The organism is Pseudoalteromonas sp. UG3-2 (genome assembly GCF_037120705.1).
In the GTDB taxonomy this organism is placed as follows: domain Bacteria; phylum Pseudomonadota; class Gammaproteobacteria; order Enterobacterales; family Alteromonadaceae; genus Pseudoalteromonas.
In genome coordinates, this window is sequence record NZ_JAWLJU010000002.1 from 3065149 (window position 1) to 3122819 (window position 57671).

The 57671-nt window shown below is 46.3% G+C and carries 50 protein-coding genes and 10 tRNA genes (1 of these 60 running past the window's edge); 23 read left to right on the forward strand and 37 right to left on the reverse strand.

Translation table 11 applies throughout. The features are described 5' to 3' along the window. A protein-coding gene (locus R3P39_RS16890) for a YjaG family protein (RefSeq protein WP_336568926.1) crosses the window boundary here: on the forward strand, positions 1-228 show its end. 366 nt of this gene lie to the left of the window's left edge; 228 of the gene's 594 nt are visible here — the last part of the coding sequence; its start codon lies beyond the left edge, outside the window; its stop codon occupies positions 226-228. A gap of 46 nt (positions 229-274) precedes the next feature. Next, the gene (tsaD, locus tag R3P39_RS16895) at positions 275-1288 is read left to right on the forward strand and encodes a tRNA (adenosine(37)-N6)-threonylcarbamoyltransferase complex transferase subunit TsaD (RefSeq protein WP_336568927.1); all 1014 of its coding nucleotides are present in this window, start codon (positions 275-277) and stop codon (positions 1286-1288) included. Here tsaD and plsY read toward each other — a convergent pair. Next, positions 1285-1875, reverse strand: coding sequence for a glycerol-3-phosphate 1-O-acyltransferase PlsY (gene plsY / locus R3P39_RS16900; RefSeq protein ID WP_336568928.1), 591 nt, complete (start codon positions 1873-1875; stop codon positions 1285-1287). The genes tsaD and plsY overlap by 4 nt on opposite strands. A 122-nt stretch (positions 1876-1997) precedes the next feature. On the opposite strand from plsY, the gene folB reads away from it, so the two are divergent. From folB to R3P39_RS16915, 3 genes are read left to right on the forward strand one after another with little or no spacing between them, the layout of a single operon-like run. Continuing rightward, entirely contained in the window at positions 1998-2348 is a 351-nt protein-coding gene (gene folB / locus R3P39_RS16905) for a dihydroneopterin aldolase (protein WP_336568929.1), read from the forward strand. 8 nt (positions 2349-2356) lie between these two features. Beyond that, a complete protein-coding gene (gene folK, locus R3P39_RS16910; protein ID WP_336568930.1) occupies positions 2357-2842 on the forward strand; it encodes a 2-amino-4-hydroxy-6-hydroxymethyldihydropteridine diphosphokinase in 486 nt (161 codons plus the stop codon). Continuing rightward, complete coding sequence (locus tag R3P39_RS16915; protein WP_336568932.1) at positions 2842-3651, forward strand: undecaprenyl-diphosphate phosphatase; 810 nt, start codon at positions 2842-2844, stop codon at positions 3649-3651. The genes folK and R3P39_RS16915 overlap by 1 nt, the downstream gene beginning before the upstream one ends. Before the next feature lie 49 nt (positions 3652-3700). On the opposite strand, the gene R3P39_RS16920 is transcribed toward R3P39_RS16915, so the two are convergent. Further along, positions 3701-4657 carry a methylenetetrahydrofolate reductase gene (locus tag R3P39_RS16920; protein ID WP_336568933.1) on the reverse strand — a complete coding sequence of 319 codons (957 nt, stop codon included), beginning with the start codon at positions 4655-4657 and terminating at the stop codon, positions 3701-3703. Positions 4658-4920: 263 nt separating this feature from the next. Between R3P39_RS16920 and R3P39_RS16925 the strand changes: the two genes are divergently transcribed. Both R3P39_RS16925 and cysE read left to right on the forward strand, forming a co-directional pair. Next, positions 4921-7797, forward strand: coding sequence for a M16 family metallopeptidase (locus R3P39_RS16925; RefSeq protein WP_336568934.1), 2877 nt, complete (start codon positions 4921-4923; stop codon positions 7795-7797). A 197-nt stretch (positions 7798-7994) separates the two neighbouring features. Next, positions 7995-8822 carry a serine O-acetyltransferase gene (gene cysE / locus R3P39_RS16930; protein WP_336568935.1) on the forward strand — a complete coding sequence of 276 codons (828 nt, stop codon included), beginning with the start codon at positions 7995-7997 and terminating at the stop codon, positions 8820-8822. 39 nt (positions 8823-8861) lie between these two features. Here the strand turns inward: cysE and xseA are convergent, their stop codons facing one another. After that, the gene (xseA, locus tag R3P39_RS16935) at positions 8862-10199 is read right to left on the reverse strand and encodes an exodeoxyribonuclease VII large subunit (protein WP_336568936.1); all 1338 of its coding nucleotides are present in this window, start codon (positions 10197-10199) and stop codon (positions 8862-8864) included. A gap of 131 nt (positions 10200-10330) precedes the next feature. Between xseA and guaB the strand changes: the two genes are divergently transcribed. The 5 genes from guaB to rimI all read left to right on the forward strand — a co-directional run bounded on the left by guaB (position 10331) and on the right by rimI (position 14509). Next, entirely contained in the window at positions 10331-11800 is a 1470-nt protein-coding gene (gene guaB / locus R3P39_RS16940) for an IMP dehydrogenase (RefSeq protein WP_336568937.1), read from the forward strand. A 106-nt stretch (positions 11801-11906) separates the two neighbouring features. After that, a complete protein-coding gene (gene guaA / locus R3P39_RS16945; protein WP_336568938.1) occupies positions 11907-13481 on the forward strand; it encodes a glutamine-hydrolyzing GMP synthase in 1575 nt (524 codons plus the stop codon). A 146-nt stretch (positions 13482-13627) separates the two neighbouring features. Next, a tRNA-Trp gene (locus R3P39_RS16950) sits at positions 13628-13704 on the forward strand. Between the two features lie 63 nt (positions 13705-13767). Then, complete coding sequence (locus R3P39_RS16955; protein ID WP_336568939.1) at positions 13768-14061, forward strand: hypothetical protein; 294 nt, start codon at positions 13768-13770, stop codon at positions 14059-14061. Further along, on the forward strand, positions 14051-14509 hold the full coding sequence (gene rimI, locus R3P39_RS16960) for a ribosomal protein S18-alanine N-acetyltransferase (RefSeq protein ID WP_336568941.1): 459 nt from the start codon (positions 14051-14053) through the stop codon (positions 14507-14509). The genes R3P39_RS16955 and rimI overlap by 11 nt, the downstream gene beginning before the upstream one ends. Position 14510: 1 nt before the next feature. Here rimI and R3P39_RS16965 read toward each other — a convergent pair whose 3' ends face one another. Together R3P39_RS16965 and R3P39_RS16970 are read right to left on the reverse strand one after the other, a co-directional pair. Then, positions 14511-17180: an ATP-binding protein gene (locus R3P39_RS16965; protein WP_336568942.1), complete on the reverse strand. Its 2670-nt coding sequence runs from the start codon at positions 17178-17180 to the stop codon at positions 14511-14513. A 129-nt stretch (positions 17181-17309) separates the two neighbouring features. Further along, positions 17310-18416 (reverse strand): tRNA nucleotidyltransferase, encoded by a 1107-nt coding sequence (locus tag R3P39_RS16970; protein WP_336568943.1) that lies wholly within the window; start codon positions 18414-18416, stop codon positions 17310-17312. A gap of 90 nt (positions 18417-18506) precedes the next feature. On the opposite strand from R3P39_RS16970, the gene R3P39_RS16975 reads away from it, so the two are divergent. Both R3P39_RS16975 and R3P39_RS16980 read left to right on the forward strand, forming a co-directional pair. Then, complete coding sequence (locus R3P39_RS16975; protein WP_336568944.1) at positions 18507-19427, forward strand: ExeA family protein; 921 nt, start codon at positions 18507-18509, stop codon at positions 19425-19427. Further along, positions 19428-20387 carry a general secretion pathway protein GspB gene (locus R3P39_RS16980; protein ID WP_336568945.1) on the forward strand — a complete coding sequence of 320 codons (960 nt, stop codon included), beginning with the start codon at positions 19428-19430 and terminating at the stop codon, positions 20385-20387. Here the strand turns inward: R3P39_RS16980 and R3P39_RS16985 are convergent. Continuing rightward, on the reverse strand, positions 20384-21595 hold the full coding sequence (locus tag R3P39_RS16985) for an HD-GYP domain-containing protein (RefSeq protein ID WP_336568947.1): 1212 nt from the start codon (positions 21593-21595) through the stop codon (positions 20384-20386). The genes R3P39_RS16980 and R3P39_RS16985 overlap by 4 nt on opposite strands. Before the next feature lie 128 nt (positions 21596-21723). Here R3P39_RS16985 and R3P39_RS16990 point away from each other — a divergent pair, with 128 nt between their 5' ends. Continuing rightward, positions 21724-23037, forward strand: a complete 1314-nt coding sequence (locus R3P39_RS16990; RefSeq protein WP_336568948.1) for a M20 metallopeptidase family protein — start codon at positions 21724-21726, stop codon at positions 23035-23037. 60 nt (positions 23038-23097) lie between these two features. Here R3P39_RS16990 and R3P39_RS16995 read toward each other — a convergent pair whose 3' ends face one another. Continuing rightward, entirely contained in the window at positions 23098-24438 is a 1341-nt protein-coding gene (locus R3P39_RS16995) for a peptidoglycan DD-metalloendopeptidase family protein (RefSeq protein WP_336568950.1), read from the reverse strand. Positions 24439-24589: 151 nt separating this feature from the next. Here R3P39_RS16995 and tyrS point away from each other — a divergent pair, with 151 nt between their 5' ends. Continuing rightward, a complete protein-coding gene (gene tyrS, locus R3P39_RS17000) occupies positions 24590-25789 on the forward strand; it encodes a tyrosine--tRNA ligase (protein WP_336568952.1) in 1200 nt (399 codons plus the stop codon). Between the two features lie 48 nt (positions 25790-25837). Here tyrS and R3P39_RS17005 read toward each other — a convergent pair whose 3' ends face one another. The 4 genes from R3P39_RS17005 to R3P39_RS17020 form a co-directional block, all read right to left on the reverse strand. Next, entirely contained in the window at positions 25838-26794 is a 957-nt protein-coding gene (locus tag R3P39_RS17005) for a cobalamin biosynthesis protein (protein ID WP_336568953.1), read from the reverse strand. Beyond that, entirely contained in the window at positions 26794-27501 is a 708-nt protein-coding gene (mtnN, locus tag R3P39_RS17010; protein WP_336568955.1) for a 5'-methylthioadenosine/S-adenosylhomocysteine nucleosidase, read from the reverse strand. The genes R3P39_RS17005 and mtnN overlap by 1 nt, the downstream gene beginning before the upstream one ends. A 95-nt stretch (positions 27502-27596) precedes the next feature. Then, positions 27597-28187 carry a DUF2726 domain-containing protein gene (locus R3P39_RS17015; RefSeq protein WP_336568957.1) on the reverse strand — a complete coding sequence of 197 codons (591 nt, stop codon included), beginning with the start codon at positions 28185-28187 and terminating at the stop codon, positions 27597-27599. A gap of 117 nt (positions 28188-28304) precedes the next feature. After that, positions 28305-29885 carry an L-lactate permease gene (locus R3P39_RS17020; RefSeq protein WP_336568958.1) on the reverse strand — a complete coding sequence of 527 codons (1581 nt, stop codon included), beginning with the start codon at positions 29883-29885 and terminating at the stop codon, positions 28305-28307. 149 nt (positions 29886-30034) lie between these two features. Between R3P39_RS17020 and R3P39_RS17025 the strand changes: the two genes are divergently transcribed. Together R3P39_RS17025 and R3P39_RS17030 are read left to right on the forward strand one after the other, a co-directional pair. Next, positions 30035-30466, forward strand: coding sequence for a TraR/DksA C4-type zinc finger protein (locus R3P39_RS17025; RefSeq protein WP_336568959.1), 432 nt, complete (start codon positions 30035-30037; stop codon positions 30464-30466). A gap of 69 nt (positions 30467-30535) precedes the next feature. After that, positions 30536-31246 carry a DUF1826 domain-containing protein gene (locus R3P39_RS17030; RefSeq protein WP_336568960.1) on the forward strand — a complete coding sequence of 237 codons (711 nt, stop codon included), beginning with the start codon at positions 30536-30538 and terminating at the stop codon, positions 31244-31246. Between the two features lie 211 nt (positions 31247-31457). Here R3P39_RS17030 and nth read toward each other — a convergent pair whose 3' ends face one another. The 12 genes from nth to R3P39_RS17090 all read right to left on the reverse strand — a co-directional run bounded on the left by nth (position 31458) and on the right by R3P39_RS17090 (position 41284). After that, positions 31458-32090 carry an endonuclease III gene (gene nth, locus R3P39_RS17035; RefSeq protein ID WP_336568962.1) on the reverse strand — a complete coding sequence of 211 codons (633 nt, stop codon included), beginning with the start codon at positions 32088-32090 and terminating at the stop codon, positions 31458-31460. A gap of 70 nt (positions 32091-32160) precedes the next feature. Beyond that, positions 32161-32859, reverse strand: a complete 699-nt coding sequence (locus tag R3P39_RS17040) for an electron transport complex subunit E (protein WP_336568963.1) — start codon at positions 32857-32859, stop codon at positions 32161-32163. Then, the gene (gene rsxG / locus R3P39_RS17045; protein ID WP_336568964.1) at positions 32856-33491 is read right to left on the reverse strand and encodes an electron transport complex subunit RsxG; all 636 of its coding nucleotides are present in this window, start codon (positions 33489-33491) and stop codon (positions 32856-32858) included. Before rsxG ends, R3P39_RS17040 begins: the two co-directional genes overlap by 4 nt. Further along, positions 33488-34549 carry an electron transport complex subunit RsxD gene (rsxD, locus tag R3P39_RS17050; protein ID WP_336568966.1) on the reverse strand — a complete coding sequence of 354 codons (1062 nt, stop codon included), beginning with the start codon at positions 34547-34549 and terminating at the stop codon, positions 33488-33490. Before rsxD ends, rsxG begins: the two co-directional genes overlap by 4 nt. Next, the gene (gene rsxC, locus R3P39_RS17055; RefSeq protein WP_336568968.1) at positions 34546-37086 is read right to left on the reverse strand and encodes an electron transport complex subunit RsxC; all 2541 of its coding nucleotides are present in this window, start codon (positions 37084-37086) and stop codon (positions 34546-34548) included. Before rsxC ends, rsxD begins: the two co-directional genes overlap by 4 nt. Positions 37087-37095: 9 nt before the next feature. After that, the gene (gene rsxB / locus R3P39_RS17060; RefSeq protein WP_336568969.1) at positions 37096-37650 is read right to left on the reverse strand and encodes an electron transport complex subunit RsxB; all 555 of its coding nucleotides are present in this window, start codon (positions 37648-37650) and stop codon (positions 37096-37098) included. A 13-nt stretch (positions 37651-37663) separates the two neighbouring features. After that, positions 37664-38245 (reverse strand): electron transport complex subunit RsxA, encoded by a 582-nt coding sequence (gene rsxA, locus R3P39_RS17065; RefSeq protein WP_336568970.1) that lies wholly within the window; start codon positions 38243-38245, stop codon positions 37664-37666. A gap of 538 nt (positions 38246-38783) precedes the next feature. Continuing rightward, complete coding sequence (locus tag R3P39_RS17070) at positions 38784-40727, reverse strand: EAL domain-containing protein (protein ID WP_336568972.1); 1944 nt, start codon at positions 40725-40727, stop codon at positions 38784-38786. A gap of 172 nt (positions 40728-40899) precedes the next feature. Further along, positions 40900-40976, reverse strand: a tRNA-Asn gene (locus R3P39_RS17075). Between the two features lie 25 nt (positions 40977-41001). Continuing rightward, positions 41002-41078, reverse strand: a tRNA-Asn gene (locus tag R3P39_RS17080). Between the two features lie 32 nt (positions 41079-41110). Continuing rightward, positions 41111-41187, reverse strand: a tRNA-Asn gene (locus R3P39_RS17085). 20 nt (positions 41188-41207) lie between these two features. Further along, a tRNA-Asn gene (locus R3P39_RS17090) sits at positions 41208-41284 on the reverse strand. 1191 nt (positions 41285-42475) lie between these two features. Between R3P39_RS17090 and R3P39_RS17095 the strand changes: the two genes are divergently transcribed. Both R3P39_RS17095 and uvrB read left to right on the forward strand, forming a co-directional pair. After that, entirely contained in the window at positions 42476-43852 is a 1377-nt protein-coding gene (locus R3P39_RS17095; RefSeq protein WP_336568974.1) for an MATE family efflux transporter, read from the forward strand. Continuing rightward, complete coding sequence (gene uvrB, locus R3P39_RS17100) at positions 43852-45855, forward strand: excinuclease ABC subunit UvrB (RefSeq protein WP_336568976.1); 2004 nt, start codon at positions 43852-43854, stop codon at positions 45853-45855. Before R3P39_RS17095 ends, uvrB begins: the two co-directional genes overlap by 1 nt. A gap of 8 nt (positions 45856-45863) precedes the next feature. Here the strand turns inward: uvrB and R3P39_RS17105 are convergent, their stop codons facing one another. After that, positions 45864-46457 carry an outer membrane beta-barrel protein gene (locus R3P39_RS17105; RefSeq protein ID WP_336568977.1) on the reverse strand — a complete coding sequence of 198 codons (594 nt, stop codon included), beginning with the start codon at positions 46455-46457 and terminating at the stop codon, positions 45864-45866. 129 nt (positions 46458-46586) lie between these two features. Then, entirely contained in the window at positions 46587-46955 is a 369-nt protein-coding gene (locus tag R3P39_RS17110; protein ID WP_336568980.1) for a hypothetical protein, read from the reverse strand. A 249-nt stretch (positions 46956-47204) separates the two neighbouring features. Here R3P39_RS17110 and R3P39_RS17115 point away from each other — a divergent pair, with 249 nt between their 5' ends. Both R3P39_RS17115 and R3P39_RS17120 read left to right on the forward strand, forming a co-directional pair. Continuing rightward, positions 47205-47669, forward strand: coding sequence for a winged helix-turn-helix domain-containing protein (locus R3P39_RS17115; RefSeq protein WP_336568981.1), 465 nt, complete (start codon positions 47205-47207; stop codon positions 47667-47669). A gap of 4 nt (positions 47670-47673) precedes the next feature. After that, on the forward strand, positions 47674-48396 hold the full coding sequence (locus tag R3P39_RS17120; RefSeq protein WP_336568984.1) for an SIR2 family NAD-dependent protein deacylase: 723 nt from the start codon (positions 47674-47676) through the stop codon (positions 48394-48396). Here R3P39_RS17120 and R3P39_RS17125 read toward each other — a convergent pair. The 6 genes from R3P39_RS17125 to miaB all read right to left on the reverse strand — a co-directional run bounded on the left by R3P39_RS17125 (position 48393) and on the right by miaB (position 54612). Continuing rightward, a complete protein-coding gene (locus tag R3P39_RS17125) occupies positions 48393-49055 on the reverse strand; it encodes a hypothetical protein (protein ID WP_336568985.1) in 663 nt (220 codons plus the stop codon). The genes R3P39_RS17120 and R3P39_RS17125 overlap by 4 nt on opposite strands. 117 nt (positions 49056-49172) lie before the next feature. Beyond that, entirely contained in the window at positions 49173-50753 is a 1581-nt protein-coding gene (gene lnt / locus R3P39_RS17130; RefSeq protein ID WP_336568986.1) for an apolipoprotein N-acyltransferase, read from the reverse strand. Further along, the gene (corC, locus tag R3P39_RS17135) at positions 50731-51609 is read right to left on the reverse strand and encodes a CNNM family magnesium/cobalt transport protein CorC (protein WP_336568987.1); all 879 of its coding nucleotides are present in this window, start codon (positions 51607-51609) and stop codon (positions 50731-50733) included. The genes lnt and corC overlap by 23 nt, the downstream gene beginning before the upstream one ends. A gap of 21 nt (positions 51610-51630) precedes the next feature. Further along, positions 51631-52089 (reverse strand): rRNA maturation RNase YbeY, encoded by a 459-nt coding sequence (ybeY, locus tag R3P39_RS17140; RefSeq protein WP_336568988.1) that lies wholly within the window; start codon positions 52087-52089, stop codon positions 51631-51633. Further along, on the reverse strand, positions 52090-53127 hold the full coding sequence (locus R3P39_RS17145) for a PhoH family protein (RefSeq protein WP_336568989.1): 1038 nt from the start codon (positions 53125-53127) through the stop codon (positions 52090-52092). A 51-nt stretch (positions 53128-53178) separates the two neighbouring features. Beyond that, positions 53179-54612, reverse strand: coding sequence for a tRNA (N6-isopentenyl adenosine(37)-C2)-methylthiotransferase MiaB (miaB, locus tag R3P39_RS17150; protein ID WP_336568990.1), 1434 nt, complete (start codon positions 54610-54612; stop codon positions 53179-53181). A 230-nt stretch (positions 54613-54842) separates the two neighbouring features. Here miaB and R3P39_RS17155 point away from each other — a divergent pair, with 230 nt between their 5' ends. Further along, positions 54843-56009, forward strand: a complete 1167-nt coding sequence (locus R3P39_RS17155; RefSeq protein WP_336568991.1) for an FAD-dependent oxidoreductase — start codon at positions 54843-54845, stop codon at positions 56007-56009. 70 nt (positions 56010-56079) lie between these two features. Here the strand turns inward: R3P39_RS17155 and R3P39_RS17160 are convergent, their stop codons facing one another. The 6 genes from R3P39_RS17160 to R3P39_RS17185 all read right to left on the reverse strand — a co-directional run bounded on the left by R3P39_RS17160 (position 56080) and on the right by R3P39_RS17185 (position 57653). Then, the gene (locus R3P39_RS17160) at positions 56080-56634 is read right to left on the reverse strand and encodes a hypothetical protein (RefSeq protein ID WP_336568992.1); all 555 of its coding nucleotides are present in this window, start codon (positions 56632-56634) and stop codon (positions 56080-56082) included. A gap of 94 nt (positions 56635-56728) precedes the next feature. After that, positions 56729-56813: transfer RNA gene (locus R3P39_RS17165), tRNA-Leu, on the reverse strand. Between the two features lie 199 nt (positions 56814-57012). Next, a tRNA-Gln gene (locus R3P39_RS17170) sits at positions 57013-57087 on the reverse strand. 168 nt (positions 57088-57255) lie between these two features. Beyond that, a tRNA-Leu gene (locus R3P39_RS17175) sits at positions 57256-57340 on the reverse strand. A 160-nt stretch (positions 57341-57500) separates the two neighbouring features. After that, a tRNA-Met gene (locus tag R3P39_RS17180) sits at positions 57501-57577 on the reverse strand. A gap of 1 nt (position 57578) precedes the next feature. After that, a tRNA-Gln gene (locus R3P39_RS17185) sits at positions 57579-57653 on the reverse strand. Between the last annotated feature and the right edge of the window lie 18 nt (positions 57654-57671).

The window sequence follows — 57671 nt, forward strand, 5'->3', positions numbered from 1 at the left end:
CAGGCTTCAGTGGCTAAATACATTGAGTTTAGTTTGCTGGCAGAAGACATTACTCCTAGCAACCAGCTGGTTCGAGAGCACCCGCAAATGCAATATGAAATAGACATATTAGCAGAGCTTATTACTCATGTGGAGTCAATGGGACGCATCACCAGCGAGTCAGCTAAATCGCTAAAAGCATTGGCACTGGCTGATGGCCAAACCAATATTGGTTTGGAAGTTGCGTAAGTGAACGCGTATAATGCCGCGCTGCAGTTGAGTTGGAGTAAATGATTTGCGTATTTTAGGTATTGAATCTTCGTGTGATGAGACCGGCATTGCTATATATGATGATGAGCAAGGTCTGCTGGCGCATCAATTGTATTCACAGGTTAAGGTCCACGCTGACTATGGCGGGGTCGTGCCAGAGCTTGCTTCGCGTGACCACGTACGCAAAACCATTCCACTGATTGAAGCCGCTTTTGCACAAGCAGGTTGCAGTGCCGCTGACTTAGATGGCATTGCCTATACTGCGGGCCCAGGTTTAGTTGGAGCGCTACTTGTTGGCACTTCAATAGGGCGCTCACTAGCATTTGGTTGGGGGCTGCCGGCGGTGGCGGTTCACCATATGGAAGGCCACCTTTTGGCTCCCATGCTGGAGGAGGATAAACCAGAGTTTCCGTTTATTGCGTTGCTGGTATCCGGTGGCCACACCATGATGGTGAAAGTGGCGGGTATCGGAGAATACCAAGTATTGGGTGAATCTGTTGATGATGCTGCAGGTGAAGCGTTTGATAAAACCGCCAAGCTGTTAGGTTTAGATTACCCAGGTGGCCCTATGCTGGCTAAAATGGCACAACAGGGGGTTGCTGGGCGCTTTACTTTCCCAAGGCCTATGACGGATCGTCCCGGGTTGGACTTTAGCTTTAGTGGTTTGAAAACGGCAGCAGCAAATACCATTCGCAAAGAGGGGAATGATGAGCAAACCAAAGCGGACATCGCCCATGCCTTTCAAACGGCGGTGGTAGATACTCTAGCCATCAAATGCAAAAGAGCATTGAAAGAAACGGGCATTAAGCGTTTGGTTATTGCTGGTGGCGTAAGTGCTAACACTGAGCTGCGACAAAAACTCGAGCGCATGATGCAAGGTATGCAAGGCCGGGTTTATTATCCGCGCACTGAATTTTGCACCGATAATGGAGCAATGATTGCTTACGCTGGAATGCAGCGTCTTAAAGCAGGTCAACACGCGACATTGGATATGAAAACAAAGCCGCGTTGGCCACTCGATAGCCTAGAAAAAGTTTAATCCTGAGATTTCTTACCCACCCTCGGCTCCTTGCCAGTGAGGAGCCGTTTGATGTTGCCGCGGTGGCGAATAATAATCACCAAGGTTAAAAAGCTCACTGGGATGGTGTAAAGAGGCTTTATCCACCAAGTGTACAGTGGTGCAGCCGCAACGGTGATAATGGCTGCCAGCGATGAATAGCGCGTTACCAACAGCACCACTAGCCAGGTGGCAATCAACAGTCCAGCTAACGAAGCGCCAATTGGAAGCAAAGCGCCAAATGCCGTAGCAACGGCCTTACCACCATTAAAGTGAAAGAACACCGGATAGATGTGCCCAAGGCATGCACTGACCGCGATAGCGCCTAACCATACCGGCTCGATATGTAAAAAATAGGCTCCCCAAACGGGTATGGTGCCCTTAAGAATATCAAACACCAATACCATGGCAGCAGGTGGCTTGCCACCTAAACGCAAGACATTGGTGGCGCCGGGATTATTAGAGCCATTAAAGCGCGGGTCGGGTAATTTGAATAACCGACATACCAAGATCGCCGAGGAAATCGACCCTAGTAAATAAGCACATACGCACATTAAACTGATTAACACTGTCTTCCTTATTTTTTATTGCGTTGTTTTGGGCTATGATCGGCGGTCTTTGGTCCTGCATGAATTACGTTGCGATTGCACAATGCAGGTGAATTACAGCGATAAACATGTTTGGAGTTTACATGGATAAAGTCTATATCTCACAGCTACACGTCGAAGCCATAATAGGAGTGTACGACTTTGAAAAAGAAAGTAAACAAAGCCTTTACTTTGATGTTGAGATGTTGACCGATATCGCTGCTGCTGCGCGTCACGATGATATTAATTTGGCGGTCGATTATGCCAAGGTCAGTGAGCGTATTATTGCTCATACACGAGCAAAACCAGTGGAACTACTAGAAACCTTGGTAGAGCAGTTAGCGACTATTATTTTACAAGAATTTACGGTAGAGCAGGTACTTATAAGAGTAAGCAAACCCGCTGCAGTGCCTCAGGCACAGACGGTTGGTGTTGAAATTGTGCGAAAAAAATAGAGAAAAATATGGCACAAATATTTATTAGCCTTGGATCTAACATAGAAAAAGAAAAAAACTTACGCAGTGGCTTAGCGGCACTGATTAAGCACTTTCCTCAATATCAACATTCAAGTGTTTATGAGAGCGAGGCGGTGGGGTTTGCCGGTAATAACTTTTACAACTCAGTGTTTGCAGCCACCACCAGCATGCCATTACAGCAAGTCTGTTGGCTATTGAAAGCCATTGAGTATGACCATGGCCGCCGCTGTAATGAGAAGAAGTTTAGTCCGCGTACGTTAGATTTAGACCTGCTTTTTTACGATCAGGTGGTTTGTGACTCCCCAGCGCAACTGCCGCGTGATGAAATTACCAAAAATGCCTTTGTACTTCAGCCATTGGCAGAGCTTGCCGGAGACTTCCTTCATCCTACTGAAGACAAGTCGGTAGCGCAGCTGTGGCAGGAGTATCACAACCCAACCCAAAAACTATGGAAAGTGGAGTTTGCCAAGTAATGAGTGTTATTGAGATTGTTGTCCTTGCTGTTATTCAAGGTCTCACTGAGTTTTTACCTATTTCGAGTTCTGCCCACTTACTACTGCCTTCGCAAGTATTAGGTTGGCAGGATCAAGGGCTGGCTTTTGATGTTGCGGTTCACGTTGGTACTCTGTTGGCGGTGGTATTGTATTTTCGTAAAGACATTGTCAGTTTGCTGGCCGGTTGGTTTCAATCCCTTGGAGCTTCGGGAAAAAGCAGCAAAGAGAGCCGCTTAACTTGGTGCATTGTGGTGGCTACCATCCCCTTTGTGTTGTTAGCGCCGTTGTTAAAAGACATTGTGGAACTCTATCTACGCAGTGCGTGGGTAATCGCAACTTCCACCATCGTTTTTGGCTTGTTGCTTTGGTATGCCGATGTTAAGGCCAAACAGATTAACGATGAATTTGCCTTAACTTGGAAAAGTGCTCTGATACTTGGTTTGGCGCAAATTACGGCGGTTATTCCAGGTACCTCACGCTCGGGGATTACGATTACTGCCGGACTACTACTTGGACTCGATAAAAAAAGCGCGGCGCGGTTTTCTTTTTTAATGTCGATCCCAGTGATTTCCATGATGGGTCTGTATTATACCTTAGAGCTGGCAGTAGGAGACGAAGTGGTGGATTGGAGTGCATTGCTTAGCGGCGTGGTCTTGTCGTTTATTTCCGCCTACGCCTGTATATTCTTTTTCTTAAAAATCATCGAGCGCATGGGCATGATGCCATTTGTGATTTACCGCCTTATTTTAGGTGCTGGCTTAATCGCTTACTTAAGTTGGGCAAGCTAAATAAAAATGCCAGCATTCAATGCTGGCATTTTCTATAGTGGTAAGGCTATTAGGCAATTTGCTTTTCCGCCAAGCTCAACTCCATCGTTGCCTTTAGTAATCGATAAAGGTTTATCGAGGCGTCTATCTCTTCTTTGCGGTTGGTTAAACTTTCAATATTGAGCCCCAATGAAATGTCCAAGTGGGCGCAGCTTTTTAAAATCTGATCGAGGTTTTCTTTGCAGACACGAATTGACTCGCTTAATGAGTTGTCGGCATCGAGGATCCGCCATTTGGTGCCTTCTGGTACTGAAATGCCGAGCCATTCCATAAATTGCAGCGTTTTTTCACCGCCACATGGGGTAAAAGTTAAAATGATGCGCTTAGGTGTTTGACCTTGCTGTTTGCAACTTCGTGCGTAACTGGTGATTAAGTCAATGGTCGCCTGGGCATTGTACACCGCTTGCGAGACAAAGAACTCGCAGCCCTGAGTGGTCTTCTGAATTAGGCGCTGATGTTCATTGCCTTTGCTAGCATGACGCTCAGCGATGGTAACGCCACCTAAAAAGTAGTCTTCTTGGTGTTGTTTTAATACTTCATAGGCATCAGCCAAAGGCAACTTGATATCACCAGTCGATGACGGGCTACCAACCAGTACTAGATTACTCAAACCAAACTGTTGCTTAGTGTCACTTAACCAGCTAGAAAAGGCTTGTTCATCGCGCTGAGCCACGCTTTTGTAGGTGATCACATCAAGTCGAGAAAGCTCGCGAATGAGCTGGCTGTACTCACAGGGATCAACCGTATGCTTAAACGGGAAAGGTCGTGGCACTTGAGTGCGACTGCTCTCATCTTGAATGTCGTAGATGATCACACCGTCATATTCTATTTCATGTAAACGGCCAAGCAGTTTGTTGGCGATCGCTTTTAGCTGCTCAGGCTCAGTGCCGATTTTCGGTGGCGTAGTACCAATTAAATATACCCCTTGGTTCGGGTCGATGATTTTCTCTTGTAGCGTTAAAGCCATAATCCTCATTCCACTAAAGCGGTTTTAGTCTATGAGAAATAATATAGCAGCCATTTAGACGTCTAGATAGATTTTTTTGATGAAACAATTTCAAGGAGTATGAATTTGCTTCATGTTAATCTCAGGTGGTATATATTTGTTTACAGTTTTATGCTGCAGCTTGTCCCGAATAAACGTGTTATGACAATGAATTCAGGCATAATTACCAAGTTACATTGAGCGAACCATGCTCATTTTAGAATAACGATGATTAGGAAAGTCTCATGAAATTTAAATTACTGGCAACCAGTTTTGCTGTGAGTTTGGCACTTGCTGGTTGTAAGGCAACCGAAGCGACCAATAATAATACCGCCACTGCCAATACTGCAGTGCAGCAGAGTAATAAGGTATTTGCCCATGACTATGTACTTGAGGAATTAGATAACGGCCTGCGGGTTATGGTAGTGAAAACCGACTACCCAGACGTAGTATCACTGCAAATTCCAGTATCCGTGGGATCACGTAATGAGGTAGAAGCGGGCAAAACAGGCTTTGCGCACTTTTTTGAGCACATGATGTTTAAGGGCTCGGAAAAGTTTCCACAAGATGTCTATGCCGATATTTTAAAAAATTCAGGTGTTGATAACCGCGCTTATACCACCAACGATTATACCAATTACCACTTAAACTTTTCTAAGCAGCACTTAGACAAGGTATTAGAAATTGAAGCGGATATTTTCCAAAATCTATCTTATACCGAAGAGCAGTTCCGTACCGAGGCCTTGACGGTAAAAGGCGAGTATTTAAAAAATAATGCCAGCCCAATCCGTAAGTTACTAGCGGCAGTGCGTAAAGAAGCCTTTGATGAGCACACCTATAAGCATACCACTATGGGCTTTTTCGAAGACATTGAAGCCATGCCAGATCAAATGGAGTATGGCCAAACTTTCTTTGAGCGTTTTTATAAACCGGAGTACGTTTCGTTAGTGATTGTCGGTGACGTTGACCTGAAAGAAACCATGGAAATGGTGAAAAAACATTGGGGTGGTTGGCAAAAAGGCGATTACCAAGCTGAGGTACCTGTAGAGCCAAAGCAGCAGCAAGCACGTTATGTTCATGAGCAGTATGAAGGTTTGCCAGGTCATTGGCTGTTGGTGTCATACAAAGGGGCTGCGTGGCAACCAGAGAAAAAAGACCGCGCGGCATTGGATCTGATCTCGCAATTGTACTTTTCTGAAAATTCCGACTTATACCAACAGCTGGTAGTGGAAAAGCAACTAGCCAGCCAGATGTTTACTTATAACCCTGAAACCAAAGATCCAGGTCTACTGCATGTATTTGTTAAGGTTGACGATGAAAAAGACTTGGCAACGGTGCGAGATGCCATCAATCAAACTTATGCTAAAGCCCGTACAGAGTTGGTAGATGAGAATAAGCTCGAAGCGTTAAAATCTAACCAAAAATATAGCTTTGTTAATGGCCTAGATTCCTCTCAAGCGATTGCATCCACCTTGGCGCGTTATGTGCATTTCGAGCGCGATCCTGAGGTGATCAATACCCTTTATGCCACGGCGGACAGGGTCAGCCCTGAAGACATTCGCGATGTCGCCAACAAGTACTTTGTTGATAGTGGCAGAACCACAGTGACTATGTCTGCGCTGGAGTCGGTTCCAGGCTTTGCAAAAGAAGTTAATTTAGATGCGATGGTAGCCAAAATGGCACAGCCAGCTGAGCGTCACTTTACGGTACTAGATAACAGCAATGATTCACCATTAGTGGACGTTAACTTGTTATTTTACACCGGTGCAGCAGCTGATCCGCAAAGCAAAAAGGGCTTGGCGGCACTGACTGCAGCGATGGTTGCCAATGGCGGCAGTGAATCCATGTCGTACAAAGCCATCCAAAAAGCGCTTTACCCAATTGCCGGAAGCTTTGGCTACCAAATCGATAAAGAAATGATTTCTTTACGTGGCCGCATTCACAAAGACAACGCCGAGCAGTGGTACGATATTGTCAGTCAGCAACTTCTCAACCCAGGCTTTCGAGAGGATGACTTCAAGCGTTTGAAAAAAGAGCTGATTGATGACATTAAAGCCGGACTTAAAGCGTCTAATGATGAGGAACTAGGTAAAGAAGTTTTATACCATGAGCTGTATCAAGGCCACCCTTATGAAAGCTACAACTTTGGTGACTTGTCAGACTTAGAGGCTATTACTCTGGATGACGTCAAGGCATTTTATGCTGAGCAGTTCACCCAAGCAAAGTTGAATGTCGGCATTACTGGCGCCATGGATAAAGCGCTAAAAGAGACCATGCTAAACGATTTAGCCAGTTTACCAAAAGGTCAGCAAGCGCGATTAGATATTCCTGATGCCCCAGAGCTTGAGGGCCGCCATGCTACCATCATCGAGAAAAACGCCAAGTCGACAGCGGTTTCATTTGGTTTCCCTATCGATACCATTCGTAGCAGTAAAGACTGGGCTGCGCTTTGGTTAGTGCGTTCTTATTTTGGTGAGCACCGTAACTCTAACAGCCACTTATTCCAGCGTATTCGTCAGGTCCGTGGTATGAACTATGGTGATTATGCCTACATTGAGTATTTCCCTCGTGGTATGTTCCAAACCAAGCCCGATGCCAACTTAGGCCGCAGTGAGCAAATTTTCCAAGTATGGTTGCGGCCACTGCGTTCCAATAATGATGCCCATTTTGCTACCCGCACGGCGTTATTTGAGTTAGACAAGCTCATTAACGAGGGAATGACGCAAGCGGATTTTGAGGCAACTCGTAATTTCTTGATTAACTACGTCCCGCAATTAGTGGCCAGTCAAGACCGCCAGCTGGGTTACGCCCTAGATAGCGAGTTCTATGACATCGACGAGTTTACCAGCTATGTAACCCAACAATTGCAAGGGCTGAGCTTGGATGACATTAATCGAGTGATTGCAGAAAACTTACAAACCGATGATATTCACTATGTGTTTGTCACTGGTGATGGCAAAGACATGGCAGAGCGACTGGCTGAAGAGCAGGCGTCGCCACTGGAATATAACACCAAAAAACCGGATGCCTTATTGGCCGAAGACGCCAAAATTGCAACCTACCCACTTAATATTCCAGCGGAAAATATCAGCACCATAGACGTTGAGGCGGTGTTTAAATAACGCCACCAAGGAACCCTCAGGGCGACTCAATGTCGCCCTTTTTTATGCTTGCCTGCTTGGCCCTAGGAAACACTGTATGTCTGCAGTCGTTATTAGATATAACCAAGTGTTAGCAAAGGCCTTTTTAATTCTACATGACACACAGTAGCGCGAAGCGTTACACTATAAGGATTAACGGTATCCTTGGAAGAAGTGCAATGAGACATGAGATCTGGAATAAACTGCGTGAAGAGGCCAATGAATTAGTGTCACGCGAGCCACTGCTGGCAAGTCACGTCTACTCTAGTATCTTAAATCACGAATGCTTAGGCTCGGCGCTAAGCTTTATTGTCGCTAATAAGCTGGCTGATGCTGTGGTGTCAGCATTTACTATCCGAGAATTATTCGACCAAGCTTTTGTCCATTGCGATACCATGCTGACTCACGTTGCCAACGATATTAAAGCGGTTAAAGACAGAGACCCAGCTGCCGATAGTTACCTCAATGTTATTTTAAACTTGAAGGGCTTTCATGCTATCCAAGCACACCGACTGGCCTACTGCTTATGGCGGCAAGACCGCAAAGAGCTGGCCCGGTTTATTCAGAGCAGAACCTCTGAAGTCTTTGGCGTTGATATCCATCCTGCTTGTAAAGTCGGCCATGGTATTATGTTTGACCATGCCACTGGCATTGTGATCGGTGAAACCGCAGTAATTGAAGACAACGTCTCTATCTTGCAGTCTGTAACACTCGGCGGTACAGGCAATGAACAAGGCGATCGTCACCCGAAAATCCGCGCCGGTGTTTTGATTGGTGCAGGTGCGAAAGTGCTTGGCAATATTGAAGTGGGCGAGGGGGCAAGAATTGGCGCAGGCTCTGTGGTACTGAGCGCGGTTGCGCCGCACACAACAGTGGTTGGTATTCCAGCCAAAGTGGTTGGCAAGCCTTCGTGCCCATGTCCGGCTGAGAGCATGAACCAAAACTTCCTCGAAGATAACAGCGAAGAACAGTTAGAGAACCAATCTATTACCTCAGCGATGCTGTAAGCGTTACGTAAGCAACGGGCTTAAGGCCCGTTGCGTAAATCACTTTAAACCGTCTACTCGAGATACAATCTCGCCATCACCAAGCTGGGTCACCAGCGGTTGGGTGCTATCCACCTCATTAATCGATTTAATTACCTTATCGCCTTGCTTGGCAATACTGTAACCGCGCGATAACACCGCCAGCGGACTCACGCCATCGAGCCTTGCACTGTTCACCGCTAATCGCTGTTGCTGCTGAGCGAGGGTGTGCTTCATGCTGTGGTGTAATTTGCTCGACAATTGCACTAAGTGTTGTTGCAAGGCTGCGATTCTATGCTCTGGGTGGAGACGGTTAAAGCGATGCTGTAGCACCTGCAGTTGCGATTGTTTTTGTTGTTGCTGAATAAAGTAACCACGGGTCAAGCGCTGTTGTAATTCATCAAGACGTTGGCTTTGTTGCATCAACTGATTTTTAGGGTGTTGTAATTGCAACCGCGCAGCGAAGTTAGCGAGCTGCTGATCGGCTTGCTTTACTCGGCGCTGAAATGCTTGGCGCAACTGCATGACCAGGTTAGTGGTTTGTTGTTTTAATGCCTCAGAGTCTGGGCTTACTAATTCCGCCGCCGCCGATGGCGTGGGGGCGCGAACGTCGGCAACATAATCAGAAATAGTGGTGTCAATCTCATGGCCTACGGCACTGATCACGGGGAGCTGGCTGGCGAAAATAGCGCGCGCTACCGATTCTTCGTTAAAGCACCACAGGTCTTCCAGCGAACCGCCGCCACGGCCAACGATCAACACGTCCACTTCGTTGCGTTGGTTGGCCAGTTGAATTTGCTTGCAAATATGCTGTTGCGCTTCTTTGCCTTGCACCAGTGCAGGGTAGATAACCACCTCTAATTGTGGAGCACGGCGTTTCAGTACCGTTAAAATATCCTTGATGGCAGCACCGGTGGCTGAGGTCACAACACCAATGCGATGGATGTGTTGCGGCAATGGTTTTTTATAGTGACTAGCAAATAACCCTTCGCCCGCTAGTTGCATCTTTAGGGCATCAAATTGTTGCTTTAGTAACCCCTCACCTGCGGGAGCCAGCTGCTCAACAATCAGTTGATAATCGCCACGAGGTTCATACACGGAAACCCGGGCTTGCACCATCACTTGCTCACCATTGCTCGGGCGGTGTTTGCAATAGCGATTATTGCCGCGCCACATGGCGGCTTTTATTTGTGCTTTGTCGTCTTTAAGAGAGAAATACCAGTGCCCTGAGGCGGGAGCGACAAAGTTGGAGACCTCGCCGGTGAGCTGTACGGAGGCAAAACCTTGCTCTAATAAAGTCCGAATTTCTCTATTAAGCTTTGAAACTGAATAGGTTTTGTTATTGCTCGGGTATGCCATCTCAACCTCCATAAAAAATTCATGCTTACTTTATCATATTTTTTGCTAAATTTTATTTACTCCCATAAGGAACGCTGATAAAATTCGCACGCAATTCCTTATACTCAGTCCATTTGAGAGAAGCCGCGAACATGCTAAGAATTGCACAAGAAGCCCTTACTTTTGACGACGTACTTTTAGTACCCGCTCATTCAACTGTTCTTCCTCACACAGCAAACCTGAAAACGCGTTTGACCAGTGAGATCGAATTAAATCTACCGCTTGTTTCCGCTTCAATGGATACGGTAACAGAAGCCCGCTTGGCAATTGCCCTAGCGCAAGAGGGTGGCATGGGTTTTATCCATAAAAACATGACCATCGAAGAGCAGGCTCGCAATGTCCGTAAAGTGAAAGCCTATGAAGCAGGCATTATTTCTTTCCCAGTGACCGTGACCTCTGACTTAACCATTGCTGATGCTATGGAACTGGCCAGAGAAAAAGGCTTTTCGGGTTTCCCAGTTGTGGGTGCCAATAACCAACTGGAAGGCATTGTAACCAGCCGCGATATGCGTTTTGAAACTAAGCTGGAAAAGCCTGTAGCAACGGTAATGACCAAAAAAGAAGACTTGGTCACCGTGAAAGAAGGCGCATCACGAGAAGAAATTCTTGGCTTAATGCACGAACACCGCATTGAGAAGATTTTGGTGGTTGATGACGCTTTTGCTCTTAAAGGCATGATCACTGTTAAGGATTACCAAAAGGCACAAGAAAAGCCAAACGCGTGTAAAGACGAGCAAGGTCGCTTACGCGTTGGTGCCGCAGTAGGTGTTGGCGCTGGTACCGATGAGCGTATTGCTGCTTTGGTTGAAGCGGGTGTTGATGTGCTTTTAATCGACACTTCACACGGTCACTCTCAAGGCGTAATTGACCGCGTTAAAGCAACCCGTGAAGCCTACCCAGATTTACAAATTGTTGCCGGTAACGTGGCCACTAAAGCAGGCGCTATTGCACTTGCCGATGCTGGTGTAAACGCCGTAAAAGTAGGCATTGGCCCAGGTTCAATTTGTACTACGCGTATTGTGACGGGCTGTGGGGTACCACAAATTACGGCCATTTCAGATGCGGTTGACGGTTTGCAAGGTCGCAATATTCCAGTTATTGCTGACGGCGGTATTCGCTTCTCAGGCGACATCGTAAAAGCATTAGTGGCTGGTGCCTCGTGTGTGATGGTCGGTTCAATGTTGGCAGGTACTGAAGAATCTCCAGGCGAGGTTGAGCTATACCAAGGCCGTTACTACAAATCATACCGTGGTATGGGCTCGCTTGGCGCGATGAACCAAAAAGAAGGTTCTTCAGACCGCTATTTCCAAAAGAGCGATTCTGCTGACAAATTGGTACCGGAAGGTATTGAAGGACGTGTTGCCTATAAAGGACCAATCGCGACCATTATCCATCAGCAAATCGGTGGTATTCGCAGTGCCATGGGTCTAACTGGCTGTGCCACCATCGAAGAATTAAATACTAAGCCAGAGTTTGTACGAGTTACTTCTGCTGGTATGGGTGAGTCGCACGTTCACGACGTGCAAATCACCAAAGAGGCGCCTAACTACCGTATGGGCTAAGCCTTAAAGCGTGTCGTTGGGCTAGCAAGTTGCTAGCCCAATTTACTTTTGATAGAGGCGCATAGCGGCTTTATCCCTGTTTAGTTCCTAACTAACGAGATTATCAATGAGCAAAGATATCCACGATTCCCGAATTTTGATCTTAGATTTTGGTTCGCAATACACCCAATTAATTGCACGTCGTATCCGTGAAATTGGCGTCTACTGTGAGCTATGGGCTTGGGATGTAACGGAAGAGCAGATCCGTGAGTTTAACCCACAAGGTATTATTCTTTCGGGTGGCCCTGAGTCGACGACACTGGAAGGAAGTCCAAAAGCACCAGAGTATGTCTTTGAAGCTGGCGTGCCGGTACTTGGCATCTGTTACGGTATGCAGACCATGGCAATGCAACTTGGTGGACAAGTACACAGCTCAGATAAAAAAGAGTTTGGCTACGCCAAGGTGGAAAAAGTTGGGGACTGTAAATTATTCGAAGCCATCGAAGACCACATTGAAGACGGCGCAGGCTTCTTAGATGTGTGGATGAGCCATGGGGATAAAGTGGCTAAAATCCCAGATACGTTCAAGACCTCAGCTAAAACAGACACTTGCCCACATGCTGCAATGTCGTGGGAAGAAAAGCGTTTTTACGGTCTGCAGTTCCACCCAGAGGTAACGCATACCCAGCAAGGTTTACGCTTGTTAGAGCGCTTTGCCATTGATATTTGTGGCTGTGAAAAGTTGTGGACGCCAGAGCAAATCATTGAAGATGCCGTTGAGCGCATCAAAGAAAAAGTCGGTGATGATGAAGTCATTCTAGGCCTATCTGGCGGTGTTGATTCGTCGGTTGTGGCCATGCTTATCCACCGTGCGATTGGCGACAAGCTAACGTGTGTGTTCGTTGATAATGGCCTGTTACGTTTAAATGAAGGTCAGCAAGTGATGGATATGTTCGGCGATAAGTTCGGCTTGAACATCATCAAAGTTGACGCTGAAGAGCGCTTCTTAAACGCACTAAAAGGGCTTAATGATCCGGAAGATAAGCGTAAAGCGATTGGTCATACTTTCATTGAAGTCTTTGATGAGCAAGCCAGTAAGCTTAGTAACGCGAAATGGCTAGCGCAAGGTACCATTTACCCTGACGTAATTGAATCTGCTGCATCTGCAACGGGTAAAGCCCATGTGATTAAGTCTCACCACAACGTGGGTGGCTTACCTGAAGACATGGAGATGGGCTTAGTAGAGCCGCTGCGTGAGCTGTTTAAAGACGAAGTACGTAAAATTGGCTTGGAGCTAGGCTTACCATATGACATGCTTTACCGCCACCCATTCCCGGGTCCGGGCCTAGGTGTACGTGTACTGGGCGAGATCAAAAAAGAATACTGTGACTTACTGCGTCGTGCTGATGCTATCTTTATTGAAGAGCTGCATAAAGCGGATCTTTACCACAAAGTATCACAAGCGTTTGCGGTATTCCTACCTGTACGCTCTGTGGGTGTTATGGGCGATGCCCGTAAGTATGACTGGGTAGTGTCGTTGCGCTGTGTGGAAACCATCGACTTTATGACGGCTCGCTGGTCACACCTTCCGTATGAGTTGCTAGGCCAAGTATCTAATCGCATTATCAATGAGATTGATGGCATTTCTCGTGTGGTTTACGATGTTTCAGGCAAACCGCCAGCCACCATCGAGTGGGAATAATGCTATAAGCGCGTAAAGTAGCGTTTAAGAAAAGGGCGAATATGGTAAATATTCGCCCTTTTGCTTATTTTAAAAGCAGTTGAGCTGAAAAAGTGATTTTTTCGCTTTACCTTTATAAAAAGCTCATTATAATGCGTCGTCATTGCAGGGGCGTAGTTCCAATTGGTAGAACAGCGGTCTCCAAAACCGATGGTTGCGGGTTCGAGTCCTGCCGCCCCTGCCACTTCTTTTCTTTACAGCTTCCATTGTTTCACAGTACACTCACTAAAAATCCTATTATAACGCTATGAATCCTGTATACGCTGATATCCTTGATGTTGTGCCGGTTAAGCTCAATGCCGCATTTGCTCATTTAAATCCAAGCCATGCCACCACAGAGTCAGATAACCTTCCTGCGCTGACATTAGCAAAACCGTTATTAGACGATATCCAGCTATGCGTTGAAGCGAGTATTCGTGTGCAGCAGAGCAACACCATCGACTATCGCGACAATACCGTTTACTTGCCAAGTAACACCTTAAACGCAGCACAGAAAAGACAGCTGTGGCAGCAGATCTGGAGTGCACAAGATGAACAGTAAGCTCGCAGGCTTGTTGGATTTTACCTGTGACCAGATCATGGCGGTGGAAACCGCATGCCATGAGCATCCGTGGAGTGCCAATACCATGCTGTCGTGCTTGCATGGGCGTTACTTTAACGTGGCATTGAGCGAAGGCGAGCGACTCGTGGGCTTTTTTATTGTCGAGCGAGCCGGGCCTGATTTTACCTTAATGGATATTTGTATTCATCCAGACTTCCAAGGGCAAGGTTTAGCAAAACAGCTCATGGCGGAGTTAGTCGCGCAGGCAAAACAACAGCAAGCGGAACATATTTTTCTCGAGGTTAGAGCGTCCAATCATACTGCCATTGGTTTGTACAAAAGCGTTGGCTTTGTCGAGACAGGGGTGAGAAAAAACTACTACCCCAAGGGAGCCGAACGCGAAGACGCGGTACTGATGATGTTAGCCGATATCACCCCTGCGGGATAACTTATTGAATGGTTTCTGCGTTCTTGACGGCGAGGGTATAGCGAATAGCCTCGCAGAGCTTAAGCAGGTGGTAATGCTTTTTGCTATCGGCTGAGCGGCTTAAACTGCTTTCCAGTTCTCCTGCAGCCTCATGAATATTCATAAAACCAAAGCACCCTGAACTGCCTTTAATGCTGTGAGCCAGTGCTCTTAATTCATCCCACTCTTGAGTATCGTAAAGCCGTTGCAGTTGTTCTAGCTGTGCCGGCAATTTAGCCATGTAGTTATCACTTATCTGCTGAAATTTTTCACTTTGCAGTAATGTATCCCAAGCCGAGGCTTTATCATTTTGTAACTCGAGGTATGTTACCAATAAATGCTCGAGCTGGGCTCGGTCTATTGGTTTGCCTAAAGTGGCATCACAACCTGCTGCAAGGTAATTATCAATGTCATGTTTCATAACATTGGCGGTAAGCGCGATGATAGGGCCATCAAAAGCGGCGTGGCGTAGCATTTGTGTGGCTTCTTCACCACCCATCACCGGCATTTGCATATCCATTAATATCAGTTGATAGTCATTAACCAAGGCTTTTTCTACCGCTTCGGCACCATTGTTGACGATGTCAGGAACGATCCCCCAGTTCGACAGCAACAAGGTAATGAGCTCTTGGTTATCGGGGTTATCTTCCGCTACCAATACGTGGGCATCAATGGCGGTGGCGCTCAGTTGGTTGGGGGGCGCAACTTGTTGTTGAGCTTGCTGAAGGGTGTTGAGCCAGTTGACGTTACGGCCTGCAAAATGGCCCGCCACTTCAACCTTAAACAGGCTGCCTGCACCTTGCTGACTGTCGACCAAAACGTCACCGCCTAACAGCTGGGCTAAGTTTTTTGAAATACATAATCCTAGCCCTGTGCCGCCAAAACGCCTTGTGGTGGTGGCATCTGCCTGTTCAAACGGTTTAAAGACACGGCGGATCTCACCTTCAGACATGCCAATGCCGGTGTCTTTAATACTAAAGATAAACATCTCACGCTGCTGATCAAATGCTACGTGTAAGTGCACGCCACCATACTCGGTAAACTTAACCGCATTGGTGCCTATGTTTAACAGTATCTGCTTTAGTCTGGTGACATCGGTATATAAGGTGTCTGGCAGCGGTAATTCGAACTCAGTAGAGAAGGTGAGTAGCTTGTCATTGGTCATGGGCTCAATAATTGACTCAATGTCATTAACCAGAGGCAGCAAAGCAACGGCTTTTTCTTCCACTTTTAACTTCTCAGCTTCGATTTTAGAGAGGTCTAAAATATTATTAATGAGCTCTAATAGATGCTTAGAGTTGCGCAAAATGGTGTTTAAATGCTGCTTTGCATTATTGCTGTCAGGGTGTTCAATAAGTTGCTCGGTAAAACCCATAATGGCGGTAAGGGGGGTTCTTATTTCATGGCTCATATTGGCCAAAAAGCGACTTTTTAATTGGTTGGCTTGCTCGGCTTCAACAATGGCTCGCTCGAGTTGTTGATTGGTTTCCTCTAAAGCTCGAGTGCGGTTGTCGACTTTCTCTTCAAGGTGGGCTTTGTAATCTTCTAATTCCCGTTGGAAGGTGCGAATTTTTTCCACCATCAAATTAAAGTCTTTAAATAGCACGCCCACTTCATCGTTATTATGTTGTGGTAGCGCCACCATTAAGTCACCTTCGCCCACTCTGTGGCTGGCCTCACCTAAAAGTTCTATGGGGTTAAGCAGAAGATTCCGCACCACGATAAAAATCATAATCGGCAAAGTAACAATCGATAAAATGACGATTAAGGCGGTAATCAGGCTAATGGTTTTACCCGAGCGATAGAGTAGCGACTTGGGGATGGTCGATATGTAGTAATAGCCGCCGCTCAATTGGGCACTGTAAGTCATGCGTTCAGAGTCATCGATGCTGTTGATCACCATCGACTGCAGTTGACCTAAATCTGCAATTTGACTAATTTCATCCACCTCACTGGCACTTAGATATAAACCGATAAGCTGGTTATTGGAGCTAAATAACACCTCGCCAGAATTACTCACTAACAGGTTGAGGGTATTGTCATAAGGCGCTTCTAAAATGCTGGTGCTTAATAAAGAAGGCGAGACCTGGACTACCACATAGCCCCGTTGTCGGGGTTGCTTGAGATTAAAGTCGACACCAAACACCTGCTGCACAAAATAAAGCTGGGTGCCGGATGACGTTGGGATCATAAATTGGTGCTGTCTGAGGTTGCTGTTGAGCACTTGCTCAGTAAAAGGATAACGGCTGGGGGCTTGCCCAAGTACAGAAGAATAAAACGCATCGCTGCTGCCATCAGGGGTAAGCAGGTTGATACTGATAATATCTGGGTAGGCCTCGCTGTAACTGGCGAAGACATCCATCAGAGCCCCAAGTTGCTGGGTCTTTTGCTGCTCTTGGCGACTATCAATGGCCAAATAATCGCTTAATACTGGAGAGGTAGACAGTAGCTTACTAGTGGATTGGTATACCTCAATGTAGTTAAACATCTTTTGTTGCTGTTGCTCGACAAAGCGGCTAACAATTAACTTGGCTTGCTTTTGTGTCGAGCTGGTCACATTGGTTAGAGTAAAACCACCAAGAAATAGCAGCGGTAAAATCACCAAAGGGGTGATAAACCACAGGAGTCTGACACTTAACTTGCTGGTTTTCATGAATTAATAGCTACCTTGCTGCCGTGGGAAAATTGACCATTTAAACTCATAATCATATGTATAAGCACACCAATATACAAGCTTATGCGGTGAACACAGCTGTGTATCGGTAAGCGACAGAAGACTTAATTACTGACGACTTATTATGGCCTCAAGGCGCTGTTGTTGTAATTGCTGTTGAATGGCCTTACCTTGAAAGCCTTGCTTGATAATGGCTTGAACGTCAACTGCCTTAGTGGCGCTAAAGTAATGCTGTAAAGTGGCGCTACGTTGCTGGCACAGGCTATTAATATGCCCACAAATAAAGCAAAAGCGCGTGAGCTTTTGTGGTCTTCGCCAAGCATCGAGATTTTGCATCAGCGCCAGCCAATCAGTAGCGTCCAGTTGCGGTTGACTGAGCAGCCCGACATTTGCCAGCAGATCGTCTGCACTGTCGAGAAATAAATTAGGAACTTTGAGCTGCTTTGCTTGGGTAAGCTGTGCCGTGGAGCTGCCAGCAAAGTGCATCGCTAAGGAAAACTGTGCCACCATTGCAAATTGTGCGTCATTATCCAATTGCGCAGTGGCGTTTTGATAGTCGCGTTCGCTATTGCTGTTCCACGCGCTTAAGTAAGGTGCCACATCAGCCGTTGCTTTAAGTGCAGTTAAGGTAGTTAAAAAGTGGCCAAGAGCGCCATCTGCCATGGTTTTTTCTATTTCAAGCCAGACTCGTTCTGCAGTGAGGGTGGTCAGTTCACCTTCCGCCACCATAGTTTGCATCAGTTGCCAGGTTTCAGGGGCGATGGTAAAACCATAACTGTGATAGCGAGCGGCAAAGCGTGCGACGCGAAGTACTCTTAATGGATCCTCACTAAAAGCATCGCTGACGTGGCGCAGAATACGACCTTCAATATCGGCAATGCCGCCATAGGGATCAATCAGGGTGCCGTCTTCATCTTTAGCAATGGCATTGACAGTTAAGTCGCGCCGTATTAAGTCATCTTCCAAAGTGATGTCAGGGCCAAAGTCACAAATAAAGCCGCCATAGCCTTGGCCACTTTTTCTTTCCGTACGTGCTAAGGCGTGTTCCTCTTTGCTTTTAGGGTGTAAAAACACCGGAAAGTCTTTGCCCGCCTGTTGGTAGCCAAGCCGCTCCATTTCCTCAATACTGCTGCCAACCACAACATAATCTTGCTCTTTTACTGTGCGTCCAAGTAACTCGTCTCTGACGGCTCCACCAACTAGGTAGGTTTTCATCGCTATACACCACTTTTATAACATTCAAGGTTTTATCTTGAATGGGATTTTGCCATTATAGAGCGCATATTAACAATAAAGAGACAAGTCGTGTATTTACGCTATTTTGGCTTAACCGAAAAACCGTTTTCCATCGCGCCAAATCCAGAGTTTTTATTTCTAAGTGAGCGTCATAAGGAAGCACTTGCACACCTGACCTATGGTTTAGGAGACGCCGGGGGATTTGTTTTACTCACCGGGGAAGTGGGTACGGGCAAGACCACCGTAACGCGCAGCATGTTGGCAGAGCTGCCAAGCTCGACACAAGTGGCGTTTATACTCAACCCCGCACTGTCAGAGTTAGAGTTGCTGGCGACCATATGTGACGAGTTAGAAATCGATTATGACGGCGATAACGCCACCTTAAAGTCATTGACCGATGTCATTAAGCGCCGCTTGTTAGATAATCATCAAGCCGGTGGTCATACGATGCTTATTATCGACGAAGCACAGCATTTGGCCCCTGAAGTACTGGAGCAGCTGAGACTGTTAACCAACCTTGAAACGGACCATAAAAAGCTACTGCAAATTGTTTTGGTCGGTCAGCCTGAATTACAGCACCTACTGCAGCGCAATGAGCTACGCCAACTGGCACAGCGGATCACCGCACGCTACCACCTGCTGCCATTAACAGAGCCGCAAGTGTTTGCCTATATTAAACACCGGCTGGAAAAGGCGGGGTGTCAACAAGCTTTGTTTCATCATGATGCCGTCGCGTATATTCATCATATTACCGGTGGTATTCCGAGATTGATAAACCTACTGGCCGACCGCTGTTTGTTGGGGGCTTACTCGGCATCACAGACCCAAGTAAGCAAAGCAATGGCAATGCAAGCCGCGCAAGAAGCGCTTCCCACCAGTATTGTGACACCGTCAACCACCACTAAGCGTCCTATGCCTTGGGCTTTTCTGGCGTGGTTATTGGCTTTATTTGTCGCCGGCTTTGGTGTGGCAAGATTGGGGGGGATATAAATGTCTTATTTAACCAGCGCACTAAAACAGTCACAACAAAGCATGACCGCAGAGCAGGACTACCTGACGCAAAGGCAACATGCACAGCTGAATCGATATAAGAAAATAGCCACTATCACCGCCACAGTGGTGCTATCAGCGGCTACGTTCGCATCCGGCTATTACATTGGTAAGTTAACCCAGCCCACAGCGGCTGAAATAACAAAGCCGCAGCCTACTGCAAAAGTGGCGCCAGAGTCACAACCTGAAAAGCAACCGCAGCCTAGCGAACCACAATTGGCTGCAGAGCCACAAGCAACGCAACCTGTGGCGACAGCGATTGCCCCAGACCCTGTTGCTAGCGCTGCACCTCAGCCTAGCCAGCAAAGCTCGGCATCGCAACAGCATTTTCAGTGGGTGTCAGTGCAAGTTGGCGTTGATAATCAGGGCCAGCCTCTATATCAACAACAGCTGGTTCCTGTGGACGCACTGACGCAAGCCCCTGTAGTGAGCAGCACACCACAAGCTAAGTCAGCGCCTGCGGAAACTGAGGTCAGTGTGGGTGAACAAGGTGATGGTGACTATAGCGGTTATCGTGTGCTTGGTGCGCCATTGCAGCAACCAACCCAAGAGCTCGAGGGAGTGTCTGATGAGCTTAAAGAAGCGTTTGCCAATGCAGTGAAAGAAACGGAGCAAAAGCAAAGTGTTGATGTGATTGCAGCGAGCAAAACATCAGCCGCGGCTACGCCTGTGGAGCTGTTGCCGAGTAGCCTGCAAGCCAGCATTCCTAGCTTACGTTATCAAGCGCACATTTACGCCACTGAAGCCAATAAACGTTGGATAAAGATTAATAATCGGCCACTTTATGAAGGCGACAGCCTCGGCGCACTAACCGTGGTTGAGATCACACCAGAGCAAACACGGTTTGATTTCGATGGCATTGAGTTTAGCCTACAAGCGATGCAAGACTGGCTGCCTTAAGGGAGCATGGACTGCTTAAAAAAGCGAATAAGATCGAGCTTGAACTCTTCCGGTTTAATGGCGGCTTCGAGCTCATCATTGGCTTTTTTTGACCCTAGGTCTATATCTTGCACTTCGGTGTAATGCATGTGCCGAGCGTGGTAAAACACTTTGATAACTGGCTGTAATGGTGCGCTAGGGTTACTTTTGGTGACCACACCAACCTTGCCGCTGCGCAGCTTCACCAGAGTACCTACCGGGTACACCCCAATACAGGCAATAAATTGACTCAGCAGTTGCTCATCAAAGTGGTGGGGGCAGGCTTCACGCATTAGTTTGAATGCTTTGATAGGGGTTAGCCCTTCTTTGTACACGCGTTCAGCGGTCAGGGCGTCATAGACATCTAATATTGCGACCATTCTTACATGTTGCGGCAGCTCGTCTGCGTTTTTACCATAAGGGTAGCCCGAACCATCGAGGCGCTCATGGTGGTAGCCTGCAATTTCACACGCCGCCATACCGAGCCCTGCATTAACTAAAATATCGAAGCTGTATTTAGCGTGAGACTTCATTATTTTGTATTCTTGCGCCGTCAACGCCGAGGGCTTATGTAAAATGGTATCGGGAATTTCAATTTTGCCAATGTCGTGTAGTAGCGCGCCAGTGGTGAGCTCTTCAGTAAACTCACGAGAATAACCGAGGTGCTTACAGAAGATAGCCATTAACACCGCAACATTAATGGAGTGCTCAAGAAGATAAGCATCTTTTTCACGGATCCTGGCAATACAAGAGAGAGCGTCTTGATTGCGAAAGACCGAATCAATGAAGCCACTGGCCACTTCTTTAAAGGGAGCGACGTCAATATTGCGTCCTGCTTTTATGTCTTCAAACGCTTTTGATTGAATGTTTCTCGCTTCTTGATGAAGTTTAACCGCTTGTTGCATCTCGACTTCGACGCTGCAGCTGGTTTGCCAAGGGTTATGGGTTGGCTTACTCGGCTCCTCGATGCTGTCGTCATGAGGGGCACTTTCATGGGGATCATGCTCCGAAAGACGCTTACTCGGGTCGACACTGACCTCAAGCACACCGCGACGCTTAAGCGCAGCAATGCTGTCTTTGGTTCTTACCCAACCTTTGCTTTTTATGGCCACTTTACCTGTTTGCTTAACGACCCCAATGACAAACATACCAGGCTCTAACTCATTGATTTTTAGGTTTACCGCTGACATAACGACTCCTTTAACTGTGTCTTTAAGGCTAGCAAAAGTTAGCTAAATAGAAAGTTAAAATAGCGCAATATGGTTGCTTTTTCACCGGCATAGCCGCATGCTGATAAAAACAATAAGGAGTGTATCTTATGCGCATATCAGCCATCGCCTTAGCTCTTGCAGTGACCATGTCTTTGCCCAGCCAAGCCAATTTAGAACAACAAGTGGCCGAGACCATGCCTAAATTAGAGTCTCTGTATCGTCACCTGCATCAAAACCCAGAGCTGTCTTATCAAGAAAAAGAAACCGCAAAAAAACTGGCTCAAGAAATGCGCCAGCTCGGTTATCAAGTAACGGAAAACGTCGGTGGCTACGGCGTAGTGGGGCTGCTTAAAAATGGTCCTGGGCCTACGGTGATGATCCGTGCTGATACCGACGCCCTGCCCATAGTAGAAGAAACCGGTAAGCCCTATGCATCTAAAGTCAAAGTAAAAGACGACAGTGGCAACACCGTTGGGGTGATGCATGGTTGTGGCCATGATATTCATATGACCAGCCTCATTGGTACTGCCGAGCAGCTAATGCAGCAAAAAGACGACTGGCAAGGTACGTTAATGTTAGTAGCGCAACCGGCTGAGGAAGTGGGGGGTGGAGCCAAAGCCATGTTAAAAGAAGGGCTTTACACAGAATTTGCCAAACCAGATCATGTGCTGGGTTTGCATGTCAGTGCGTCAGTACCGGCGGGTAAAGTCGCCATTGCTCCAGGCTATGCCTTGGCCAATGTTGATTCAGTGGATATTATTGTTAAAGGCAAAGGTGGCCATGGTGCCTACCCCCATACGACGATAGACCCTGTGGTATTGGCATCACGCATCGTTTTGGCTTTACAAACCATCACGGCCAGGGAGATCTCGCCGTTGGAGCCATCGGTGATCACCGTAGGCTCCATTCATGGAGGTTCAAAACACAACATTATTTCCAATGAAGTAAAATTACAACTGACCTTGCGCTCTTATAACCCCGATGTGCGCAATCAACAAATTGCAGCCATTCAGCGTTTGACTGCGGGGATCGCCAAAAGCGCCGGCTTAGACGATAGCTTAATGCCTGAAGTCATCGTCCATGAAAGTGAAAGTATTCCATCAACGTACAACGACCCAGAGCTTGCTAATTTTGTCACCACTGCGATAACACAAGAAGTGGGCAGTGAAAACGTAATGGCATCAGAACCAGTGATGGCTGGCGAAGACTTTGGTTTATACGGTCGCACCGCAGAAGACGTTCCTATCACTATTTTTTGGCTAGGGGGAGTGAATCCCGCAACCTATGAGGCTGCTAAGCAGTCGGGAGAGCCATTGCCATCGCTGCATTCGAGTAAGTTTGCACCGGATTACCCTGTAGCAATAGCAACAGGCGTAAGGGCCATGACCCAAAGTGCTGTGGCACTGTTTAATAAACAATAACAGCAATACACAAACATAAAAAAAGGAAGCCTCGGCTTCCTTTTTTCATCATCTACTTACCTAGTCTTTAACGTTTGCTACTAACATCAGCTCTCTGTTGCGTTGTAGCTTGGCAAGCATGGTATCTGCAATGGGCTTAAACTTGGCCAGCTCGCTTTTAGGCAGAGGAACTGATTTAGGTAATTCCACCGTTTTTGGATTACGGTGTACGCCGTTAACTAAAAACTCATAATGTAAGTGAGCGCCAGTTACTCGACCTGTAGCACCAACAGTACCAATCTTTTGCCCTTGTTTGACTTTTTGACCCGTCTTCACATGGCGCTTGTGTAAGTGTAAATACTTAGTGATGTATTTACTGCCATGCTGAATAAAGACGTAATTACCATTGAGTCGGTTGTAACCTGACTTAATGACCTTGCCTTTACCAGAGGATACCACTGGCGTGCCAACACGGGCTGCGTAGTCTATACCTCGGTGTGCCGATACCCGACCTGTAACAGGGTGAAGACGTCGCGGGTTGAAGCTGGAACTAATGTATTTAAAGTTAACCGGTGCCCGCAAGAAGGCTTTTTTCATGCTGCGACCTTCCGGAGTATAAAACTCACCGTCGGTATGGCGAATGGCGCTGTAGCGTTCGCCTTGGTTAACAAACTCGGCGGCGACTATTTTTCCGGTGCCAATTTCTTCGCCATCAACGTAATGACTTTCATAGATTAACGCGAAGGTATCGCCTTTTCTGATCTCATTGGCAAAGTCGACATCCCAACCAAAGATATCAGCAAAGTTCATGATCTGGCGTTCGCTTAGGCCTGCTGAAATACCAGCACTCCAGAAACTGGAGTTGATTTTACCGCCGGCTGACTTTTCCCGGGTTTCGATTTCTTTACTTTCGATTTTAGTATGGTATTGGCCATCAGGATTAAGCGTAACAAACAAGGTGTCTGTTTTTGAAAGCACGTATTTTAATTGGGCTAATTCACCTTCGGCATTGCTGGCGAAGCTGAGTACTTCTCCTGGATGAATTTTTGTTAGCTTACGCGTTTCTGCGTTGGTATTGACCAGATTGTGTAACGTTTTGGCAGAATAACCTGCGCGTTTAAAGATCAAAGCTAGGTTATCACCGGATTTGACTTTATGATCTTTAAACTGAAATTCAGGCTGTTTCGGTGCAGCAGCCACAGGAACCTCTGGCGCGGCATCTAACTCAGTAAGCTGCTCTGTTTTTTCTGATATTTTTACTGGCAGCTCGTAACGCTTCCCAACTTCAAGGGCTTTACCGTCATTATCTTTCGATGCGGTTGCTTTTTCGGATGGGATCAGGGCAATTCCGACCATTGCAGAGAGTAAGCCGACGATAAGCATTTTATGCTTTTTGGGGAGCTTATGAACAACGTGAACCATAATGCGCCTTTTCTGCTGTCAAGAATTATTCGATATATTATTGCAGGATATACGTAATAAAGCCGTAATACCAGCGTTTTGTGCATTTAAACTCGGATAAATATAGGCTAGAATCGAGCGACTACAAGTTATAGCTGTTGGAGTGAGAATAGTGGATTTAGAAACTGCATTTGCAGAGATTAGCCGTGGTGCAGAAGAGATTTTGTTACAAGAGGAACTGAAAGAAAAACTAAAGTCAGGTAAAAAACTGCGGATTAAGGCTGGTTTCGATCCAACCGCTCCAGATCTACATTTGGGCCACACGGTGCTTATCAATAAAATGAAAACCTTTCAGGACTTAGGTCATGAGGTGATTTTCTTAATTGGTGATTTTACCGGAATGATAGGCGACCCAACGGGAAAAAATGTCACCCGTAAACCACTTACTCGTGAAGACGTTCTAGCCAACGCTGAAACTTACAAAGAGCAAGTATTCAAAATTCTTGATCCGGCAAAAACCACCATTGCCTTTAACTCTGAATGGATGGAAAAAATCGGTGCTGCGGGGATGATTAAACTAGCTGCTCGTCAGACGGTTGCTCGTATGCTGGAACGGGATGACTTTAAAAAGCGCTATGCCAATGGTCAATCTATTGCCATCCATGAATTTTTATACCCGCTGGTACAAGGCTGGGATTCAGTGGCGTTAGAGGCCGATGTTGAGCTAGGGGGCACCGATCAACGCTTTAACCTACTGATGGGCCGTGAGCTGCAAAAAGAAGAAGGCCAAAAACCACAAACGGTACTTATGATGCCGCTGCTCGAGGGCACCGATGGCGTTCAAAAGATGTCGAAGTCTTTGGGCAATTACATTGGCATTACCGACAAACCGAATGACATGTTCGGTAAAGTGATGTCGATTTCTGATGACTTAATGTGGCGCTACTATGAGCTGCTGAGCGCTAAGTCGTTAGAAGAGATTGCGCAATTAAAAGAAGCCGTCGCTGGTGGCCGCAACCCTCGCGATATTAAGATTGAATTCGCAAAAGAAATGATTGCCCGTTTCCACAGTGAAGCCGAAGCAGAGGCGGCACATCAAGACTTTATTAAGCGTTTCCAAAAAAATGCTCTGCCAGATGATATCCCAGAAGTCACGGTAAGCATTGATGGCGACAGCATTTTCATCGCTGGTTTATTGAAAGAAGCAGGCCTGGTTGCCAGTACGTCTGAAGCCATGCGCATGATTAAGCAAGGCGCGGTAAAATTAAACGGCGAAGAAAAAGTCACAGATAGCAAACTTGAGGTGGCTAAAGGAAGCTGCGAAGTGTATCAGGTAGGCAAACGCAAATTTGCCAAGGTGACGGTTAACTAATCGCGTCACCGACTCATAAAAGGCCAGTTTAACTGGCCTTTTTGCTATCTAGAACATGGCAAAAAGGAAATTGGTTGATACCCACAGTAATGTTGTGGTGGCGATAAACAACCAGCGCATTTGCTGAATAAGGGTTAACATTTGCACAATATGCTCTGCTTGCGGCTGAGACTTCGCGCCAATTCGCATGGCGTTAAAACGCGTACCGTGATAGAAGCGTGGGCCGGCCAGTTGGGTCGAGAGGTTGGCGGCAAAAAAGCTCAATGTCCAGCCAGAGTTAGTTTGTGCTACATGGCGGCCATAGTGCTTGATATAGTGCCAAGTTTGCTTGGGACTCAACAACAGCATGAACAAACAAACCAGCATTCGCATTGGTATGAACTCCAACAGCCAAATCAAGCGCTGCAGAGGTTTTATAAACCGCGCATCTGGAGTAAGCACTTGACGCCAAGCATGGTCGCATAACAGCAGTAACTTGTATGTCAGCACTAAGAATGGGCCTTGTAGCAGGTATATTAATGCCATAACAAAAAATTGGCGCATGGTATTTAAGGCGGTGCTGTCGAGGGTCGCTTTTGCTATTCCCATGCTGCTTAACGGTTCCACATCTCTGGCAACCATGCCCTTTAATACCGCCCGAGCGGTGACCTTTTGCTCTGATTTTAGCAATTGGCTAATGTGCTTGGCGCGTCCTTCATGACGGCTATCAAGGCATAAGAACAGCACTAGACCGCCTAACCAGTCGGGGTAAAAGGCTAAGCTAATAATGGCATATGTGAGCACCACAATGGTGGTGATTGGCAGGACAAATCCGAGAGTGCCCGAAAGGGTCTGATAGCTGGCACCGGCTTTAGCACGATAGACGCGTTGAGCAATGGCTTTGAATATGAGCGTTAAGATGAGGTTGGGGTGGTAAAGCGTAGAGAGCTTCACCAGCATACTGGCCATCACGGCCAGTAAAAAGATGATTAGGCCCTGGTGGGCCCAAAACAACTCTTGCAGCACTAAAGCGTAACCTTATCCAGCTTTGCCAGTAATGCCATCACCATCTTCGAAGAGTTTACCGAAGCCACTTCAAGGTATTCTTCAAAAGAGTGTGGTGACTCTTTGCCGGCAATGTCAGAGAGCGAGCGGATCACTACAAACGGCGTATTCAATGAGTGACAAGCCTGAGCGATGGCGGCACCTTCCATTTCCACTGCTAGCATGGTTGGGAAGTCAGCACGGGCTTTGTCGATACGCACGGGATCGCACATAAAGGTGTCGCCAGTACACACTAAGCCAACCATGGTTTGAATGCCTTCAAGGGCATCAACACTTTGTTTTGCGGCTTCAACTAACTTGTCGTGGGAAGTAAACGCTGCTGGCATTTGTGGCACTTGGCCAATTTCATAACCAAATGCAGTAACGTCAACATCGTGATGGCGAACCTCGCTAGAGATCACCACATCACCGACATTGAGTGAGGGTTCAAATCCACCTGCGGAACCGGTATTAATGACACAATCGGGGGCAAAGTTATCAATTAATAATGTGGTTGCAACGGTCGCTGCCACTTTGCCAATGCCTGATTGCACTAGCGTAACATCGTGGCCGGCTAATTTGCCTGAGTAAAAAGTAAAACCGCCTTTGCTGGTGGTTTGAGGGTTTTCCATGGTGTTGCGTAAAATGGTTACTTCCTGTTCCATTGCACCGATAATGCCGACTTTCATTACTAAGTTCCTAATCTGGCGTGTCAAAAATTAGTCTTATTATACGCAAAGCCGCTTTAATTGGTAAAACAAAAAACGGGCTTACGCCCGTTTGGTTATATTTCTGCCAACTGTGTTGATTGGGCTTTTGCTTGAGAGGGGGATAGCACCGCCGGTTTAAAGGTGCGGTTGCGGGTTTTCTTCGGCGGCTCCACTTTTTGTCCCAGCTTAAATAGAATGGCTGCGCGCACTTCCGCGCTTTGATAGCCACTTTTTATCTTCATGCGAATGTGCGGAATGCCAGCAGACTCTAGAGCACCGTTCACAAACCAATCTTTTTGTGCTTTATGGCCGTTTTTATTGGCATTGTTAACCAAGTCCACCGCGGCGACAATTTTTAGCGACTCTTTATCCACTAATACAAAATCGAGTTGTTTGTTCTTCGCTTTGGTTACTGCGGCACGGCGCGCTTTTGCTGAAATGCCAGGTTTGCACTCCAGTACATCGTTAAGCTTAATGCGGCTAACAATTTTATATTTATCACCCACAGCGCGTTCCAGTAACTGCAAAAACGACGCTTCAACGGTAGTAAAAACCGATTCTTTACGATTAAAAGGATAAGGATTGCCACCGACATCGGTGTACTTAGAAGCCACTACGGCGGCGACCACCACCAAAGCCAATATAGCAAGTAACGCGAACTCCATAACAAACTCCAAATCAAAAAAATGACATCTGCATACATAAAGCAATAGCTGTGCCATAAATAGAGTTGAATGTAGTTTTGCAGTAGACGATTATTTAGTTAATACAGCGATCCCGTTTTAACTAAACCACAACCAGGCAACAGTGCTTGCGGCCAGGCAATAGTAAAGCATTGGTAAAAGAGTATAGCGAATGATATCACCTTCTTTGCCCTGTAATCCTACGACACTGGCCGCGGCCACCACATTCACCACTGCTATCATGTTGCCGCCATTAGCCCCAAGCATTTGTAATGCCAACACCAACTGCTGCTCTATGCCTGCTTGGGAAGCTAACGCCTGCTGAAAGCTGGCAAACATTAAGTTTGAAAAGGTTGCCGAGCCGGCAATAAAAGCGCCCAGTGCCCCAACCAAAGGGGCAATAAATAGCCAGATATGGCTAAGATGAGCGGCAACTAACTCCGCTAATGCCAATGGCATGGCCGGCAGGTTTGCGTGGTTTACCTCAGAGAAGAGAAAAATGCGTACCATAGGAACGGCTGCAGCAAGTGATATAAGAGAAGGGAGTAGCATGGTAGTGGTTTGTTTTAATGCGGCACCAAACTGTTTACTCGTACCTGCTTGTAACCAAATGGCAAGGGCTGCCGTTAAAACAAAGACGCTCCCTGGGATATACAAAGGCATCACGGTGACCGAAATAGTAGAGCCAAAAATATGACTCCAACTCATATTGATACTTTGGAGTAAGGCTTTGAAGGGCAGTTCAGGAAGCCGAGTAAGCACCAATAATAGCGCCACTAAGATATAAGGTGCCCAAGCACGATAAATAGTTAAACCTTGCTTGGTTGTCGTTTCGAGTGGCTCACTATCTGGTGTAGGTGTTCTGGGTAACAGCATGCCTTTACGAGCCATTGGACAAATAATAGCAAGACCAATCATGGCACCTAATATTGAAGGAAACTCAGGACCAAATAGCCACGCCACGCAGTAAGCTGGCAGGGTAAAGGCAAATGCGCTGAGGATGGCAAACGGCGCAATAACAAAGCCGTTACGCCAACTTGGTTGAGAGCTAAAAAAGCGACTATACATTAACACCATTATCAGCGGCAGCATGGCTGCAACAAAAATGTCGATGGCAATCGCTTTGACAGCAATACTGGCCACTTCAGATGCGCTCACACCAATGGCACCTTGACCAATGCCAACAATGGCTGGTGTACCGACTGCGCCAAAAGACACGGCACTGGAGTCGGCGATAAGTGCCAATACCACGGCACTAAGGGGTGAAAACCCCAGAGCGACCAGTAACGGAGCGGCGATAGCCGCTGGAGTGCCAAAGCCGGCTGCACCTTCTAAAAAGCTGCCAAATAACCAAGCAACAATAATAAGTTGCACCCGCTTATCTGGGCTAATTTCAGCAAAACCTTGTTTGATAACCAAGGTCGCGCCAGTTTGTTGCAACACTTTAAGCAGCAAAATAGCACCGAATACTATCCATAAAATAGTCAGTGCTATGATCAGACCTTCCATTGTCGCTGCAGCAATTTGTACCCCAGGCACTTGCCAAACACTATAAGCACTAGTAGCGGTTAACAATAAGCTGATTGGCATCGCCGTTTTCGCGGGAAGGCGCAGCAAGACTAAGAATACAAATACACTCAGGATCGGAACCAAAGTGGTGATTAATTGCAACAAGTTCATGGTAGCGAAGTCCGTTTTATAATGCGTTTAGGTTAGCAGGTCAGCGCCGCCTTGGGTATGTTATTTACGCAGTATGCATTTACCGTATTTGGCAAAGAGAGTGTTATGGTATAACATTTCTTTTTGTTTCAGGCTCGATGGAATCTAGTATGCAAGATAATGCCAAGACAGTAGACATACCCAGTGAAGAAGATATTCGCAATGCCCCCGATTCTGACTATATGAATGATGCACAACTTGCGTTTTTCAAAGCCTACCTCATTGAATTACACGATATCACCCGAGCACATATCCGAAACGCCAAACAGGAGATGGCAAACCGACCGGAGTTAGCTGACCCCAGTGATTTAGCTTCTTGGGAAGAACAGTGCGCCATTTTGCTGCGGATTGTTGATAGAGAACAAAAGCTACTACCAAAAATTCAGCAGGCACTCGAACGAATCAGGTTAGGTGAATACGGGTATTGTGAAGAAACTGGAGAGCCCATTGGTATCCCGCGTTTATTGGCAAGACCGACTACCGAGTATTGCGCTGACGTAAAGCTCTGTCAAGAACTTAAAGAGCATGTGTACAGCGGTTAAGAGGGTGATGGTTTACCAAAAAGGTAACAAAATTCCATTGTCATCATTGCAAGTAAATTGAGAGTTACCATGCAAAAAACATCAAATTTATTACCAGATCCGTTTTCTGGTTGGGAGAGTGAATCAATGTTGGCCAGTTCAGCAGCACCAGCGGCTTCATGGGAAGCAGGAACAAGTCCTGTTTCATTAGGCGAAATCGTATCTGCAGAGAAAAGTGTGGCGGTATGGCAACGTCAAGTTGATAAAACCATTGCAACCTATTTTGAAAACACCTTTGAATCACTGGGTTTAGGTATACGTAGTGTGTTCTCAATGGCGTCACTTAAAAATAACCTTAATGAACTGCTGCCGGAAGCTAATGGTAAAACGGCAGCCATCAATGATGTCTATTTATTAGCCGATATGTTGACCTGTTTATTTGACTGCGATGGCGTTGGTTTACGACTTGCCCCTCTCTGTGAGGCTATGTGTCCTAAACTTCATGTCGATAAAATTGCGGTTCGTATGGTTAGCACTTATTTAGGCGAGGGCACCGAGTGGCTTCCCAATGAAAAAATAGTTCCAGCAGCTCAGGCGGGTACTGGTAAAGTTATTAAAACCGCAGTGCATCAAGGTTATTACAACAGTAAAGACATCAAACAACTTAATGCCTTTGATGTCGCATTGCTGAAAGGCAGCGCGTGGGGAGACAATGAAAGTATGTCTGCTATTCACCGCTCGTGCCAAGTGCCAAGCAATAGCAAACGCGTTTTATTGACCCTTGATCCACTTCAAAGTTGATAAAAAACGGCTGCAACTCATGGCGACTGAAAAAACGTCAAACTTGTTTAATCCTGCTTCGAGGAGCAGTTGCATTTCATTATGCGTTGCCAAACCTCATTGCTAAGACATAGGTGTGGTTCGCTGCATGCTTGCGTTGAATAGAGGTTGTTTTGCGGTATTGCGTTGCTCACACCTTAACAGCGCGTATGAGCAACCAAACTTGCTGTGATCACTCTGTTTTCTCTTTAAACTCGCACAGGTCTTCAATAATACAGCTGCCACACTTTGGTTTACGCGCGGTACACACATAGCGGCCGTGGAGAATAAGCCAGTGGTGAACGTCCACTTTAAACTCTTTTGGTACCACCTTTTCTAGCTTTTGCTCTACAGCAACCACGTCTTTACCCATAGCAAATTTGGTGCGGTTAGACACGCGGAAAATATGGGTGTCGACGGCAATGGTGGGCCAGCCGAAGGCGGTGTTGAGTACTACGTTTGCGGTTTTGCGACCCACACCTGGAAGGGCTTCTAAGGCTTCGCGATTTTCGGGCACTTCAGAGCCATGTTTATCCACCAGGATTTGACACATTTTATAGACGTTGTTGGCTTTGGAGTTAAATAGGCCAATGGTCTTGATGTAGTCTTTTAAACCCTCAAGTCCTAAAGCCAATATTTTTTCTGGTGTATTGGCCACAGGAAATAGCTTACGAGTCGCTTTATTAACCCCGACATCGGTGGCCTGGGCTGATAAGGTGACGGCGACGAGCAGCTCAAACGGTGAGGAATATTCAAGCTCAGTTTCTGGATTCGGGTTTTCATCCCGTAGCCGTGTGAGTATTTCTATGCGTTTTTGTTTATTCATACGGTTTACTTGCTTGTTGTGGCGGGGCGTATTGGTGACGGCAATAGCACCCCTTACGTGTTATAAATCGTTAATCGAGATTGGTCACTCGAGCCCTAGGGCCTTTTACTTCTTCGGCGCTAGGAGCTGCCTTGGCTTTGATTTGCTCATCGATAATGTTTTTGGCAGCAATTAAAAACCCTAAGCCTAAGAAGGCACCAGGTGGCAAAATCGCGACTAAAAATTGATGGTCAAAGGTAAATACTTCTATTCTAAGCGCCTGTGCCCAGTCTCCTAGTAATAGCTCAGCACCGTCAAATAGCGTGCCTTGGCCCAGCAATTCGCGCATGGCCCCAAGTACCACCAATACCAGTGCAAAGCCAAACCCCATCATCAGGCCATCCCACACCGACAGCAGTGGTGTGTTTTTTGAGGCAAACGCTTCGGCGCGACCGATAATGGCGCAGTTAGTAACAATCAGAGGAATAAAGATCCCCAGAGATTGATATAAGCCAAAGGTGTAAGCGTTCATCAACAGTTGCACAATAGTAACGAACGCGGCAATGATCATAACAAAAACGGGGATTCGAATGTCTTTAGGAACCCAATTTCTCACCACCGACACGGTTAAATTCGAACCCACCAATACCAGTAAGGTTGCGATACCCAAACCTAAGGCATTGGTAATGGTTGAGGTTACCGCGAGTAATGGGCACAGCCCTAAAAGCTGCACTAGGGCAGGGTTATTTTGCCAGGTGCCTTCTTGAAATAATGACTTCCACTGACTCATGGTGTCACCTCGCAGGTATTTTCGGCGCTAAACAAGACATCAAAGTGTGTTTGAGCATACCAAGCCGCTTGATTTACCGAGGTGACCACCGCCCGTGGCGTGATAGTGGCACCGGTAAAAGAATCGAACTGGCCGCCATCTTTTTTAACTTGGAATTGAGTGTCTTCGCCACTGGTCACTTGGGTGCCATTGAAGCTGGTGATCCAATCTGATTTAGCTAACTCGACCTTGTCACCAAGCCCTGGCGTTTCTTCGTGACGAGTAACTCGCACGCCACTAATATTGCCTGAGCTATCTACTGCAGTCAGAATATCTATGTTACCGCTGTAGCCATTGGGTGTCACATGGCGTACTAACAAAGCAGAAGGCTCTCCGTTGCGTGTTGCACGATAAATCGTGTGTGGGCCTCCTGGACCTAATGCATCTGCATCGCTGGTGGTGCAGTCTAAATAAAGTTGGTTGTCATAAGCCTCAGGTGCTACCACTTGAGTGAGCAGCTTCATTAAATGGCGTTGCTCCTGATTGGCAATTTCGCCTTTGGTGAGGTCATTGACCAATGCCACGGCGCCGGTGGTCACCAACGCAAAGGCGGTTAAGATAAGGCCGTTCTTTTGCATCGACTGTAAAATCATGATTTAGCTCCATGACCGTATGTGCGCGGTTGTGTGTAGTGATCGATTAAAGGCACTGCCATGTTCATCATCACCACGGCAAACGCCACCGCATCTGGGTAGCCACCAAACTGACGGATAACGTAAACAATTAACCCTATCGCGGCACCATATATCAACCGGCCGCGGTCAGTGGTCGAGGCAGAAACCGGATCGGTGGCAATAAAAAATGCCCCTAACATGGCGCCACCACTGAGTAAGTGGAATAACATGCCCGGCTCTGACTGGGGCGCAACAATATAGCCAATGGCGCTGGCGAAGGCCAAAGTGGCGATAAAAGCAACCGGAATATGCCAGTTGATTATTTTGTTTTTAAGCAAGTACAAGCCACCTAATAAGAAGGCCAAATTAACGTATTGCCAACCCTTGCCTGCGTATTCAGAAAAGCTGGGGCCTTGCATCGCTTCGCTTACTGTTAATCCCTGAGCCGTAGCGGTTTTCACGCTGTCTAGCGGCGTTGCTGCTGTGGCGCCATCGACTACGGCGGTGCGCCACGCTTCTAAGCTTTCACCTTGGCTTGTAACTTCGGTAAAAATTAACGCCACTTGGTCAATTATGCTGGGCTCAGTCAACATTAACGTTTGTACTGGAGACCATGAAGTCATTTGCACCGGGAAGGAGATCAGCAGCAAAACATAGCCTGCCATAGCTGGGTTAAACAGGTTAAAGCCCAAGCCACCGTAAAGCTGCTTAACAATAGCAATGGCAAAGAAACAGCCAATCACAATAACCCACCAAGGCGCTAGCGGCGGAATGCTAATGGCTAGCAGTAACCCCGTTAGCCAAGCACTGCCATCACTTAAACTGGGCCAGACTGCGCGTCCTCGCAGTTTTAATACTAAGGCCTCAGATAGGCTTACTGTAATAAGCGCCAGCAGCAGCTGCACTAGCACTCCTATACCAAAAAAGTAAGTTTGTACTAACACACCAGGTATGCAGGCTGCCATAACGGTTAGCATTAAGCGGCTAACGGATTTATGGCTGTGGTTATGCGGTGATGAAGCCATGGTTAATTTCATGACGGCTCATTTCCTTCTTGTTCTTGCGCTTGTTTCTTTGCTTTTGCACGTGCTATAGCGGCTTTGACAGCAGCCTTTTTCTTGTCTTCAGGGCTTTGCTGTGGCGCCTCTTGAGTCGAGCTTTGTGGCTCAGAAGTCGCGCTTTGGTCGTCGTCTAACTGTTGCTGCTGTTGTTTTTCTGCCTTTTTTGCCTTTGCTCGGGCAATGGCGGCGGCCACCGCGGCTTTGCGCGGATCTTCTGGCTCATCAGCGGCAGTTTCAGACGGTGCTGTGCTTGGTTCATCGGTATTGCTATCTGTTGCCTCGGCTTGTTCCTTGGCTGCCTTTTTCGCTTTAGCGCGGGCAATGGCGGCGGCAACGGCGGCTTTGCGCGGATCTTCTGGCTCGTCAGCGGCAGCTTCAGATGGTGCTGTGCTTGGTTCATCGGTATTGCTATCTGCTGCCTCGGCTTGTTCCTTAGCGGCTTTTTTCGCTTTGGCGCGGGCAATGGCGGCGGCTACCGCAGCTTTACGTGGATCTTCTGGCTCTTCGGACGTGGTTTCAGGCTCTGCTGGTTCGTCTTGTTCCTTGGCCGCTTTTTTCGCTTTAGCACGGGCAATGGCGGCGGCTACCGCAGCTTTACGTGGATCTTCCGGCTCTGCAGATGCTGCTTTACTTGGTTCTCGCGTTTCGCTGTCTGCAGCCTGGTCTTGCTCCTTCTCTGCCTTTTTCGCTTTAGCGCGAGCAATAGCGGCAGCCACGGCGGCTTTTTTATCGTTAGGCTCAGCAGTGCTGTCCGCGTTGCCATCGGATTGTGCGGCCGCTTTTTTGGCCTTGGCACGGGCAATGGCGGCAGCAACGGCGTCTTTTTTATCACTCGGCTCTTGTTGCTCAGCTTTGGCTTCTTTGTACTTTCGAGCTTGCTCTTTGCGTTTGGCGCGCTCTGCCGCCACGGCGCTGTTATCCGGCTCCAGTTCACCTTCTTGATTGCGCTTGGCTTTGGCTCGCGCAATGGCGGCTTGCACTGCAGACTTGTCGTTTTGTTTATCTTTTACACGCGACAGCGCTTCTTGCACTTTATCTTTGTCAGCGGCTTTTGGCTTAGCACCGGCGGCACGGCGCTTATGTTTGTTCTGGCGCTCTTCTTGCTCGCGTTGTAGCCGTTCTTTACGCGCTTCAAAGCGCTCTTTGGCGCGTTCAGCTTTGACTTTTTCGAGCTTTTGCTCACGAATATCGGCTTTGGCTACGCGGTAATATTGTACCAGTGGAATTTCACTGGGGCAGACGTACGAACAGGCACCGCACTCAATGCAGTCAAATAGGTTGTATTCTTCCAGTTTGTCGTACTCTTTGCCCTTAGCAAACCACTGCAACTGTTGCGGCAGTAGGCTTTGTGGACAGGCGTCTGCGCAGGCGCTGCAACGGATGCAGGCTTTTTCGTCGCCTGGAGCTGCCAGTTCTTGATTGTCTGGCGCTAAAATACAGTTGGTGGTTTTTACCACGGGAATACGCACCGATGGCAAGGTAAAGCCCATCATGGGGCCGCCCATTATCACTCGCTGCGCAGGCACTGGCGAAAACCCTTGGCAATCCAGCAGGTGCTTAATTTCCGTGCCCAGTAAGGCCCAGACATTATTTGGCTTGGTAATGGTATTTCCGGTTACGGTCACCACGCGTTCAATTAATGGTTTACCCTCAAAAATCGCTTGCCAAATGGCATACAAGGTACCGACATTTTGCACTAACACGCCAATATCAGCGGGAATGCCAGGGCTGGGGACTTCTTTTGATGTCAGCACTTTGATGAGTTGTTTCTCACCACCAGAAGGGTATTTAGTGGGCACGGCACGAACCAAAATGTCTTGGTTGTGTTGCGCCGCAGCGCTGATGGCTTGAATGGCTTCTGGTTTGTTATCTTCAATGCCGAACAGTACTTTTTGGGGCTTCAGTATGCGTTGCAATACTTCGATGCCGGCCACAATTTCTTTAGCATGCTCACGCATTAAGCGGTCATCGGCGGTGATGTAAGGCTCACATTCAACGCCATTCACCACTAGGTATTCAATTGCTTTAGGGCTGTCGGCTTTAACGTAGGTTGGAAATCCAGCACCACCCATACCCGCAATACCTGACTGGTGAATGATCTCGATGATTTCTTTATTTTCCAGCTTGCTCAAGTCGCTGATTGGCGTTAAAGGTGCCCACTTGTCGGCGCCATCAGGACGTAAAATAATGCTCAGCTCAGGCAGTGCCGATGGGTGTGCTGAGGGCATGGATCTAATGTCTTCAATGGTGCCTGAAGTTGGGGCATGCACAGGTAATGACCAGTTAGTACCAGGGGCGGTAAGTGCTTGGCCCTTTAATACGCTGTCGCCTGCTTGCACCAGCAAGCTGCCGTTGGCACCAATATGCTGTTTAAGCGGTAAAATTAATTTATCCGGCAGCGGCAAGCGTGTCAGAGCGCCCTGATTTGACAGTGTCTTTTGTTCCGGTGGGTGAATGCCCCCTGGAAATTGCCACAGCTTACCGTTTTCTATCTGTTCAAGTAATGTGTCCACTTAAACCTCTTAATCAATCTGTGTCACTGGAATAGCGTCTAGTTGCCACTTCCAAGTTTGTTTCGTTTGCTCCACGGGTACCATGTCAATGCAGTCAACAGGGCAGGGCTCAACACATAAGTCGCAACCGGTACATTCTTCAATTAACACCGTGTGCATTTGTCGGGTGGCGCCAACGATGGCATCCACAGGGCAGGCTTGAATACACTTGGTACAGCCAATACATTCATCTTCGCGAATGTAGGCCACCTTTTTCACTGGATCGGCTTCTTCACCGCCGGCCAGAGGCTTGGCTTCCACGCCCATCAAATCGGCTAGTTTTTTTACTGTCGCTTCACCGCCAGGAGGGCACTTATTGACCTCGTCACCATTGGCAATGGCTTCAGCATAAGGACGACAGCCAGGGTAACCGCACTGGCCACATTGTGTTTGCGGTAAAATAGCATCAATTTGGTCGACAATGGGGTTGCTTTCTACCCGGTATTTAACCGCGGCAAAGCCTAAAATAATGCCAAAGATTAAGGCCAGCGCGCCGAGCGCTAACAATGCATAAAGTAACGTCATAAATTACACTTCATTAAAACTTAACCAAACCAGAAAAGCCCATAAATGCCAGCGACATTAGCCCAGCTGTGATCATGGCAATGGAAGCTCCTTTAAACGGAGTGGGCACATCGGCAACGGCGAGGCGTTCACGTAAAGCAGCAAATAGCACCAACACCATGGAAAAACCAACAGCGGCGCCGAAGCCATAAACGGCCGACTCTAAAAAGGTATGATCTTTTTTGATGTTTAACAGCGCCACACCGAGTACCGCACAGTTCGTGGTAATAAGCGGTAAGAATATACCGAGTAGACGATACAGCGTGGGGCTGGTTTTTCTTACTACCATTTCAGTAAATTGAACCACCACGGCTATCACTAAAATAAAGCTCATGGTGCGCAAAAATGTCAGCTCTAATGGCAATAAAATATATTGATTAACGAGATAGCTGGTTACCGACGCTAAGGTCAAGACGAACGTCGTCGCTAATGACATGCCTACCGCTGTGTCTAACTTGCCAGACACCCCCATAAACGGGCACAGGCCTAAAAACTGTACTAAGACAAAGTTATTTACCAACACGGTGCCGATAAGTAACAAAATATATTCGGTCATTATTGCCTCTAAAACTATCTCGCTTAAGCTCGGTTTACACTGCCTCTTTAGCGAACGATGAACACTGTTAGTACGGTTGAGCTAGAAACAACGATTTGTTGCCGCGCGTATTGCTACTCAATTGAAACTCAACGCAATATTGTATAAGAAAGTTGGCACTTTGTACCGTCAGCAAGGTGCCTGAGCTGTGCCTGTGATCTAAGTATTGTAACGCCGAGCTGACAGTGAAGGCATAGCAGACTATCAACGTCAGAGCTGTAAGTAGGCAGTGATACCAATCCGCATTAATCGTTGCGCAATTTGAGGGAGTAAACTTGACGCTAACCGCGTTCAAAGTTCCTTTTTAGAACAACCAAGTAGCAAAACTTTTGCCTGGTTATCAAGAGGGTTATCTTGCCTCAAATAGAGCACTGAATTAAGCGCATTAGTATGATTTGGCGCTCACGCACTAGGTGGCAATAATAACACAGATTAACGCCACTGTGGCAGTGCTTCGTGCTGCTTGGTGGGACTAAAGTAACAGCGCTCTGACGAGCGCTTATATTTCTTTGGGCTTTTCGATGTAATAGCCTTGCACACCATCGAGGCAGAGTGTTTCAACGATGTGTTTTTCTTCTTGGCTCTCAACGCCTTCGGCAAATACATTAACACCAATACGGTGCGCAAGGTCGACCATTAAGCGCATAAAGTATTGATTGTTTTTATCTTCTTCTAAGCCACGCGTATAGCTGGCATCCATTTTGATGTAGTCAGGTTTCAAGTCGCGGAAAAACTTGAACGAGGTGAGGCCAACACCAAAACGTTCTACGGTGATCCGGGCACCAACTCGGTGCACCATATCAATAAAGCGCTTACTGGCTTTAATATTTTGCTGTAAGCCAAACTCACTGACTTCAAAAACCAACTTAGAAGCTAGATTGGTTTCTTTTAGTAGGCGCCTCTCTAACCAAATGACAAATTGATCGTTATGGGCACTGGATGCGGTGACATTAATACCAAAGTATTTTTCATTGAAATTGCGTGTTTTGATTAGCTCCAATGAGGTATCAATAATAAGCTGATCAATTTCAATCGCCATTTCTAGCTTTTCCGCCATGGCTAGGAATGAAGCGGTGGGTAGCATTTGTCCTTCTTCGGTTTTAAAACGCGACTGGATCTCGGCGTAGGCTTTGGAGTTTTTACCAATCGGCATGATGTTCTGCATCATTAGACTGACACGTTTACTGCTAATCACATCACGGATCACCCGACGCCAGTTTTGGTTTCCGAAGCCGGCACTGACATTGTTAACCAAATCCGATTCACGTTGAATATGCCAAGCGTTGGCTTGCTTACTCTGCGCCATGCTCATGGCGTTATCGACCACGGAAAGCAATTCGCCTAATGGTTTACCATTTTCATAAGGCACTATACCGGTGTTTGCTACCGAAGACAGTTCCTGGTTTTGTTGGAACTGGGTGAAGCGTGACTGCAGTGTTTCGCCAAACTCTTCAGCTTCTTTACTGGGAACATTGGGCAAGATCACCGCAAAGTCGGAACTGTTGAGACGAAATACCTTACTACCGGCGTAGGTGCCAGTAACATGTTTGATAATGTCGGCAACGGCTTTGATGTATTCATCGCCTTTTTGATAGCCCCGAGTTTGGTTGATCACTTGTAACTCTGAGCAGCGGATCATTGCCAAAGAGCCAAACGCCTTTTTGTTTGATGACTCAATATATTGTTCATAATGCTCAACAAACATATTGCGGTTACCTAAGTCAGTAACTACATCTTTATAAGCCTCTTGCTTAATCGAGTGCGCAGCATTTTTGATGTCGTCCTGTTTGGAGCGTAAAAAACTCGCTAGGCGCTTAAAAGAGGGGAGTAGCTCATGACTTAGCTCAGAGACTTTACCGTCGTCAAAATCGAACTCAAGATTGTCACTGGATTGGTTTTGGGTAATATAAGTGTCAACGGCATTGGCCACCGTGATGCTGACATTGCGGTTAAGCTTTTTATATACGCCTTGCATAAAAAACACTGGAATAAATGCAACCAAGGCAGAAATAACAATCAATAACAGTAGTGCCTGTTGTAAAATTTCGGCTTGGCTTTGGGCATTTAATAAAAATTCAATCTTGATGTCTTTACTGTCATTGACGGCAAACTGCGGACGAATGGCGTTCATGGTCGATTCAATAAAGTCAGCAACAAAAGGAAGCTGACTAGGCGTATTGACCTGCAATATCGTATTACCGTCGAAATCTCTAACAATAAAGGTAGAAAAAACATCGCCACTGTTTAGCGCTTGGCTAATATGCTCAGGAGTGACTTCTTGCAGTGTTTTATCTTTTATATACTCCGTCACCATTGCATGTGCGCTTTGTTGTGCTTGGTTTACTGCGGAGTCAAAACTTGTAGCAATAAAAAAGCTACCAACGAGTGAGAAGATAAGCCAAGAAAGGGCTTGGAGCACGATGAGTTTTTTAAAACCAGCCATAGTACGCATCTTAAAGAGGATTATTCCATAATATCGGGTGTGTTGCTGATAACTTTATCTGCGGTATTTATTTTGATAGCAACAGATGTCAGGTTATGTTCAGCAATAGCACTGAAAATAATGCTTGTAGAGTAGTGTAATTGGTTGAAAAAGTCTAATAATTTCGTGTAATTGGCTCCCCCTCCCCGACTCGAACGGGGGACCTGCGGATTAACAGTCCGTCGCTCTAACCAACTGAGCTAAGGGGGAACAATATAAGAAGGGTTCTATGAAGTGGCTCCCCCTCCCCGACTCGAACGGGGGACCTGCGGATTAACAGTCCGTCGCTCTAACCAACTGAGCTAAGGGGGAACTTCAATAGATTTTGACGCAGCCAATAAATTTGGCTCCCCCTCCCCGACTCGAACGGGGGACCTGCGGATTAACAGTCCGTCGCTCTAACCAACTGAGCTAAGGGGGAATAGTCAAAGATGAGAAAGTTGGCTCCCCCTCCCCGACTCGAACGGGGGACCTGCGGATTAACAGTCCGTCGCTCTAACCAACTGAGCTAAGGGGGAAGCGTGTCTCTCAACGGGGCGAAATATTAATGACGACATTGCAAGGTGTCAACCACTAAAATCATAGAAACGTAAAAAACTGCATTAAGCGATGAAATTCTGTGCTAATTGCTGCCTTTTTAGCTTACGCTTGGGAGTAAGACGATTATTAGCGTGACTCACGTGCATGCAGAGTATCACTATAAAGAGTGCAATCAAGCCCCCATTCAAGCAGCTTAAGTATCGCACTTCATCATTACTAGCCTAATTAGGGTCATTTTATTCACTGAGAGAAACTGGTGGATACTGTGTAAAAGCCTTCTGATGTGTATAAAAACGTCTATATATTTATATTCACTGTATTTCTAACCAGTGGTTTGGCGGGTTTTTTGTAATTTTTGAGCGTTTTGTTTGAAATATGTGCTTAAAGTGGTGTTTTTCGATGTTTAATTTTGATCTTTGTGACCACAAGTAAACTTCCCAGAAAGGATCTCAGGTTGGGTTTGCTAAGGCAGGATAGTGGTGCAGAACCACATTGGCTTATTGCTAGCGATAGGCTAGTACAGTACGGGCTGTTTAGTTGGGTGCTGCTAAAACTCCTTGTTTTTCATTGTGCTATACATTCCTTGTGACTGAGTGAGACAAACGCTGAAAAAATCTGCCCATCTAGATTAGTCGATCGATCTCAATTGATCCAGTTTATTTTTGCGTGCTGATCAGTCACTCGATTAGCTCGATCGTCGCTAGAGGTTGTTACAGGCCTTTATTTTATTGGCTTAGAGAGACTTATCCACGGAATCTGTGGATAACATTGTTTATTAATATTTAAGAAGTATTGCAAGACTATGAAATCTGGGCGCTGCAGCGGTTTCAAGTAAAAAATGGAAAATTTTTTATATCATAAAAATCAACGGTTTAAGTTGAAATGGATAATTTAGTTTATTTGTTACTCAGTATGAAGCTTTTATGAACTTTTCGCCCTAGGTCTGTGCAAAAAACATGCTACTTTAGGTTGGTATTACCACAATTTTGTCAAAATTGCTCAGTTGGTGATGAGATCTGTTGATAACCCAGCTCAAATCGGTATTCCACTGTTATTTTAGGCCCTCAGCAACCGCTTCAGATTTATCTTCTTCACTTGGCTTAGTTAATAGCAACGAGATATTGAATAGACTACAATGGCTCGCTCCTAAGTATCCGAAATAGGTTGTTATGAATCAAGCCAAGCCACATTCTAATGGTAACGATATCCTTCATGGCGATATTGGCGCGACGTTAAAGCGAATGACTGTACCCATGATATTCGGCATGATCACGCTGATGATGTTTAATCTTGTCGATACCTTCTTTATTAGTATGTTGGGTACGGCACCTCTGGCTGCCATTAGCTTTACCTTTCCTGTTACCTTTACTGTTATTAGTCTTGCCATTGGCTTAGGAATTGGCACATCAGCGGTGATAGCCAAAGCTTTGGGTAGTGACCGCCTCGAAGAAGCGAAGTTTGACGCGGCTGTTTCATTAATTAATTCGGCACTGCTGGTATTACTGCTTTCAATATTTGGCTACCTATTTACTCAACCTATCTTTGTATTACTTGGTGCCAACCAAGAAGTTATGCCTTATATCAATGACTACATGTCGGTGTGGTTCCTCGGCTCAGTGTTATTGGTCACGCCTATGATTGGCAACTCGGTATTACGTGCCAGCGGCGATACCAAAACCCCAAGTATCGTTATGGGGCTTGGCGGGCTGGTGAACGCCATACTCGACCCTGTTTTAATTTTTGGTTGGGGGCCGATTGCGCCAATGGGCGTAAAAGGGGCGGCAGTGGCCAGTGTGATTTCCTGGAGTTTAGGCGTAGGCATCATTTTATACTTGCTGATAATAAAGAAGGGGTTAGTGTCACTGAGTGCACGCTATACTTCATTTATCGGTGCAACGAAAAAAATCTTCACCATTGGCTTGCCTGCTGCAGGTGCAAATATGTTAACCCCCTTAGCGATGGCGGTAATGACAGCCATGATTGCAAGCTTTGGCCCGGAAGCGGTGGCGGCTTTTGGTGTTGGTAGTCGCATTGAGTCTATTGCTAGCTTAGTGGTGCTGGCGCTGTCCATGACCTTACCTCCGTTTATTAGTCAGAACTTTGGGGCCAACTATTTTAACCGAGTATCCGATGCTTATACGCAAACGCTGAAGTTTGTTATGGCGTTTCAATTCATCATTTATGTGTTGTTGGTACTTTGTGCACAATTTATTAGTCATATATTTGGTCAAGAGCCAGCAGTGGTACAGACCATTGAACTGTTTATATACATTATGCCGCTAGGGTATGGCTTACAGGGGGTGATTATTCTTACTAACTCCTCCTTTAATGCCTTACATAAACCACTAAAGGCATTAGTGTTGAGTGTCATCCGTTTGTTTGTATTTTACGTACCTATGGCGTACTTGGGCTCGCAGCTGGCTGGCCTAACTGGATTATTTGTTGGTGCCGCGCTGGGTAATTTATTTACTGCGGTGTTGGCCTATAAGTGGTTTAAAAAAGTGATAGATGATATTGCTGTCAACGCTGCTAATGAGGAAGTGTAATGGAAGATAAATTTCAATTGGTATCTGAATTTCAGCCAAGTGGTGATCAGCCGACCGCCATCGCTCAACTGTGTGATGGTTTAGAGGCGGGCCTGGCGCATCAAACCTTATTAGGAGCAACAGGGACAGGTAAAACTTTTACTATGGCCAACATAGTGAATAATCTTAATCGCCCGACCATTATAATGGCGCATAACAAAACATTAGCAGCGCAACTATATGGAGAAATGAAAGAGTTTTTCCCACACAATGCGGTGGAATACTTCGTTTCTTATTATGATTATTATCAACCCGAAGCCTATGTGGTTGCCAGCGATACCTTTATAGAAAAAGACGCCTCGATAAATGATCACATTGAACAAATGCGTTTATCAGCCACAAAAGCCTTATTAGAGCGTCGCGACACCATTATAGTGGCGTCGGTGTCTGCTATTTATGGTTTGGGCGACCCTGATTCTTATATGAAGATGATGCTATTACTGAAGGTGGGCGAAACCATAGATCAAAGAGATATGCTGCGTCGCCTTGCTGAACTGCAGTACACCCGCAACGACATGGACTTCAGCCGAGGCACTTACCGTGTCCGCGGTGAAGTGATTGATATCTTCCCAGCAGAATCGGAAACCATTGCGGTGCGGGTTGAAATGTTTGATGATGAAATTGAACGATTAAGTTTGTTTGATCCCCTAACAGGGGCTGTGGAGAAGCACTTAGTACGGGCAACGATCTATCCAAAAACCCACTATGTTACGCCAAGAGAAAAGATCCTCGATGCCATAGAAAAGATCAAAAAAGAGCTTAAAGAGCGTCGCGCACAATTGCTGGATAAAAGCCGCCTGGTGGAAGAGCAGCGGATTGCGCAGCGCACTCAGTACGATATTGAAATGATGACAGAGCTGGGTTATTGCTCAGGAATTGAAAACTACAGTCGTTACCTCTCTGGGCGAGCGCCTGGCGAGCCACCGCCAACATTACTCGATTACCTTCCTGACGACGCCTTAATGATAATTGACGAGTCTCACGTCACCGTCTCGCAAGTCGGCGCCATGTATAAAGGCGATCGCAGCCGAAAAGAAAACCTAGTGGAATATGGTTTTAGATTACCTTCAGCGCTGGATAATCGGCCACTCAAATTTGCCGAGTTTGAGGCGATTTCGCCACAGACTATTTATGTGTCGGCGACACCTGGTGATTATGAGCTAGAAAAATCCAATGGCGACGTAGCTGAGCAGGTGATCCGTCCAACTGGGTTACTAGACCCCGAGGTAGAAGTACGTCCGGTAGCCACACAGGTAGACGACTTATTATCGGAAATTTATCGCAGGGTAGAGGTTAATGAGCGAGTACTGGTCACCACATTAACTAAGCGCATGGCGGAAGACCTTACCGATTACCTCAATGACCACAATGTCAAAGTACGCTATTTGCACTCTGATATCGATACCGTAGAACGCATGGAGATCATCAGGGATTTGCGAAAAGGGGTTTTTGATGTGTTAGTTGGCATCAACCTGTTAAGAGAAGGCTTAGACATGCCAGAAGTGTCGTTAGTGGCGATATTAGACGCGGACAAAGAAGGCTTCTTGCGCTCCACTCGCTCTTTGATCCAAACCATTGGTCGTGCAGCACGCCACCTTCATGGTAAAGCCATTTTATATGGTGATCGTATAACTAATTCAATGCGTCAGGCAATTGATGAAACGCAACGACGCCGTGAAAAGCAGCAAGCCTATAACGAAGAACACGGCATCACGCCAACGGCATTAAAGAAGAAAATCACTGATGTCATGGACTTAGGTGAAGAAGTTGATAATGAACAATTAGCGAGTATTGACGATAAATTCAAACCGGGTATGCCTGCATTGGATGCCAAAGAAATTGCTAAAGAAATCGACCGCCTGGAAGGGGAAATGATGAAGTTAGCCAAGGAGCTCGAGTTTGAAAAAGCTGCCCAGGTTCGTGACCAAGTGCAGCTGTTGCAGAAAAAACTGATTAAAGCCTAGATGCAAACTCAAAAACGGTAACTGACACCAAGGGTAAAGCCGGAGATATCCAAATCTTGCATACCTTGGTGTCGGTAACCGGCATTTACAGCCATGCCGTTATTCCAATCATACTGCCAACCGGCTTCCAGCACATAGCCAATACCATTATCATGTCCTAATTTGTTTCCATCGCGGAAAAACTTATAGCCAAAATAGGTTAAGCCGAGTTTACCGTACAAATAGCTATTTTCTGTTACCGGATAATAGCTCTTGGCGGCAAATGTGACATTGGCGTATTCCAGTTCGTCGGCACCAAGGCCAAATAAAGACTTATTATTTTGGTTGCAGGTGAATTGGCGGTCGTTATCGTCTTTGCAATGCCAGTCGTCGAGATCAGCACCATTGGTATAGCCAAGCTCAAAAGTGAGTTTCGGCATAACCTGATAATTATAATAAAGGTAAGCTTGGCCAACTCCGTCACCGTCGAGACTGGAGCCGCGATAAGAGGCACTTGCTGCAGAAAAGTCGACACCAAGGCGGTGTAGCTCGTTATTTTGTTTAGCCTGGCCCGATAAACTCACGGCCAGCAGAGTGACACATCCTAAGGTTATTTTTTTCATCTTTTAATTCCATTGTGAAAACACAGCAAAAGTGTACTGCTTGGTATAACCTTGGTCTGTTAGCTAACGTTTAAGAACGGTAAGTAAGCGTTACTTAAGCGCTATATTCACTTACAAAATACTACAGAGTCATGCGCTTATTTTTTCTGATGGGCGCAGTAAATGGTAGTTACTTAGGGTCAATACGGTTAACAGTAAAGCGGTTAAGCCGCACCAAACATGGTGAATAACGATATGACTGGCTATAAACATGGGTATGTCCTGCCAGCCTTGCAGCAACAATAACTTTATGATTAAAGCCAGGTAAGCGAGAAGGTGCGCGACCATGGCTATGGTAAAAAGTTGCCGAAGTTTTTTGGTGACGTTGGCATCAAAACGCCTAGATAACAATCGCAGCAGGACACTAAAACCAGCGGCCAACGCAATGGTTACCATGCCCAGCCCCAACAGCGAAGTTTTAATTAATATCAGTGCCAATAACAATGGCAGAAAAGCCATAGACAACCATTAACTGTGTCAATAAAAGCAAAAGCTTATAATTAACTTGGTTGTTCGTCCAGACGATTAATTCTGCCCCTAGAGTAGAGATTTTCTGATGTTTAACTTTATACTAGGCTGCACTTTTAGGTATTTTGTAAATTAGTATTATAAATGGCTATATTTTCCGCTGGTGTTTCGCTATAAACACTAAGTGCATTGCATAATCAACAGATAAAATAATAACGAAAAGGTTAGGAACTAGGGAAAATGAAATATGCTTTTAAGGATTTTTTGTTCGACAGCAAAGAATTGACACTCCACAAAGACGATAAAAAGCTCAATTTAAAACAGAAGCCGGCTAAGATTTTAGCCCTGTTTTTAGCGGCTCCTGAAACCATCCATTGCAAAGAAGATATCCTGCATAGCGCGTGGCCCGAACGCAAGGTGACCGATCAGGTGGTGTTTCAAAATATTGGCCATCTGCGAGCGCTATTTGGTGATGACGCCATTAAAACGTTTTCACGTAAGGGCTATCAGTGGCAAATTCCTTGCTCAGTGGTATCAGAGCAAGCACACAGCGACCCAGCACCAGCACAAAGTACAGAGGGTGATACACAGCCCTCAGTGAAGGCTGAAGAGGCTCCAGTAAAAGGGGAGAACAAGTTGCCACTATTGGGCTTGGCTGGCGCTGCATTAGCCCTTGCAGCAGCGGTTTACTTTAGCGTTTCTTAATGCCATGAAGACACTCTACATCACCGGAGCCGGGGTAAGCGCACAAAGTGGTATACCGACATTTCGTGGTGAAGATGGTTATTGGACTATTGGCTCGGCGAATTACACGCCGCAGCAAATGGCTACACGGGCCATGTATAAACAGCACCCCAGTGAGTTTTTACAGTGGTATTATCAGCGTTTTGTCCGCTATCGCCACCATGGCCCCAACCGCACGCATCTGTGGTTAAAAGATAAATGCCTGATCACCCAAAATATTGATGGCTTAGATGGCAAAGCTGACAATCGAGATTACATCGCCATTCATGGTCGAGTTGATCAGGTGACGCCATTTCACACTCAGGGTGAGATGGTGACACCGCAACCAGCGCCTTGGGATGAAGTGGACGACAGTGCACTGGCCTCATCACTGCTTGAGCTGTTTAAAATTGGCGCTAAAGGACCGCAAAAGGGCGTCTCTTTGAAGCCTTATGTGCTGTTATTTGATGAGTTCTATACCGATTTATATCGCATTTCTGAAGCCCAAGCACAGATGCACAATGCCGATAAAATGGTGTTTATGGGCACGTCGTTTAGTGTCAATATCACCCAAATGGCACTGGAAATTGCTAGGCTAAATGACATTGCCATCGAAGTCGTAGACCCTCACCCAGCGGCGATTATGCACAATAAGGTCACTTACCATCGTATGACGGCCAACGACTACATCGATAGTCTTGGTGGTTAAAGACTCGCTTCAGCGCTGTAGTAGGTGGTCAATAAAAAGCGTTTATAACTACTTAATCGTTGTTGTTGTTTTAAGTGTGACTCAATAACACTGGCGTTATGGTTCATTAGCGTATGTGGGCCGCGGCGCTCAATTTCTATTAACCCCAACAAAGCACTCAGCTCCTGAATGGCTAACGCGTCGGTGTTTGGGTTTAATGCTAGGTAGCACTCTAGCGGGGTTAACTGCTTATTATTTCTTTGCCACAAAGCCTGTTGCAGCTGTTCTTTACTCTCAAAGTGCAACAGTGTCCTCAAGTAGTTCAGGCCATTATCTTCGGCACTGAGTGTCGCCAGCAGCGTATGTAATATATTGTTGCCTTGTTGATTTTGCCGGGTAACTTGCTCAGTTTGGAGCAGTGGGGCGCTAAAGAATGCGAATTTTTCCAATGAATTAATCGCCCCGATCATGGTGTCGGGGAAATTCGCAGCTTGTAAACACACAGTGGCGATATCTTGATAGTGGCCATACAACTTATCGTTGCTTTGAGTACTTTGAAAAAGAAACTTCAGCGCTTCGACTTGCGCGGCAATGTCGCCAGATGAGAAAGCCGTTTTGATTTTATCGACATCTGCGCTTTTTAAGGCCACTAAGAAGTGGGTTAAACGGTTATTAGACATAAACCAAGCCATGCGTTAACAAATATGCAGTTATGATAGCCTATTATGTACTGTTTTGGCATGCTTTTAGGGTTGGGATAAACTTATGCTTCAGCCTACTTGGAAACCCTAAGACCACTACAGAAAGTTACGCTCAAATTTACTTAGCAGGTAAGGCTTAAGCCGAGCACCACCTAGCGCTATCAGTATCATTGTCAGCAATAGCCAAATCGGGCGATTACCTTGCTCGGCATACCAACTGACGCCAGAGATAAGCTGTACGTCGGTCTTCAAAACGTTGGCGGCAAATTGTGGGATGGTTTGCTGAGAGTGGGCAATCGGATCATAAACACCAGTTACCCCATTGTTGGTAACTCTCACCAGCGGGCGTTGCAGCTCCAGAGCACGCATTCTGGCAATCTGCATATGTTGATGAGGGCCATGAGAGTCGCCAAACCAGGCATCGTTACTGACTGTGAATAACAGATCTGATTGTGCCTTAAAATTGCCTCTGACCAGCTCGCTAAAGGCAATTTCATAGCAAATGGCAGGCAATACATGCAAACCATTGGCAAGTAAGTTAGGTTGTACTTCTGCGCCGCGAGTAAAAGATGACATGGCTAAGTTAAACAGCGGAGCGATGGGGCGTAACAGCGCTTCAAATGGCACAAACTCACCAATTGGCAGTAATTGATGCTTTTGATAACGATTCTTGTGTAAGTAGTGGTATTGTCCTTCGCTGTCCAGCTTTTCTTTTTTGCCCAAAGTAATTAGCGTGTTGTATGCGGTTTTAGTGGCAAACTGATAATCGGGGATACCTGTGATCAAGGCGGTATCATTAAATGCGGCGGCTTTATCAAGTCCTTCTAAAAACGGGTAGGCGATGTCCTCAAATTCAGGGATAGCGGCCTCAGGCCACACCACTAAATCGACGTTTTGCCAATGTTTACGAGTCATATCGCGGTATTTCGACATGGTGGGCCAAAACTGTTCAGGCTGCCAACGCAGACTTTGTTTAATGTTGCCTTGCACCAGCAAAGTGGTAATTGAGTGGCCAGAATAATGGGTGGGCGATTGACTGAAATAGGGCACACTGAACAAGCCCAGTAACACAGCAACGCCGGCCACGGCAAAGTGAAATGCTCGCTTAAGCAGCAAGTAATACAGAACACAGGCCATAAATACGGTGATTAAAGTTAAGCCAAACTCACCCACCCAAGGGGCCAATACATTCAGCGGCGAATCGGTGAGTGAATAACCAAAACTCAGCCAAGGGAAACCCGTTAATAGGTGGCCTCGTAGCCATTCAGTCACGGCAAAGCCAATGACTAGTGCACCACTGCGCTGCCACGGCGAATGCCTAAAGTAATGACCAAATAACAGTGCCAAAGTCGGGTAAATAGCAAGGTAAGCACAAAGTAGTGCCATTAATAGTATGGAAATCGGCAGCGGTAGACCGCCGAATTCAGCAATGGACACGTGGACCCAGCTGATCCCCGCTGCAAACCAGCCAAAAGCAAATAAAAATGCGTATTTAGCAACGTGTTTGGCATGGCCATTATCAGTAAGCCACAATGCCAAAGTAAGGCAAAGAATGGTCAGCGGCCACAGGCCAAACGGGGCGTATGCAAAGGTAAGCACACAGCCAGCCAACAAGGCCAGCCATGCAACTTTATCTTGTGCTAAAGCGCTTAACTTAGAAGCTAGAGTCTTCAACATGTTCAGATTTAGGTATACTTACTTGAATTTGTAAGATCCTCCGGTTGTCGGAGTTAGTTACCTTAAACTGAAGGGGATCTATATCTATGGTTTCACCGCGGCTAGGCATATGACCAAAGGCATGCAAAATAATACCGCCAATGGTGTCAGCTTCTTGGGTGTCATAATTGGTATTAAAGAACTCATTAAATTCATCCAGCGGCGTTAAGGCTTGCACGGTATAAACGTGCTTTGACAGCTGGCGAATATCTTGTTGATCTTCATCATCATCGTGTTCGTCTTCAATCTCACCGACGATGGTTTCTAAAATGTCTTCGATGGTAACGAGACCAGAAACACCACCGTATTCATCGATTACGATGGCCATATGGTAGCGCTTCTGACGAAACTCATTCAGTAGCGTATCAACCCGTTTACTTTCTGGAACCACAACGGCTGGGCGCAGGTATTCACGGATCGCAGGGAGCTCGGTTTCATCGCGTAAAATAAGAGGGAGCAGATCTTTAGCCAGCAAAATGCCTTCGACGTGATCTTTATCTTCACATATCACCGGAAAGCGTGAGTGCGAAGACTCCACCATCATGGGTAATTGCGCAGCCAGAGACTGATCAACATCAAGGGTGATCATTTGCGAACGCGGGATCATAATATCGCGTACTTTCAGTTCAGAGACACTCAGTACACCTTCCATCATGTCCTTGGTTTCAGGATCGATAAGCTGGCGCTCTTGCGCATCAGCAATGACCTCAGCCAGTTCTTCTTTGTTTTGGGGTTCCCCTTGCAGCATCTGTGTGATGCGTCCCAGCCAGGTCTTGCTAGAAGAACCCTGACTACTTTGCGAGTTATCGTCGCTCATTAGTTATGTCTGCTCCGTTTATTAACAATCGTCTCTGTAAGGATCGGCGATATCCAAAGTGGCAAGTATTTGCTTCTCAATGGTTTCCATTTCTACCGCGTCCTGTTCATTTATATGGTCAAATCCGAGTAAATGCAAGCAGCCATGGATCACCATGTGAGCAAAATGGTCATGAAACGTCTTTTCTTGCTCTTGTGCTTCTTGTAGTACCACTGCCGGAGCAATAATTAAATCACCAATAAGTGGCAATTCAATTCCCGGTGGGGCATCAAATTCAAAGGATAAAACATTGGTTGGCTTTTCTTTGCCACGGTATTGGCTATTAAGCTCTTGGCTTTCGGCGTTTTCGACTAAGCGAATGGTCATCTCTGCTTGTTCGCGAAAAGAGCTTAGCGCATGCTCAGCCCAGCGTTGAAACTGCGCTTCTGAAGGTAAGTTGGCAAACTCGCAGGCCAGTTGTAAGTCTAGGGTTAGTTGCAACTACTTATCCTCGGTTGATTGCTGCTTTGCCTGATATTTGGCAGCTTTGGCTTGACGTTCTTGTTCTTCTTTTTTCTCGTAGGCTTCTACGATTCTAGCCACCACTGGGTGTCTGACCACATCATGAGACTTAAAGAAGTTGAAAGAAATTTCATCCACTTCACTTAATACTTCTACCGCATGACGCAAGCCTGAGCGAGCACCTCGAGGTAGATCGATTTGCGTGATATCACCGGTGATAACGGCTTTGGAATTAAATCCAATCCGAGTCAGAAACATCTTCATTTGTTCTGTCGTGGTGTTTTGGCTTTCATCAAGAATAATAAAGGCATCATTAAGAGTACGACCACGCATATAGGCCAGTGGTGCCACTTCAATCACGTTTTTTTCGATTAGCCTTTCCACTTTCTCAAAGCCCAGCATTTCAAACAAGGCGTCGTAAAGTGGTCGTAAATAGGGATCGATTTTCTGGGTTAAATCACCTGGTAGAAAACCCAGTTTCTCACCAGCTTCAACCGCTGGACGGGTAAGCAAAATACGGCGTATTTCTTGGCGTTCAAGGGCATCAACTGCTGCGGCAACGGCAAGGTAGGTTTTACCGGTACCTGCAGGGCCAACACCAAAGGTAATATCGTGGTTTAAGATATTTGCCACATATTGGCTCTGATTTGGGTTGCGTGGCTTGATCACGCCACGGCGAGTTTTAATGTAAACCTCTTTGTCCCATACCGAAGGAGCTTCTTGCTCTAAGACATTCGCTTCTGTAATGGCAAGGTGCACCTGATCTGGCTCAATTTCATGCATCTTTCCTTTAACAGGCTGAGTTTCAACATATAAAGATTTTAGAATGTCTACAGCGGCTTTAGCAGTAACCACTTGACCGGTTACTTTAAACCAGTTGTCACGATGGGCAATCTCCACCCCTAAGCGTCGCTCTATTTGTTTTAAGTTTTCGTCGAACGGGCCACACAGGGAGGAAAGTCGATGGTTATCGGCGGGTTCTAAGTAAATTTCTATATTCTTTAACTGATTACTCAAAATGTCTTCCTATATAAATCACGCTAGCCGAAGCTAGCGTGTAATGTAAAGCTAAGGGGTAAAAGTCGCAACGCCTATGGCGTTGGCTTCAGGCTCTTGTGGCGCTTTGTTTAAGATGTCTGAAGGTTTAACATCGCGACGTAGGTCCATCTCTGCCTCGGTGCGAATGAGTTCGCCGCGCAATGAATTAGGTAGCGCCTCGGTAATACGTACATCAACGAATTGACCGATCACAGAATGTGGACCTTCAAAGTTTACTACGCGGTTATTTTCAGTACGGCCACGCAGCTCCATAGGATTTTTCTTCGACGGGCCTTCTACTAGGATGCGCTGTTCGGTGCCGTGCATCTTACGGCTAATATCTTGCGCCATTTGATTAATACGGTTTTGCAAAATATATAAGCGTTCTTTTTTCTCAGACTCAGCAACATCGTCAGGTAAATCCGCTGCTGGGGTACCTGGACGCGCTGAATAGATAAAGCTAAAGCTCATGTCAAAACCAATGTCGTTAATCAGGTTCATGGTTGCTTCAAAGTCGGCATTGGACTCACCAGGGAAGCCGATAATGAAGTCTGACGACATACTTAGGTTAGGGCGGATCTTACGCAGCTTACGAATGGTAGACTTGTACTCAAGCGCCGTATGACCACGCTTCATCAGATTCAAGATACGGTCCGAGCCACTTTGTACCGGCAGGTGTAAATGATCGACCAACTCTGGCACATCGGCATAGGCTTCGATGATATCGGGAGTAAATTCCACAGGGTGTGAAGTGGTGTAACGAATACGGTCAATACCATCAATGGCAGCCACATAACGTAATAAATCAGAGAAATAACAGATTTCACCATCGTGCATTTCACCGCGGTAGGCATTAACGTTTTGACCCAGTAAGTTAACTTCACGTACGCCTTGCTCAGCAAGCTGAGCCACTTCTAAAATCACGTCATCCAATGGCCGGCTTACTTCTTCACCGCGAGTGTAAGGCACCACGCAGAAAGTACAGTATTTCGAGCAGCCTTCCATAATAGAAACAAACGCCGTTGGCCCTTCCGCTTTTGGCTCTGGCAAACGGTCGAACTTTTCAATTTCAGGGAATGAAATATCAACCACTGACCCTTCTTTATCTTGCACTTGACGGATCATTTCTGGCAGGCGGTGTAATGTTTGCGGACCGAAAACAATATCAACAAAAGGCGCACGTTGACGAATAACATCGCCTTCTTGTGAAGCCACACAACCACCAACGCCAATCACTAGATTTGGGTTGGTGTCTTTTAATAGCTTCCAACGACCAAGTTGGTGGAAAACCTTTTCTTGCGCTTTCTCACGTATCGAGCAAGTGTTGAGTAGGATCACATCAGCCTGCTCAGCTGCTTCAGTAAGCTGATAGCCATTTGTAGAATCCAAAAGATCCGCCATTTTCTGGGAGTCGTATTCATTCATTTGACAACCCCAGGTTTTAATATGCAGTTTTTTACTCATTTAAATATTGCCTCGTTTACAACTCGGTATTTAGCACTACGCGTTTCTCGTGTGGGCGATGCTGAATTGATATCATTATGCCTAAAGGACGCGTATTTTATATGACCTATCTTGTCTAGCCAAGTATAGATTTTAACTTTCAAAATGTGGATCAACAGATGGGGTTTTAAGCCAACATCAAGTTTGATATAGGTTACAATGCACTAGGACTCAAAAAAGTGGAATATGGCATGAAAAACAAAGCACTGATTGTTGGCGGCGGTATGGTTGGCGCGGCCGCTGCGGTAAAACTGGCAAAACAAGGTATTAAGGTAACAGTGATCGAACAAAACCCCATTTCTGCTGAGCAAGTGCTTAACAGTAATGAAGTAGATATTCGTGTTTCAGCCATTAATCGCTTTTCTGAGCAGTTACTTGATGAGCTCCAGGCAATGCCTTTGTTGAGAAAGACCAGAGCAGCGCAATACAAACAACTTGAAGCCTATGAATCGAAACCAGGTCAGTTGGTGTTTGATTGCCAAGAGCTGAACAGTTCACACTTAGGGCATTTAATTGAAAACAAGCTGATCCAGGCGGCATTGTGGCAGCAGTTTGCGGCGTTAGACATTGATGTGGTATCACCCCAAGGCTTACCTGTGGCGATCACTCGAGACAGTGATAGTATTACCGTTTCTTACTCTACTCAGCAGTTTACTGCTGATGTATTGATTGCCGCAGACGGTGGCCGCTCCATAATACGGCAAATGGCTGGCATTGGTGTCACCGGCTGGCAGTACGATCAGCATTGTATGGGGGTGTTAATTAAACTGGATGCGCCGCAACAAGAAAAAACTTGGCAGCAGTTTAAACCTTCAGGTCCCATTGCGTTCTTGCCTATGCAATATCCTTACGCCAATCTCATTTGGTATGACAACGGCAATAAGTTAAAGCAACTCAAGCAGCTCGATCACAAGGCCCTAAAGGAACAAATCAAGGACACGTTTTTTGAGCTGCCTGGCGACTTTGATATTGAACAAGTGGCTGTATTCCCTCTTGCCCGCCAACATGCCAACACCTATGTAGCCGAGCGCTTAGTATTAGTAGGTGATGCGGCACACACCATTAACCCGTTAGCAGGGCAGGGGGTTAACCTTGGCTTTAAAGACGTACAGGCATTAGCTCAAGCGTTAGAAAGCCAGGAAGATATTGGCAGTTTAAAAGCGTTAAAAACTTATGAGTCTGAGCGCAGGAAAGGTAACTTATTGATGATGAGCATGATGGATGCCTGTTATTTTGGTTTCTCTAATCAGCTGGGGCCGTTAAAACATCTAAGAAACCTTGCGTTAAACCTTGGAAACAAGGCCGGCCCGATTAAAAAGCAAGTGCTAAAACATGCCATGGGTGGCGTGGGGTTCTGATTGCAGTTTAAGTAAATAGTAATGTCGATTAATACTAGCAATAAATCCGCAAAGTATACCCTACCGCCGCTTACCCTGGCGGCGGATTAAATTCTAATCTATTCACCTGTGACATAAGCTCACCGATTTCAAATTGGCCTTCAATTTTGAGCAGCCAGCGGCTATCGGCATTTAAAATATACGCGGTTTGATTTCCTGAAGCCCTGATTGAAGAAAAAACATGATTCCCTTTGTCGCTAGCGGTGAACAGGTTAGCTTCGTCAATTAAGCCGAATACCCGATGTAATTTCTCTCTGTCGTTGCTGTGTATATCAACGTTTTCATTTAATAGCTGATTCAAGAAGGTTAAGGGCTGTAAATCGTATTTTTTTGGCAAACCGGCTAAAGCGCTTGAGCTAGACATTAGGCTTAACCTCAACTTTTCTTGCTCACCATTGATTAATATAGAGTAGGAGCCATTAGCAAAGGTATTAAATGAAATTTTGTCCACCTGGCTTTGAGAAAGGCAATAGCTAAAGTGTGTCAGCGAGAGTTCGATTTGAGGTGGTAAGCAGGCATTATTCGCAGCATAGGTTGTATTCGATGCTAATGCACAGGTAAGTAAGAGAAAAAGACGCTTTAACACGGTTATTCCTTGCAGCGATAAAACTTAAGAATAACGGATACAACATTAGCCTGAGATGAACGAATGAAATATAATTAGAAAGGATGATAATAAATGGTGCGGAAGGAGAGACTTGAACTCTCACATCCGAAGATACTGGAACCTAAATCCAGCGCGTCTACCAATTCCGCCACTTCCGCACATTATTTCGCATCTGTGTAAGGGAACCTAAATCCAGCGTCTACTTCAAGACATCTGGCCAATTCCGTCACTTCCGCACATTATTTCGCATCTGTGTAAGGGAACCTAAATCCAGCGTCTATTTCAAGACATCTGGCCAATTCCGCCACTTCTGCACATTATTTTGGTGTATATAACTATATTGCATCTCAAAAGAGATGGCTGGAGTACCAGGATTTGAACCTGGGAATGGCGGGATCAAAACCCGCTGCCTTACCGCTTGGCGATACTCCAGCAATAGAGGTAAGCTCAAAACAAATTTTTAACCCAGTATTTGAATCTGAGGTGGATGAGTGAGGGATCAAAACCTCTCTCTTCTCTGCCTTACCGCTTCCACTTCGTGTCGAGACGATACCCAGCAATAGAGGTAAGCTCAATGTTTTAGTTCTGATTGAAAGAACATGGTGCGGAAGGAGAGACTTGAACTCTCACATCCGAAGATACTGGAACCTAAATCCAGCGCGTCTACCAATTCCGCCACTTCCGCACAACTTTTTGCATCTGTGTAAGGGAACCTAAATCCAGCGTTTATTTCAAAACATCTGGCCAATTCCGCCACTTCAGCACAACTTTTTGCATCTGTGTAAGGGAACCTAAATCCAGCGTCTATTTCAAGACAACTTCCAATTCCAACATTACCAGAAAAATGGTGGCTATGCCCTGATTTGAACAGGGGACCCCATCATTATGAGTGATGTGCTCTAACCAGCTGAGCTACATAGCCATGGCTGGAGTACCAGGATTTGAACCTGGGAATGGCGGGATCAAAACCCGCTGCCTTACCGCTTGGCGATACTCCAACGAAAATTTCAAATCAA

Excerpts from the sequence above, each read along its gene's own strand:
- folB (WP_336568929.1), top strand. The coding sequence starts at position 1,998 with ATGGATAAAGTCTATATCTCACAGCTACACGTCGAAGCCATAATAGGA.
- folK (WP_336568930.1), top strand. The coding sequence starts at position 2,357 with ATGGCACAAATATTTATTAGCCTTGGATCTAACATAGAAAAAGAAAAA.
- R3P39_RS16915 (WP_336568932.1), top strand. The coding sequence starts at position 2,842 with ATGAGTGTTATTGAGATTGTTGTCCTTGCTGTTATTCAAGGTCTCACT.
- R3P39_RS16920 (WP_336568933.1), bottom strand. The coding sequence starts at position 4,657 with ATGGCTTTAACGCTACAAGAGAAAATCATCGACCCGAACCAAGGGGTA.
- R3P39_RS16925 (WP_336568934.1), top strand. The coding sequence starts at position 4,921 with ATGAAATTTAAATTACTGGCAACCAGTTTTGCTGTGAGTTTGGCACTT.
- cysE (WP_336568935.1), top strand. The coding sequence starts at position 7,995 with ATGAGACATGAGATCTGGAATAAACTGCGTGAAGAGGCCAATGAATTA.
- xseA (WP_336568936.1), bottom strand. The coding sequence starts at position 10,199 with ATGGCATACCCGAGCAATAACAAAACCTATTCAGTTTCAAAGCTTAAT.
- guaB (WP_336568937.1), top strand. The coding sequence starts at position 10,331 with ATGCTAAGAATTGCACAAGAAGCCCTTACTTTTGACGACGTACTTTTA.
- guaA (WP_336568938.1), top strand. The coding sequence starts at position 11,907 with ATGAGCAAAGATATCCACGATTCCCGAATTTTGATCTTAGATTTTGGT.
- R3P39_RS16955 (WP_336568939.1), top strand. The coding sequence starts at position 13,768 with ATGAATCCTGTATACGCTGATATCCTTGATGTTGTGCCGGTTAAGCTC.
- rimI (WP_336568941.1), top strand. The coding sequence starts at position 14,051 with ATGAACAGTAAGCTCGCAGGCTTGTTGGATTTTACCTGTGACCAGATC.
- R3P39_RS16965 (WP_336568942.1), bottom strand. The coding sequence starts at position 17,180 with ATGAAAACCAGCAAGTTAAGTGTCAGACTCCTGTGGTTTATCACCCCT.
- R3P39_RS16970 (WP_336568943.1), bottom strand. The coding sequence starts at position 18,416 with ATGAAAACCTACCTAGTTGGTGGAGCCGTCAGAGACGAGTTACTTGGA.
- R3P39_RS16980 (WP_336568945.1), top strand. The coding sequence starts at position 19,428 with ATGTCTTATTTAACCAGCGCACTAAAACAGTCACAACAAAGCATGACC.
- R3P39_RS16985 (WP_336568947.1), bottom strand. The coding sequence starts at position 21,595 with ATGTCAGCGGTAAACCTAAAAATCAATGAGTTAGAGCCTGGTATGTTT.
- R3P39_RS16990 (WP_336568948.1), top strand. The coding sequence starts at position 21,724 with ATGCGCATATCAGCCATCGCCTTAGCTCTTGCAGTGACCATGTCTTTG.
- R3P39_RS16995 (WP_336568950.1), bottom strand. The coding sequence starts at position 24,438 with ATGGTTCACGTTGTTCATAAGCTCCCCAAAAAGCATAAAATGCTTATC.
- mtnN (WP_336568955.1), bottom strand. The coding sequence starts at position 27,501 with ATGAAAGTCGGCATTATCGGTGCAATGGAACAGGAAGTAACCATTTTA.
- R3P39_RS17015 (WP_336568957.1), bottom strand. The coding sequence starts at position 28,187 with ATGGAGTTCGCGTTACTTGCTATATTGGCTTTGGTGGTGGTCGCCGCC.
- R3P39_RS17020 (WP_336568958.1), bottom strand. The coding sequence starts at position 29,885 with ATGAACTTGTTGCAATTAATCACCACTTTGGTTCCGATCCTGAGTGTA.
- R3P39_RS17025 (WP_336568959.1), top strand. The coding sequence starts at position 30,035 with ATGCAAGATAATGCCAAGACAGTAGACATACCCAGTGAAGAAGATATT.
- R3P39_RS17030 (WP_336568960.1), top strand. The coding sequence starts at position 30,536 with ATGCAAAAAACATCAAATTTATTACCAGATCCGTTTTCTGGTTGGGAG.
- nth (WP_336568962.1), bottom strand. The coding sequence starts at position 32,090 with ATGAATAAACAAAAACGCATAGAAATACTCACACGGCTACGGGATGAA.
- R3P39_RS17040 (WP_336568963.1), bottom strand. The coding sequence starts at position 32,859 with ATGAGTCAGTGGAAGTCATTATTTCAAGAAGGCACCTGGCAAAATAAC.
- rsxG (WP_336568964.1), bottom strand. The coding sequence starts at position 33,491 with ATGATTTTACAGTCGATGCAAAAGAACGGCCTTATCTTAACCGCCTTT.
- rsxD (WP_336568966.1), bottom strand. The coding sequence starts at position 34,549 with ATGAAATTAACCATGGCTTCATCACCGCATAACCACAGCCATAAATCC.
- rsxB (WP_336568969.1), bottom strand. The coding sequence starts at position 37,650 with ATGACGTTACTTTATGCATTGTTAGCGCTCGGCGCGCTGGCCTTAATC.
- rsxA (WP_336568970.1), bottom strand. The coding sequence starts at position 38,245 with ATGACCGAATATATTTTGTTACTTATCGGCACCGTGTTGGTAAATAAC.
- R3P39_RS17070 (WP_336568972.1), bottom strand. The coding sequence starts at position 40,727 with ATGGCTGGTTTTAAAAAACTCATCGTGCTCCAAGCCCTTTCTTGGCTT.
- R3P39_RS17095 (WP_336568974.1), top strand. The coding sequence starts at position 42,476 with ATGAATCAAGCCAAGCCACATTCTAATGGTAACGATATCCTTCATGGC.
- uvrB (WP_336568976.1), top strand. The coding sequence starts at position 43,852 with ATGGAAGATAAATTTCAATTGGTATCTGAATTTCAGCCAAGTGGTGAT.
- R3P39_RS17105 (WP_336568977.1), bottom strand. The coding sequence starts at position 46,457 with ATGAAAAAAATAACCTTAGGATGTGTCACTCTGCTGGCCGTGAGTTTA.
- R3P39_RS17110 (WP_336568980.1), bottom strand. The coding sequence starts at position 46,955 with ATGGCTTTTCTGCCATTGTTATTGGCACTGATATTAATTAAAACTTCG.
- R3P39_RS17115 (WP_336568981.1), top strand. The coding sequence starts at position 47,205 with ATGAAATATGCTTTTAAGGATTTTTTGTTCGACAGCAAAGAATTGACA.
- R3P39_RS17120 (WP_336568984.1), top strand. The coding sequence starts at position 47,674 with ATGAAGACACTCTACATCACCGGAGCCGGGGTAAGCGCACAAAGTGGT.
- R3P39_RS17125 (WP_336568985.1), bottom strand. The coding sequence starts at position 49,055 with ATGTCTAATAACCGTTTAACCCACTTCTTAGTGGCCTTAAAAAGCGCA.
- lnt (WP_336568986.1), bottom strand. The coding sequence starts at position 50,753 with ATGTTGAAGACTCTAGCTTCTAAGTTAAGCGCTTTAGCACAAGATAAA.
- corC (WP_336568987.1), bottom strand. The coding sequence starts at position 51,609 with ATGAGCGACGATAACTCGCAAAGTAGTCAGGGTTCTTCTAGCAAGACC.
- miaB (WP_336568990.1), bottom strand. The coding sequence starts at position 54,612 with ATGAGTAAAAAACTGCATATTAAAACCTGGGGTTGTCAAATGAATGAA.
- R3P39_RS17155 (WP_336568991.1), top strand. The coding sequence starts at position 54,843 with ATGAAAAACAAAGCACTGATTGTTGGCGGCGGTATGGTTGGCGCGGCC.